Source organism: Streptococcus parasuis (assembly GCF_021654455.1).
GTDB classification, from domain to species: Bacteria; Bacillota; Bacilli; order Lactobacillales; family Streptococcaceae; genus Streptococcus; species Streptococcus parasuis.
Map to the genome: position 1 here is coordinate 576,717 of NZ_AP024276.1, position 57,671 is coordinate 634,387.

Annotated in this window: 54 protein-coding genes, 2 pseudogenes and 1 riboswitch (1 of these 57 only partly in view); of the genes and pseudogenes, 36 read left to right on the forward strand and 20 right to left on the reverse strand. The window is 39.4% G+C overall.

Going from position 1 to position 57,671, the window contains the following annotated elements; translation table 11 throughout:
* Nucleotides 1-491, forward strand: partial view of a cation:proton antiporter gene (locus L6410_RS02915; protein WP_419580013.1) — the 3' end only. The gene continues 1,486 nt to the left of window position 1, outside the view; the window shows 491 of its 1,977 coding nt (coding positions 1,487-1,977); its start codon lies beyond the left edge, outside the window; its stop codon occupies nt 489-491.
* 76 nt (nt 492-567) lie between these two features.
* Here the strand turns inward: L6410_RS02915 and L6410_RS02920 are convergent, their stop codons facing one another.
* Together L6410_RS02920 and L6410_RS02925 are read right to left on the reverse strand one after the other, a co-directional pair.
* A complete protein-coding gene (locus L6410_RS02920) occupies nt 568-1,824 on the reverse strand; it encodes an ISL3 family transposase (protein ID WP_237395183.1) in 1,257 nt (418 codons plus the stop codon).
* 220 nt (nt 1,825-2,044) lie between these two features.
* Entirely contained in the window at nt 2,045-2,827 is a 783-nt protein-coding gene (locus L6410_RS02925) for an ABC transporter ATP-binding protein (RefSeq protein WP_237395919.1), read from the reverse strand.
* Nucleotides 2,828-2,963: 136 nt separating this feature from the next.
* Between L6410_RS02925 and L6410_RS02930 the strand changes: the two genes are divergently transcribed.
* The 4 genes from L6410_RS02930 (at nt 2,964) to L6410_RS02945 (ending at nt 7,023) form a co-directional block, all read left to right on the forward strand.
* Nucleotides 2,964-4,301, forward strand: coding sequence for a hemolysin family protein (locus tag L6410_RS02930; protein WP_172024943.1), 1,338 nt, complete (start codon nt 2,964-2,966; stop codon nt 4,299-4,301).
* Nucleotides 4,302-4,411: 110 nt separating this feature from the next.
* Complete coding sequence (locus L6410_RS02935) at nt 4,412-5,014, forward strand: dihydrofolate reductase family protein (RefSeq protein WP_237395927.1); 603 nt, start codon at nt 4,412-4,414, stop codon at nt 5,012-5,014.
* Between the two features lie 54 nt (nt 5,015-5,068).
* The gene (pflA, locus tag L6410_RS02940; RefSeq protein WP_024391193.1) at nt 5,069-5,860 is read left to right on the forward strand and encodes a pyruvate formate-lyase-activating protein; all 792 of its coding nucleotides are present in this window, start codon (nt 5,069-5,071) and stop codon (nt 5,858-5,860) included.
* 20 nt (nt 5,861-5,880) lie between these two features.
* The gene (locus L6410_RS02945) at nt 5,881-7,023 is read left to right on the forward strand and encodes a glycoside hydrolase family 3 protein (RefSeq protein WP_237395929.1); all 1,143 of its coding nucleotides are present in this window, start codon (nt 5,881-5,883) and stop codon (nt 7,021-7,023) included.
* A 35-nt stretch (nt 7,024-7,058) separates the two neighbouring features.
* Here the strand turns inward: L6410_RS02945 and L6410_RS02950 are convergent, their stop codons facing one another.
* On the reverse strand, nt 7,059-7,901 hold the full coding sequence (locus L6410_RS02950; protein WP_237395931.1) for a VOC family protein: 843 nt from the start codon (nt 7,899-7,901) through the stop codon (nt 7,059-7,061).
* Between the two features lie 142 nt (nt 7,902-8,043).
* Here L6410_RS02950 and L6410_RS02955 point away from each other — a divergent pair, with 142 nt between their 5' ends.
* Complete coding sequence (locus L6410_RS02955) at nt 8,044-8,391, forward strand: winged helix-turn-helix transcriptional regulator (protein WP_105126779.1); 348 nt, start codon at nt 8,044-8,046, stop codon at nt 8,389-8,391.
* A 29-nt stretch (nt 8,392-8,420) separates the two neighbouring features.
* Here L6410_RS02955 and L6410_RS02960 read toward each other — a convergent pair whose 3' ends face one another.
* The gene (locus tag L6410_RS02960; RefSeq protein WP_105126172.1) at nt 8,421-10,118 is read right to left on the reverse strand and encodes a M3 family oligoendopeptidase; all 1,698 of its coding nucleotides are present in this window, start codon (nt 10,116-10,118) and stop codon (nt 8,421-8,423) included.
* A gap of 136 nt (nt 10,119-10,254) precedes the next feature.
* Here L6410_RS02960 and L6410_RS02965 point away from each other — a divergent pair, with 136 nt between their 5' ends.
* The 3 genes and pseudogenes from L6410_RS02965 to nmlR all read left to right on the forward strand — a co-directional run bounded on the left by L6410_RS02965 (nt 10,255) and on the right by nmlR (nt 12,386).
* Nucleotides 10,255-11,190: a manganese-dependent inorganic pyrophosphatase gene (locus L6410_RS02965; RefSeq protein ID WP_222367375.1), complete on the forward strand. Its 936-nt coding sequence runs from the start codon at nt 10,255-10,257 to the stop codon at nt 11,188-11,190.
* Between the two features lie 233 nt (nt 11,191-11,423).
* Nucleotides 11,424-11,887: pseudogene (locus L6410_RS02970) on the forward strand (phage tail protein).
* An 88-nt stretch (nt 11,888-11,975) separates the two neighbouring features.
* On the forward strand, nt 11,976-12,386 hold the full coding sequence (gene nmlR / locus L6410_RS02975; protein WP_237395933.1) for a stress response transcriptional regulator NmlR: 411 nt from the start codon (nt 11,976-11,978) through the stop codon (nt 12,384-12,386).
* A 12-nt stretch (nt 12,387-12,398) separates the two neighbouring features.
* On the opposite strand, the gene L6410_RS02980 is transcribed toward nmlR, so the two are convergent.
* The gene (locus L6410_RS02980; RefSeq protein WP_172040910.1) at nt 12,399-12,716 is read right to left on the reverse strand and encodes a DUF3270 domain-containing protein; all 318 of its coding nucleotides are present in this window, start codon (nt 12,714-12,716) and stop codon (nt 12,399-12,401) included.
* 159 nt (nt 12,717-12,875) lie between these two features.
* On the opposite strand from L6410_RS02980, the gene L6410_RS02985 reads away from it, so the two are divergent.
* A complete protein-coding gene (locus tag L6410_RS02985; protein WP_237395934.1) occupies nt 12,876-13,805 on the forward strand; it encodes a peptidase U32 family protein in 930 nt (309 codons plus the stop codon).
* A gap of 111 nt (nt 13,806-13,916) precedes the next feature.
* Nucleotides 13,917-15,203, forward strand: a complete 1,287-nt coding sequence (locus L6410_RS02990) for a peptidase U32 family protein (protein WP_024391202.1) — start codon at nt 13,917-13,919, stop codon at nt 15,201-15,203.
* 203 nt (nt 15,204-15,406) lie between these two features.
* Here the strand turns inward: L6410_RS02990 and L6410_RS02995 are convergent, their stop codons facing one another.
* On the reverse strand, nt 15,407-15,763 hold the full coding sequence (locus L6410_RS02995) for a hypothetical protein (protein WP_172055376.1): 357 nt from the start codon (nt 15,761-15,763) through the stop codon (nt 15,407-15,409).
* A 92-nt stretch (nt 15,764-15,855) separates the two neighbouring features.
* Here L6410_RS02995 and L6410_RS03000 point away from each other — a divergent pair, with 92 nt between their 5' ends.
* Nucleotides 15,856-16,071: a YdbC family protein gene (locus L6410_RS03000; protein WP_024391204.1), complete on the forward strand. Its 216-nt coding sequence runs from the start codon at nt 15,856-15,858 to the stop codon at nt 16,069-16,071.
* Between the two features lie 11 nt (nt 16,072-16,082).
* Here L6410_RS03000 and L6410_RS03005 read toward each other — a convergent pair whose 3' ends face one another.
* Nucleotides 16,083-16,622: a biotin transporter BioY gene (locus tag L6410_RS03005; RefSeq protein ID WP_172055378.1), complete on the reverse strand. Its 540-nt coding sequence runs from the start codon at nt 16,620-16,622 to the stop codon at nt 16,083-16,085.
* A 202-nt stretch (nt 16,623-16,824) separates the two neighbouring features.
* Here L6410_RS03005 and L6410_RS03010 point away from each other — a divergent pair, with 202 nt between their 5' ends.
* Nucleotides 16,825-17,562 (forward strand): cyclase family protein, encoded by a 738-nt coding sequence (locus L6410_RS03010; protein ID WP_237395936.1) that lies wholly within the window; start codon nt 16,825-16,827, stop codon nt 17,560-17,562.
* Nucleotides 17,563-17,610: 48 nt separating this feature from the next.
* Here L6410_RS03010 and gorA read toward each other — a convergent pair whose 3' ends face one another.
* The gene (gorA, locus tag L6410_RS03015) at nt 17,611-18,960 is read right to left on the reverse strand and encodes a glutathione-disulfide reductase (RefSeq protein ID WP_237395939.1); all 1,350 of its coding nucleotides are present in this window, start codon (nt 18,958-18,960) and stop codon (nt 17,611-17,613) included.
* A gap of 219 nt (nt 18,961-19,179) precedes the next feature.
* Here gorA and L6410_RS03020 point away from each other — a divergent pair, with 219 nt between their 5' ends.
* The 4 genes from L6410_RS03020 to L6410_RS03035 all read left to right on the forward strand — a co-directional run bounded on the left by L6410_RS03020 (nt 19,180) and on the right by L6410_RS03035 (nt 23,463).
* Complete coding sequence (locus L6410_RS03020) at nt 19,180-20,343, forward strand: efflux RND transporter periplasmic adaptor subunit (RefSeq protein ID WP_237395941.1); 1,164 nt, start codon at nt 19,180-19,182, stop codon at nt 20,341-20,343.
* The gene (locus tag L6410_RS03025) at nt 20,324-21,019 is read left to right on the forward strand and encodes an ABC transporter ATP-binding protein (RefSeq protein ID WP_024396781.1); all 696 of its coding nucleotides are present in this window, start codon (nt 20,324-20,326) and stop codon (nt 21,017-21,019) included. Before L6410_RS03020 ends, L6410_RS03025 begins: the two co-directional genes overlap by 20 nt.
* A complete protein-coding gene (locus L6410_RS03030) occupies nt 21,020-22,270 on the forward strand; it encodes an ABC transporter permease (protein WP_222382149.1) in 1,251 nt (416 codons plus the stop codon).
* Nucleotides 22,271-22,398: 128 nt separating this feature from the next.
* Nucleotides 22,399-23,463 (forward strand): LLM class flavin-dependent oxidoreductase, encoded by a 1,065-nt coding sequence (locus L6410_RS03035; protein ID WP_172040905.1) that lies wholly within the window; start codon nt 22,399-22,401, stop codon nt 23,461-23,463.
* A gap of 212 nt (nt 23,464-23,675) precedes the next feature.
* On the opposite strand, the gene lysS is transcribed toward L6410_RS03035, so the two are convergent.
* The 6 genes from lysS to L6410_RS03065 all read right to left on the reverse strand — a co-directional run bounded on the left by lysS (nt 23,676) and on the right by L6410_RS03065 (nt 28,891).
* Nucleotides 23,676-25,166 (reverse strand): lysine--tRNA ligase, encoded by a 1,491-nt coding sequence (lysS, locus tag L6410_RS03040; protein ID WP_237395949.1) that lies wholly within the window; start codon nt 25,164-25,166, stop codon nt 23,676-23,678.
* A gap of 101 nt (nt 25,167-25,267) precedes the next feature.
* A complete protein-coding gene (locus L6410_RS03045) occupies nt 25,268-25,894 on the reverse strand; it encodes a histidine phosphatase family protein (protein WP_105127491.1) in 627 nt (208 codons plus the stop codon).
* Nucleotides 25,891-26,376: an aminoacyl-tRNA deacylase gene (locus L6410_RS03050; RefSeq protein WP_105127490.1), complete on the reverse strand. Its 486-nt coding sequence runs from the start codon at nt 26,374-26,376 to the stop codon at nt 25,891-25,893. Before L6410_RS03050 ends, L6410_RS03045 begins: the two co-directional genes overlap by 4 nt.
* Nucleotides 26,376-27,218 carry a DUF368 domain-containing protein gene (locus tag L6410_RS03055; protein ID WP_172025571.1) on the reverse strand — a complete coding sequence of 281 codons (843 nt, stop codon included), beginning with the start codon at nt 27,216-27,218 and terminating at the stop codon, nt 26,376-26,378. Before L6410_RS03055 ends, L6410_RS03050 begins: the two co-directional genes overlap by 1 nt.
* A gap of 101 nt (nt 27,219-27,319) precedes the next feature.
* Nucleotides 27,320-27,868, reverse strand: coding sequence for an energy-coupled thiamine transporter ThiT (gene thiT, locus L6410_RS03060; protein ID WP_237395951.1), 549 nt, complete (start codon nt 27,866-27,868; stop codon nt 27,320-27,322).
* A gap of 57 nt (nt 27,869-27,925) precedes the next feature.
* Nucleotides 27,926-28,022, reverse strand: a riboswitch (TPP riboswitch).
* Nucleotides 28,023-28,045: 23 nt separating this feature from the next.
* On the reverse strand, nt 28,046-28,891 hold the full coding sequence (locus L6410_RS03065; RefSeq protein ID WP_237396636.1) for a glycoside hydrolase family 25 protein: 846 nt from the start codon (nt 28,889-28,891) through the stop codon (nt 28,046-28,048).
* Between the two features lie 138 nt (nt 28,892-29,029).
* Between L6410_RS03065 and L6410_RS03070 the strand changes: the two genes are divergently transcribed.
* The 9 genes from L6410_RS03070 (at nt 29,030) to tpiA (ending at nt 39,762) form a co-directional block, all read left to right on the forward strand.
* The gene (locus tag L6410_RS03070) at nt 29,030-29,521 is read left to right on the forward strand and encodes a hypothetical protein (RefSeq protein ID WP_029749411.1); all 492 of its coding nucleotides are present in this window, start codon (nt 29,030-29,032) and stop codon (nt 29,519-29,521) included.
* The gene (locus L6410_RS03075; RefSeq protein WP_237395953.1) at nt 29,518-29,883 is read left to right on the forward strand and encodes a DUF4430 domain-containing protein; all 366 of its coding nucleotides are present in this window, start codon (nt 29,518-29,520) and stop codon (nt 29,881-29,883) included. Before L6410_RS03070 ends, L6410_RS03075 begins: the two co-directional genes overlap by 4 nt.
* 137 nt (nt 29,884-30,020) lie before the next feature.
* Entirely contained in the window at nt 30,021-31,235 is a 1,215-nt protein-coding gene (ftsW, locus tag L6410_RS03080; protein ID WP_237395955.1) for a cell division peptidoglycan polymerase FtsW, read from the forward strand.
* 25 nt (nt 31,236-31,260) lie between these two features.
* Entirely contained in the window at nt 31,261-33,957 is a 2,697-nt protein-coding gene (gene ppc / locus L6410_RS03085) for a phosphoenolpyruvate carboxylase (protein ID WP_172040900.1), read from the forward strand.
* A gap of 125 nt (nt 33,958-34,082) precedes the next feature.
* The gene (locus L6410_RS03090) at nt 34,083-34,580 is read left to right on the forward strand and encodes an RNA polymerase sigma factor (protein WP_237396638.1); all 498 of its coding nucleotides are present in this window, start codon (nt 34,083-34,085) and stop codon (nt 34,578-34,580) included.
* Nucleotides 34,567-35,532 carry an anti sigma factor C-terminal domain-containing protein gene (locus tag L6410_RS03095; protein WP_237395964.1) on the forward strand — a complete coding sequence of 322 codons (966 nt, stop codon included), beginning with the start codon at nt 34,567-34,569 and terminating at the stop codon, nt 35,530-35,532. The genes L6410_RS03090 and L6410_RS03095 overlap by 14 nt, the downstream gene beginning before the upstream one ends.
* Before the next feature lie 234 nt (nt 35,533-35,766).
* Nucleotides 35,767-37,515, forward strand: coding sequence for a glycoside hydrolase family 13 protein (locus L6410_RS03100; protein ID WP_237396647.1), 1,749 nt, complete (start codon nt 35,767-35,769; stop codon nt 37,513-37,515).
* Between the two features lie 122 nt (nt 37,516-37,637).
* Nucleotides 37,638-38,834 (forward strand): elongation factor Tu, encoded by a 1,197-nt coding sequence (gene tuf, locus L6410_RS03105; RefSeq protein WP_024391225.1) that lies wholly within the window; start codon nt 37,638-37,640, stop codon nt 38,832-38,834.
* Nucleotides 38,835-39,009: 175 nt separating this feature from the next.
* Entirely contained in the window at nt 39,010-39,762 is a 753-nt protein-coding gene (tpiA, locus tag L6410_RS03110; protein WP_237395966.1) for a triose-phosphate isomerase, read from the forward strand.
* 158 nt (nt 39,763-39,920) lie between these two features.
* Here the strand turns inward: tpiA and yidA are convergent, their stop codons facing one another.
* Both yidA and L6410_RS03120 read right to left on the reverse strand, forming a co-directional pair.
* Nucleotides 39,921-40,730: a sugar-phosphatase gene (gene yidA, locus L6410_RS03115; protein WP_172089416.1), complete on the reverse strand. Its 810-nt coding sequence runs from the start codon at nt 40,728-40,730 to the stop codon at nt 39,921-39,923.
* Entirely contained in the window at nt 40,727-42,037 is a 1,311-nt protein-coding gene (locus L6410_RS03120) for an HD domain-containing protein (RefSeq protein ID WP_024391228.1), read from the reverse strand. The genes yidA and L6410_RS03120 overlap by 4 nt, the downstream gene beginning before the upstream one ends.
* A 99-nt stretch (nt 42,038-42,136) precedes the next feature.
* On the opposite strand from L6410_RS03120, the gene L6410_RS03125 reads away from it, so the two are divergent.
* From L6410_RS03125 to L6410_RS03135, 3 genes are all read left to right on the forward strand, one after another.
* Nucleotides 42,137-43,027 carry a sulfite exporter TauE/SafE family protein gene (locus L6410_RS03125; protein WP_237395976.1) on the forward strand — a complete coding sequence of 297 codons (891 nt, stop codon included), beginning with the start codon at nt 42,137-42,139 and terminating at the stop codon, nt 43,025-43,027.
* Nucleotides 43,028-43,036: 9 nt separating this feature from the next.
* Complete coding sequence (locus L6410_RS03130; RefSeq protein WP_024391230.1) at nt 43,037-43,423, forward strand: YwiB family protein; 387 nt, start codon at nt 43,037-43,039, stop codon at nt 43,421-43,423.
* Nucleotides 43,424-43,664: 241 nt separating this feature from the next.
* Nucleotides 43,665-46,349 carry a cation-translocating P-type ATPase gene (locus tag L6410_RS03135; protein WP_237395978.1) on the forward strand — a complete coding sequence of 895 codons (2,685 nt, stop codon included), beginning with the start codon at nt 43,665-43,667 and terminating at the stop codon, nt 46,347-46,349.
* Nucleotides 46,350-46,475: 126 nt separating this feature from the next.
* Here the strand turns inward: L6410_RS03135 and L6410_RS03140 are convergent, their stop codons facing one another.
* Entirely contained in the window at nt 46,476-46,865 is a 390-nt protein-coding gene (locus L6410_RS03140) for a hypothetical protein (protein WP_029749412.1), read from the reverse strand.
* 135 nt (nt 46,866-47,000) lie between these two features.
* Between L6410_RS03140 and L6410_RS03145 the strand changes: the two genes are divergently transcribed.
* The 6 genes from L6410_RS03145 (at nt 47,001) to ftsX (ending at nt 52,187) form a co-directional block, all read left to right on the forward strand.
* Nucleotides 47,001-47,417, forward strand: a complete 417-nt coding sequence (locus L6410_RS03145) for a TM2 domain-containing protein (RefSeq protein ID WP_237395980.1) — start codon at nt 47,001-47,003, stop codon at nt 47,415-47,417.
* Nucleotides 47,418-47,584: 167 nt separating this feature from the next.
* Nucleotides 47,585-48,073 (forward strand): VanZ family protein, encoded by a 489-nt coding sequence (locus L6410_RS03150; RefSeq protein WP_024391232.1) that lies wholly within the window; start codon nt 47,585-47,587, stop codon nt 48,071-48,073.
* A 40-nt stretch (nt 48,074-48,113) separates the two neighbouring features.
* Nucleotides 48,114-49,241, forward strand: a complete 1,128-nt coding sequence (queG, locus tag L6410_RS03155; RefSeq protein ID WP_237395982.1) for a tRNA epoxyqueuosine(34) reductase QueG — start codon at nt 48,114-48,116, stop codon at nt 49,239-49,241.
* 34 nt (nt 49,242-49,275) lie between these two features.
* A protein-coding gene (gene prfB, locus L6410_RS03160; protein ID WP_237396656.1) for a peptide chain release factor 2 occupies nt 49,276-50,371 on the forward strand; the annotation gives its coding sequence in 2 pieces (ribosomal slippage) (nt 49,276-49,347 and nt 49,349-50,371; 1,095 coding nt in all).
* A gap of 201 nt (nt 50,372-50,572) precedes the next feature.
* Entirely contained in the window at nt 50,573-51,265 is a 693-nt protein-coding gene (ftsE, locus tag L6410_RS03165; RefSeq protein ID WP_024391234.1) for a cell division ATP-binding protein FtsE, read from the forward strand.
* The gene (gene ftsX, locus L6410_RS03170; RefSeq protein ID WP_024391235.1) at nt 51,258-52,187 is read left to right on the forward strand and encodes a permease-like cell division protein FtsX; all 930 of its coding nucleotides are present in this window, start codon (nt 51,258-51,260) and stop codon (nt 52,185-52,187) included. Before ftsE ends, ftsX begins: the two co-directional genes overlap by 8 nt.
* A gap of 42 nt (nt 52,188-52,229) precedes the next feature.
* On the opposite strand, the gene L6410_RS03175 is transcribed toward ftsX, so the two are convergent.
* From L6410_RS03175 to L6410_RS03185, 3 genes and pseudogenes are all read right to left on the reverse strand, one after another.
* Nucleotides 52,230-52,868, reverse strand: a complete 639-nt coding sequence (locus L6410_RS03175; protein ID WP_024396755.1) for an MBL fold metallo-hydrolase — start codon at nt 52,866-52,868, stop codon at nt 52,230-52,232.
* A 179-nt stretch (nt 52,869-53,047) separates the two neighbouring features.
* Nucleotides 53,048-54,799, reverse strand: coding sequence for an IS1634 family transposase (locus L6410_RS03180; RefSeq protein WP_237395190.1), 1,752 nt, complete (start codon nt 54,797-54,799; stop codon nt 53,048-53,050).
* Nucleotides 54,800-54,917: 118 nt separating this feature from the next.
* Nucleotides 54,918-55,070: pseudogene (locus L6410_RS03185) on the reverse strand (MBL fold metallo-hydrolase); the annotation flags it as partial.
* A gap of 135 nt (nt 55,071-55,205) precedes the next feature.
* Between L6410_RS03185 and L6410_RS03190 the strand changes: the two are divergent.
* Nucleotides 55,206-57,668 (forward strand): bifunctional DnaQ family exonuclease/ATP-dependent helicase, encoded by a 2,463-nt coding sequence (locus L6410_RS03190; protein WP_237395984.1) that lies wholly within the window; start codon nt 55,206-55,208, stop codon nt 57,666-57,668.
* Nucleotides 57,669-57,671: the final 3 nt, after the last annotated feature.

The window sequence follows — 57,671 nt, forward strand, 5'->3', positions numbered from 1 at the left end:
AACAGGATATTAATCGCGACCTGATTCCAACCTTCAAATACTTATGGCTAATCAGTCGAAGGGTCATCAATAAGTGGTATCATGAATGGATTAGTATCGGAACTAGTTTACGGAAAAGGAATCAGGATGCAACTGTTCAAAAGAATGAGTACGATCCAGCATTGTCTGAATTATTCTTGGCCAATACCGCAGAGATTATTCAATTTTTAGAGAAAAATCAGTTGAGGTGCTCTGCAGAATACATTCAGCAGCTAAAAGAATTCTGCTTATACCAAGCTCAATTGATTCATGCAGGAATCAAGGTGGAAGATGTTATCGGACGGATGAAACCCGAAAGTTTAGATGATCTGTTACGAGGGTATTATTTAGAAAGAAAAGTGGTTGCAGAATATGAAAAGTATGGTCATTTATCACAAATGGCAGCCAAGCAAATGCGGCGCAATATTAACCAACTAGAAAGTTATGCGCTGACAGAGTTTGATTCTTTTTAAATGCATGGATATTGAATCAGACACGAGTGGGTGATAAAAAGAGGCTCTTTGTCAACTGTAGTGGGTAGATGAAAAGCTAACACCTAGAGAGGACGAACTTCGTTCTCTCTTTCTTTATGTTCAAAGCAATCAAAATCCGTTTTTTAAAATTTTCAAAGTTCCTGAAACCAAAGGCATTTCTTTTAATGACTTTGATGAGATTATTGGTAGCTTCCAGTTTGGCGTTGGAATAAGGCAATTCCATGGCGTTTAAAACCTTGTCTTTATCCTTTAGAAATGTCTTAAATACCGTCTGAAAAATAAGATTAACAGTGGCTACTTCCTGTTCGATGAGGTCAAAGAAATGGTCTGAGTTCTTCTCTTGGAAATGGAATAAGAGCAATTGATAGAGTTCATAGTGCTGTCGTAGTTCCTTGGAGAAAGACAGGAGTTTTTCTAGGATTTCCTTGTTAGTCAAATGCATTCGAAACATAGGGCGATAAAATCGTTTATCGCTGAGTTTACGGCTATCTTGTTGTATCAATTTCCAGTAGCGTTTCAAGACTCGGTATTCCTGCGATGTTCTGTCGAATTGATTCATAATTTGAATACGGACACGGTTCATAGCCCGGCTAAGGTGTTGAACAATATGAAAGCGGTCTAGTACGATTTTTGCATTCGGAAAAAGCTGTTTAGCAAGTTGATAATAGGGACTAAACATATCCATGGTAATCACTTTGACCTGATTTCTAACCTTTCTAGGATAGCGTAGAAAGTGGTTTCGGATGGTTGCTTGAGTTCTTCCGTCGAGAATGGCGATGACATTTAGGGAGTTGAAATCTTGAGCGATGAAGCTCATTTTCCCCTTCTTGAAGGCATACTCGTCCCAACTCATCACCTCAGGTAGGGTATTCCAATCCGTTTCAAACTTGAACTCATTGAGCTTTCTCATAACTGATGATGTTGAGATAGCTAGCCTGTGTGCGATATGTGTCATTGCTTGATTTTCGATGAGTAATTGGGCAATTTTCTGGTTAACAGCGACAGATATTTGATGGTTTTTCTTAACAAGAGGAGTTTCAGCGACCGCCATTTTCCCACATTCTTTACACTTGAAACGACGCTTTTTAAGGCGGATAAGGAGTGGATAACCAGCGGTTTCTAGGTAGGGAATTTTTGATGCTTTCTGGTAGTCGTACTTAGCCATTTGTCCCTTGCATTTTGGGCATTTAGGAGCCATGTAATCCAAGTAACCGTGGAGTTCTAAGTGAGTTCCCATATCATATTCATCAGTGATAGTGATATTTTTGTCTTTAATTCTGAGAAAATTTGTGATAAGATTTAGTTGTTCCATATGAGTCTTTCTAAAATGATAGTTTGAGCACTTTTCATTATAGGTCATATGGGACTTTTTTTCTATACTCAAAAAGGCTCCATAATCTCCACGGTGGTTTTACCCACTACAGAAATTATAGAGCCTAAAAAGATGAATAAGAGTATAAGAAAAGGCCTAGAACCGGTGAGTGAATTTCCAACATTCTAGGTCTTTTCTTATCTGATTCATTTGAATTGTGCTAGTTAAGAATTGGCTTAATGAACAATCGCTCGTCTCCTAGTTCAATCAATTCAACTTGATTATCATAAAAATCACTGAGCAGAGCAGGAGTTAGAATTTCTTGTTTTGGTCCTTGTACCAAGACTTTCCCTTCTTTTAGAAGGAGGACGTGAGTAAAGTTGTTTGTGATTTCTTCTGCGTGGTGGGTGACATAGATGATGGCAGGAGCATTTGGGAGTTGACAGATAGAATCGATATGATGAAGGAGGCGCTCGCGTGCCAATAGGTCAAGTCCAACGGTTGCTTCATCTAATATCAAAATAGCTGGATCTTCCATGAGGCTACGGGCAATGAGCAGGAGTTGGCGTTCACCCTGTGAAAGGCTCGCATAAGTCCGACCAATTAGGTGACTAGCTTCAATAGACCTAAGCATAGCTTTTGCTTCGTCGAGCTCCGCTTGCCCATATTCACGATATAGGATGGAGGACTTATATTTACCTGTCAATACGATTTGTTCTGCGGTTAGGTCAATGGGAAATCGTTCTGCTAGAAAAGAACCGACCACACCAATTTTCGTACGAAGACTAGGAATATCACCTTTACCAAATTCAACCCCTAATACTGTCAAATCACCAGAGGTTTTCCAAAATTCTGCCATTAGAATACGCAGGAGTGTTGACTTGCCAGCACCGTTGAGACCCAAAATTGCCCAACGTTCTCCTGGTTGAAATTCCCAGTTTATATCTTCTAAAATTGTTTTACCCTGTCTCTTATAATAGACATGTTTCATTGAAAGAATCATTGCTTATCTCCTATTCCTTTTGATTATTGTATCATAAAAATGTCAGCAAAAGATGATTCTTCTAACAAGATATATGGTATATTTCAGATTTTATGGTATAATTGAAATGTTATAAATTTTATTATAGGAGAACATCATGGAAGACCCTGGTAGTCAGACCATCTATTTACAACTATTTATTTTATTCTTATTGACCTTGTTCAATGCCTTTTTCTCAGCATCAGAAATGGCTCTAGTTTCCCTTAATCGTTCGAGAGTTGAACAAAAAGCTGCAGAAGGGGAAAAGAAGTTTGTTCGTCTTTTGACGGTGTTAGAAAATCCAAACAATTTCTTATCTACGATTCAGGTCGGAATCACCTTTATTTCAATCCTTTCTGGTGCTAGCTTGGCCAATGATTTAGGGGCTGTTTTTGCAAAATGGATGGGAAATTCTGCGACTGCTCAGACAGCTGGTTACTGGCTAGCTCTGGCGATGCTGACATTTGTATCTATTGTTCTTGGTGAATTGTATCCGAAACGAATTGCCATGAATATGAAAGAAAACTTGGCAGTTGTCACAGCACCAGTCATTATTTTTCTTGGGAAAATTGTAAGTCCTTTTGTCTGGTTGTTATCAGCTGCGACAAACTTGATTAGTCGTATTACGCCTATGAATTTCGATGATGCAGATGAGCAAATGACTCGAGATGAGATTGAGTATATCTTAACCAAGAGCGAACAAACCTTAGATGCTGAAGAAATCGAAATGCTTCAAGGAATATTCAATTTAGATGAAATGATGGCTCGTGAAGTCATGGTACCGCGTACAGATGCTTTCATGGTAGATATCGAAGATGATATTAACGTCATCATGCCAGAAATTCTTCGCCAAAATTTTTCTCGAATACCTGTTTACGAAGGGGATAAAGACAATATCATTGGCCTCATTCATACCAAGAAAATTCTTGCTGAAAGTTTCACAAATGGATTCGATCAGTTAAAGATTCGCCGTATTATGCAGGAACCACTATTCGTTCCTGAGACGATTTTTGTGGATGATTTGCTCAAGTCTTTGCGAAATACTCAAAACCAAATGGCCATCTTACTAGATGAGTATGGTGGCGTATCAGGGATTGTTACCCTCGAAGACCTGCTTGAAGAAATTGTCGGGGAAATTGATGATGAAACTGACAAAACAGAAATCTTTGTGCGTGAAATTGCGGAAAATACGTTCATTGTCCAAGGTAGTATGACCTTGAATGATTTCAACGAGCACTTTGATTTGGATTTGAGTAGTGATGATGTTGATACCATTGCAGGATTTTACTTGACAGGGCTTGGAACCATTCCAAGTCAGGATGAAAAAGAAGCCTACGAATTAGACAACAATGGTTTCCACATTGTGATGGTCAATGACAAAGTGAAAAATGGCCGTGTAACAAAATTGAAAATTCTCATCACACCACTTGATGATGAGAACGAAGAGAAGGACTAGTTTTGGTCTTTCTTTTTTTTATTCTTTTCTAAGATCAACCTTATCATTGAGTATTGTCTTGAAAATGTGTTACACTTATTTTCAGAAAATGAAAGACAAAGGGAAATTGAATGAGAAATTTAGTTGTTTTTTTACACACATCCTTGGATGGGATTGTTGAGGGACCAAATGGGGCTATGGATATTGGTTTTGTTCACTACAATGAAGAACTTGAGCAGTTTGCCCAAAAAGTGACTGCCAATGCAGATACGATATTATGGGGAAGAGCAACCTATGAGATGATGTACCAGTATTGGCCAAATATGTTGAACAATGAGGAAGCAAGTGAGCATGAACGTGCTCATGCTGCCTGGATAGACGCTGTTGAGAAAATTGTTTGTTCAAGAACGTTACAGGAAACTACTTGGAATCATACAACATTGATTCATGAACAGATTACTGAAAAAATTCATGAGCTGAAAGCAGAGAATGCTAGAGATATTTTAGTTTTAGGAAGCCCTCGTCTGGCTAAATTTCTCCTGAAAGAAAACCTAGTAGATATTTTGAAATTGACTGTGTCGCCAGTCATTGTTGGGAGTGGCCTACGATTGTTTGAAGGGATAGAAGAGCAACTTGAATTAGTAGACACTCAAATAATGGAGTCGGGAGTGCTTGGCTTGACATATCGGATACGAAAAGATAGAGAGTTGTCGAATGAAGCAAATAGTCTATAATAGAAGCGTTTCCATTTTTGTGTTATACTAGAGGCATAAAGTTGTGAGGAAAAGATTATGACAGAGGTTGATTATCGTAAAGTAACTGGTTTGGTTCATTCAACAGAAAGTTTTGGTTCCGTTGATGGTCCTGGTGTACGTTTTGTTGTCTTTATGCAAGGTTGCCATATGCGTTGCCAATATTGCCACAATCCGGATACATGGGATTTGGTCAACCCTGCTGCGACGGAGCGTACGGCAGAGGATGTGTTAAACGAGGCCCTTCGCTTTCGTATGTTTTGGGGAAAGGAAGGCGGAATAACTGTTTCTGGTGGTGAAGCTACCATTCAGATTGATTTTTTGATTGCCTTATTCACACTTGCAAAGGAAAAAGGCATCCATACCACTTTGGATACCTGTGCCTTAACCTTCCGTTCAACGGAGCGATATTTGGAAAAATACAATCGTCTCATGGAAGTAACGGATTTGGTGCTTCTTGATATTAAGGAAATAAATCCTGAACAACACCGAGTTGTGACTGGACACAGTAATAAAACCATTTTGGAATGCGCTCGTTATTTATCCGACATTGGAAAACCTGTTTGGATTCGTCACGTTTTGGTGCCAAATTTAACTGATCGAGATGAAGATTTGATTGAGCTTGGTAAATTTGTCAAAACTTTAAACAATGTAGAACGTTTTGAGGTATTGCCATACCACAATCTTGGTGAATTTAAGTGGCGTGAACTTGGCCGTCCATATCCACTTGAGGGAACAAAACCTCCAACACGAGCTAGAGTGGAAAATGCTAAAGCCTTGATGGAGACTGAAACGTATCAAGAATATCTGAATCGAATTAAGGGATAATATTGATAAAGTAGGAGATTATGAGAAAAAGATTTAGTATTATAGGGACGGGCTTAACTTTTCTCTTATTTGTAGGGATTTTATTGGGTCTGTTTTTCCTAGGGGATAGGACAGAGCAAGAGCAGACAAAGGTTACAACGACGTCATCTAGCCAAGAAATATCTGCTAGGGACAAAGTGATTGCAAATTATCTAGATCAGATGACCTTAGAAGAAAAGGTTGGACAGATGATTTTTGCTCGGATGCCATCTGCAGGACAAGCTGAGGCATTGGAAACCTATCATTTTGGAGGCTATATCTTATTTGCAAGTGATTTTGAAGGTAAGACACTGGAGCAAGTTAAAGAAGAGATTGCTTCTTATCAATCACTTTCAAAAGTGCCGCTATTAATGGCTTCAGATGAGGAAGGTGGGACGGTAACGAGGATTAGTCAACTTCTGGAAACACCTTTTGCATCGCCTTTGGAATTGTACCAAGCTGGCGGCATTGAGGCGATTTTGTCGGATGCCAAACAGAAGACCAGTCTTTTAAAAGGAGAGGGAATCTACGCAGGCTTCTTCCCTGTTGCAGATTTATCCACTGATCCATCCTCTTTTATCTACGATAGGACCATTGGACAGGATGCGAAAACCACTTCAGACTATATTGGTCAATTGGTTACATTATTGAAAGAGGAACAATTTGCTTCGACCCTGAAGCATTTCCCGGGTTATGGGGATAATGCGGATTCGCATACGGATTTGGTCTATGACAATCGAAGTTTAGAAGAATTGCGGGCCAATGATTTTCTTCCTTTTAAAGCTGGTATTGAGGCAGGTGCAGACTCCATCATGGTTAGCCACAATATCGTACCTGCCATTGATGCTGTTCCATCTTCCGTTTCACCTGAAATCAATAAAATTCTTCGGAATGAGCTTGGTTTTGAGGGTGTCATTATGACGGATGATTTTGATATGCAAGGCTTGGTCCAATTTGTAGATCAAGATACAGGTGCCCTGCAGACCATTCAAGCTGGGACTGATATGATATTGTCTTCAAGTTATGCCAGTCAAATTCCTTATATTATCGAACAAGTAAAGGCTGGAACTATTACAGAGGAACGGCTTGACCAATCCGTCAAACGGATTTTGGGAATGAAATATGATCTCGGTTTAATCAAATAACGAAAAAGGAAGTGCTAGATACTTCCTTTTTCGTATTAATCTAAAACAAGCTTCGTTTTAATACCATCCACATCAACAAAGGCTGCGCTATTGTCTAGTCTTTGAAGGTTTAGGTTTGTAGCAATGGCACGATTTAAGGTTGCTTCAAAAGCTTCTGGATTGGAATAGATAAGCGAATAGTAGGCAAGTCCTGGCATGCCTTCTTGTCTGGTTTTCAGATTTTTGCCACCCCATTCATTGACAGCTAGGTGGTGGTGATAATCGCCTGAGGCTAACCAGGATGCAGATGGAACGGAGAATTTATCCTCGATAGCTAGGACCTCTTGGTAAAATCGGCTAGAAGCTGCGCTTTCTCGGACAGATAGATGGACATGGCCCATGCGACTACCAGTTGGCATCTGATAGGCTGCGTCAGCTTTTTTCCCTAAAGCATAGATCGTTTCAGCATCCATAGGCTCAGTAATGCCGACGATGCGGCCGTCTGGGCGGACATCCCAAGTGTCTTGAGGCAGATCGCGGTAAATCTCAATGCCATTGCCTTCGGTGTCGGCTAGGTAAATGGCTTCGCTGTAACCGTGGTCGCTGGCGCCTTGGAGGGGAATCTTATTGTCGATAAAGTGGCGGAAAATGGTACCAAGGTCCTCGCGGCTAGGTAGGACAATGGCCAAGTGATAGAGTCCGTAGCTGCGGTGGACTTCGTCTTTCTGTTCTGTCTGAATCAGGCGGACAAGGGTGTTTTTTCCAACGCCAAGGTCAATCTGTTTAGGGCTTTGGAAGAGGACTTGCAGTCCCAAGACTTGTTGGTAAAACAAGCTTTGGAGTTCTAAATCGCGGACATTGAGGGCCACATGGCCCAGTTCGAATTGGGAATTGTACATAGGAATACCTTGCTTTCTTATTCTACTCTTTTATGGTATGATTGTAGCAAATACAGTTCAAAATACAAGTAGGTATTTTTTGAATAGTCACTATCTTTTTCTAAAGTAATGTGGCGATTCAAGGAAAAGAAGGAGGAGTTTGATGCCTGATTATCATACAAAAAATGTTTATGCCTGTCCTTACTTGGCAACGCAGACAGTGTTGTCAGGGAAATGGAATATTTTGCTATTGCATCATATTGAGGACGGACCGATTCGATTTAATGAATTGCATCGTAGATTGGATGGAATTTCTCAGGCAACTTTGACCAAGCAGTTGCGCCAATTGGAAGAAGATGGCTTGATTACGCGCAAAGTATATGCCCAGGTACCGCCAAAAGTTGAATATAAACTGAGTGAAATTGGGCAGGAATTTAAGTTGGTCTTGGAGCAAATTGAAACTTTTGGGGATAAATACATCAACTTTGTCAAATCAAAAAAATCTGAATGAGTCACTTGATTCATTCAGATTTTTGCGTTTTATAGTTCATCATCCTTAACTGCATTTAACCAATCGGCCGCAGCTTTGGCGGTGCTTTCGAGGGCACCTTCTTTGAACGGTGATTGGAGGTTTGCAGCTTCAACCACTTGCAAGAAGGACTTGGTACCACCCAAATCACAGATGCGGATGTAGTCTTCCCAAGCAGTTTCGTCATGGTCTACCTGCGTACGTTTCCAGAATTGGAGGGCACAGACTTGGGCCAAGGTGTAGTCGATGTAGTAGAATGGGCTAGCAAAGATGTGACCTTGACGATACCAGAAGATACCACGGTTGAGGGCTTCTGACTCGGAATAGTCACGGTCTGGCAAGTAGAGGTCTTGGAGTTTTTTCCAAGTTGCCTTACGTTCTGCTGGTGTCATTTCTGGATGTTCATAGACTTCGTGCTGGAAGTGGTCCACCAAGACACCGTAAGGCAAGAAGAGTAGAGCACTTGCCAAGTGGGTAAATTTATATTTATCGACTTGTTCCTTGAAGAAACGGTCCATCCACGGCCAAGTCATAAATTCCATAGACATGGAGTGGATTTCACAGGTTTCATAGGTTGGCCAGACAACTTCTGGACTTTGGATCCAACGGGAACGATAGACTTGGAAAGCATGACCTGCTTCGTGGGTCAAAACATCAATATCACCGCTGGTTCCATTGAAGTTAGAGAAGATGAATGGGCTCTTGAAGTCAGGGATATAGGTACAGTAGCCACCGCTGTTTTTGCCTGGTTTTGCGACCAAGTCCAAGAGTTCATGCTCAATCATGAAATCGAAGAACTCGCCTGTTTCTGCGGATAATTCGCGGTACATGTCTTGGGCTTGACTGACGATAAAGTCAGGATCACCTTGAGGAACAGCATTTCCGTCCAAGAACTCAAGGTTGAGGTCGTAGTGCTTGAGGCTTGGAACTTGCAAGCGATTGGCTTGGCGTTGACGAAGATCTTGGACAATTGGTACGATATGTTTTAGGATTTCTTCACGGTATACCTTGACCATATCACGATTGTAATCAAAACGGTTCATCTTTAGGTAGCCGTATTCCACATAGTCCTTGAAGCCAAGTTTGTGGGCGATTTCCGTGCGGACTTTTACTAATTCATCGTAGACGCGGTCGAAATCTGCTTCCTTGCTTTCAAAGAAGGCAGTTGTAGCAGCAGAAGCAGCCTTGCGGACCTCGCGGTCGGTTGATTGACCGAATGGCCCCATTTGTGCCAGGTTGTAGGTCTGACCTTGGAAATCAATCTCTGCACCAGCAATCAATTTGCTGTATTCATCGGTCAATTCGTTTTCCTTTTGGAACAAGGGAATCACATCAGATGAGAAAGTCTTGAGATTGTTCTCTGCCTGCATGAAGAAAGTTTCAGGTAAAATATCTGCCAATTCAACCTTGTACGGTGTTTGGACAATGACACGATAGTAGTTGGTTGTCAATTCTTCAAATAAAGGATAATACTCGTTCCAAAATTTAGTTTCTTCGTTGTAAAACTCATCATTCATGTCAATGGTGTGACGAATCATCCAAAGATTGTACTGTGTATCGATGAAGCTGACTAATTTTGTAACGGCTGCCACAAGTGTGCGAGTTGTTTCCAAGTCACTTGCTTGAGCCAACTGGTCTGTTAGGTCAGAAAACTGAGCCTTGATAGCTTCATAATCTGGACGGACATAGGTATATTCAGAAAATTTCATATAGTTCTCCTTTTGCATTGCTACCTTCTATCTTACTCTTTTTGAAAACGTTTGGCAAATCCCGACCCGTCCATGTTCACAAGTCTTTCTATTTATGGTAAAATGTAGAAGATTATTAGAAAATGAGGTTGTAGACATGTCTAAATTTTTAGTTTTTGGTCACCAAAATCCTGATACAGATGCTATTGCATCATCATACGGTTGGGCTCATTTGGAGCGTGAAGTGTTTGGTCGTGATGCGGAAGCTGTAGCATTAGGAACACCAAATGAAGAAACTGCTTTTGCGCTTGAGTATTTTGGAGTTACTGCACCACGCGTGGTTGAGTCTGCTAAGGCAGAAGGTGTCAACCAAGTCATCTTGACAGACCATAATGAATTCCAACAATCGATCGCAGACATCAAGGAAGTGGAAGTAGCAGCTGTTATTGACCACCACCGTGTCGCAAACTTTGAAACTGCAAATCCATTATATATGCGTTTGGAGCCAGTAGGTTCAGCATCATCAATCGTTTACCGTGCCTTTAAAGAAAACGGAGTAACACCTCCAAAAGAAGTAGCTGGACTTCTTCTATCAGGTTTGATTTCAGATACCCTCTTGCTTAAATCGCCAACCACTCATGCAACAGATCCACAAGTAGCAGCTGAATTGGCGGAAATTGCTGGAGTGAGCTTGGAAGAATACGGCTTGGCACTCTTGAAAGCTGGTACCAACCTTGCTAGCAAGTCAGCAGAAGAATTGATTGATATCGATGCAAAAACCTTTGGTTTGAACGGAAATGACGTGCGTGTAGCCCAAGTCAATACCGTTGATATTGCAGAAGTCTTGGAACGCCAAGCAGAAATCGAAGCAGCTATGACAGCAGCATCAGCAGTAAATGGCTACTCTGACTTTGTTTTGATGATTACAGACATCGTTAACTCAAACTCTGAAATCCTTGCGCTCGGTAGCAACATGGACAAGGTAGAAGCAGCCTTCAACTTCAAGTTGGAAAACAATCATGCCTTCCTTGCTGGTGCCGTTTCACGGAAGAAACAAGTTGTGCCACAATTGACAGAAGCGTTTAACGCGTAAATACCTAGCACCTTCGGGTGCTCAGATTGAAGAAAAAGTCCATTTTGGACAATTTTCTTCAATCTTTTTTCTTTATGTTGAAAATAAAAAAATCTCAGAAACGCTGAAATATCAATGTTTCTAAGAGTTTAATGACTTGCTATCTTTCGCAAACTTCTTCAATTTTTTATATTTTTAGGAGTTTGTCTACGTTCTGAGCACCTTCGGGTGCTTTCTTTATTGAAAGGATAATTATGGCTTACACAGTAAATTTTAAAGAAGTAGAGACGACAGGCTTAGAGGCAAGTCCAGTGGCAGATGTTCTTGCAGGATTGCGAGCCAATGAAGCTCGCTACTTCTGGAACAAATATAAACAAGAGTATGTGGTATACACACTTGATGAGAAACCTGAAATCCTGCCCTTCATCGAGAAGGTCTTGGCAGAACGGGACATGGTTTTTCCTTATACTCCACTCAATGTAGCCCAACTTGAAGTAGATGGCATACTCTGGTCTTTTGTTTTTTATGACAATGGCTTGGCAGTTAATGTCCTCTATACGCTTGAAGAAGGTGGCAAACGAGCGGTCGGTTTCAAATTGTCAGACGGCATTGAAATACCAAAAGAATTTGAAGGAAAATTCAAGTTTGCCCGCCAACGCTCTAAACTAGCAGGCGAGATTCGTGGCACTTTTTTGTTGTCAAGGGTGATTATTTATAGGGTAGTAAATCTGGGGAAACCCAGATTTTTTCTCACATACTTGACTTTAAGGTATATAATAGACATACAAAACTAAGGGAAGATGAATATGAACATTAAAGAAGTTTGTCAAGTGACAGGTCTATCGGCAGATACCATTCGCTACTATGAGCGGATTGGGCTTGTTCCCAAAATTGTACGAAAATCTTCTGGAGTGAGGGACTTTGCGGAAAATGATATAGCCATCTTGGAATTTGTTGGCTGTTTTAGGACTGCGGGTATGTCGATTGAGCGCTTGATTGAGTACATGGGCTTGGTGCAGGCTGGAGATAGTACAGTGGAAGCTCGGATCGATTTACTAAAAGAAGAGCAGGAAGAATTGCGGTCACGATTGTTGGAAATTCAGCAAGCTTTAGACCGTTTGGATTATAAAATTGAAAATTATCAAACCATTCTAAGAGGAAATGAAAGTGAATTGTTTGATGAGGGGAGAAGGGCAAGCAAAAAGAGCGGGGAATAATCCTCCGCTCTACTATTTTTTGTTCTGTTTACGTGTCTGTTTCGGTCTAAATTTCTTTTTAAGTCCAATCTGAATTAAACGAAGCCCGATAAAGCCTGTTACACTTGCTAAGGTAAGTGCGACAAAAACCGGCATACCTAAAGACAGGTAAATATAGCTTGAAATCACTGTTAGTAAGCTAAACAAAACAATATTGACAAAAAATACTAACTCTTTAACGCGATAATTCTTAGTATTTCTTGCTTGATAAGTTTGGTAAGTAGCTTGTTTCTCTTTCGGGATATACTCTTCGTACTGGTATTCATGGGACTGATAGTGTCTTTGTGCCATATCGTCTCCTTTACTGCTCCATCAAGCATACCATAACATTACTGTATTTTTATGACATTTATGTTACAAAAATATTACAAGGAACAAATTAGAAAAGTCTGAATATTAAAATCAACTAGTTGGTTATCAGAAATTTTCATTTTTGATATAATTATCTTTATGAAGAAAATTACCATTACAGCAACAGCTGAAAGTATTGAACAGGTCAAAGAACTGTTAGTAGCAGGCGTTGATCGTATTTATGTAGGTGAAGAGAATAACGCTCTTCGTATTCCAACAAATTTTTCATATGATGAACTGAGGGAAATTGCAGAGCTTGTACATGGAGCGGGTAAAGAATTAACAGTCGCCGCCAATGCATTGATGCACCAGGATATGATGGATCATATCAAGCCTTTTATGGAGCTCATGCGTGAGATAAAGGTTGATTACTTAGTAGTTGGTGATGCAGGGTTGTTTTATATCAACAAGCGAGACGGCTACAATTTTAAACTAATCTATGATACATCAGTTTTCGTTACCTCTAGTCGTCAAATTAATTTTTGGAAAGATCACGGAGCTGTAGAAGCCGTTTTGGCACGTGAAATTCCATCTGAAGAGCTTTTTGATATTTCTAAAAATTTGGAAATTCCAGCGGAGGTATTGGTTTATGGTGCGTCAGTCATCCACCATTCTAAACGAACTCTGTTACGAAATTATTATAATTTTACAAAGGCTGATGAGACTGATTTATCGCGTCAACGCGGTTTGTTTTTAGCAGAACCTGCTGATCCAGAGAGTCATTATTCTATTTTTGAGGACAAACACGGTACTCATATTTTTATTAACAATGATATTGATATGATGACTAAGTTGGCAGAACTTTATTCACATGGTTATTGCAATTGGAAATTAGATGGTATTTTTTGCCCGGGTCAAAACTTTGTTGAAATCGCGAAATTATTTGTTCAAGCGAAAGAGTTGCTAGAGCAAGGAACTTTTACTTACGATCAGGCCTTTCTTTTGGATGAGCAAGTTCGCAAACTCCATCCAGCTGAACGGGGTTTGGATACTGGTTTCTATGAATTTGATCGCAATAAAGTCAAATAAATTTAAGATTTGATTTCCTATCCTAACAGAACTGATAGATCTAATAAGCGAAGATCTAATCTCTGCACAGGTTTTCAATCATAAACCATCGTTAATAGAAAGAAGTTAATTATGTCAAAAACACTGAAACGTCCTGAGGTCTTGTCACCTGCTGGGACTTTGGAAAAATTGAAGGTAGCCATTGATTATGGTGCTGATGCTGTTTTCGTTGGCGGTCAAGCTTACGGTTTGAGGAGCCGCGCTGGAAACTTTAGTATGGAACAGATGCGGGAAGGGATTGAATATGCCCATGCTCGTGGAGCCAAGGTTTATGTGGCTGCCAACATGGTAACTCATGAAGGAAATGAAGCAGGTGCAGGAGCTTGGTTCCGTGAATTGCGGGATATGGGCTTGGATGCTGTCATTGTATCTGACCCCGCCCTCATCGTGATCTGTGCAACAGAGGCACCGGGTCTTGAAATTCATTTGTCTACCCAAGCTTCGTCGACCAACTACGAAACCTTTGAGTTCTGGAAAGAGTTGGGATTGACCCGCGTTGTTTTGGCTCGCGAGGTAACAATGGAAGAAGTAGCGGAAATTCGCAAACGTACAGATGTTGAAATCGAAGCCTTTGTCCATGGTGCCATGTGTATTTCTTATTCAGGCCGTTGTGTCCTATCTAACCACATGAGCAAGCGAGATGCAAACCGTGGTGGGTGTTCTCAGTCATGTCGTTGGAAATACAATCTCTACGACTTACCATTTGGTGAAGAACGTCGTTCGATTAAGGGCGAAATACCAGAGGAGTTCTCCATGTCTGCGGTGGATATGTGTATGATAGACCATATCCCAGATATGATTGAAAATGGTGTCGATAGCTTGAAGATTGAAGGCCGAATGAAATCAGTTCATTATGTATCAACTGTTACAAACTGCTATAAAGCAGCAGTTGATGCTTACCTAGAAAGTCCAGAGAAATTCGAAGCCATCAAACAAGACTTGATTGATGAGATGTGGAAGGTTGCACAGCGTGAATTGGCGACTGGATTTTACTACAGTCCACCAAGTGAAAATGAGCAACTCTTTGGAGCTCGTCGTAAAATTCCAGAGTATAAGTTTATTGGTGAAGTCGTTGCGTTTGATAAGGATACTATGACTGCAACTATTCGTCAACGTAATGTGATCAATGAAGGTGACCAGGTAGAATTTTATGGACCTGGCTTCAGACATTTTGAATCAACGATTCAAGATCTGCATGATTCAAATGGTGATAAAATCGACCGTGCCAATAAACCAATGGAATTATTGACCATTAAACTAGACCGTGAAATCTATCCTGGTGACATGATTCGAGCTTGCAAATCAGGTTTGATCAATCTTTATCAAGAAGATGGTCAGTCATTAACTATTAGAGCATAAATCATTCAAAAAAGATTCACAACCATTCCAGTTTGGATATTTAGGGTGTGTCCGTCGAGCATCGTTGTGGATTCCTGTCAGAATCATTGACTAGTGGGAATGGGAGAGTTCATCAAAATAACCTATTCTCTACTTTTTATGTTCATCGAGCATGAGATAAATCAACAAAAAAACGCATATCATCAACGTTTTCCTGCATGATTTTATGCGTTTTTTCTATTTCCGGTATGTTGCTCAGTTTTATTCTCTTGTTGCTGTGATGTTTTTACACTTTCTGGAACAAGAGTAATTTTCTGGATGTCTTCTAGTTTTATAATGCTGGTTACCTGACGCTTGAAATTTTTCATAATAATCCGTTGGCGTACCGTATCGTATTTGACGATGTCTCCAGTAAAACTGCGGTTCCCGTAGATGACATGGATAGAAGCATTCTTGTACAAGGCAAGTTCTATCATATTTTTTATTTTTTCCTTGCTATCTGGTTCAATAGCTATAGAAGCTTTGCTATTGCCTAAAAAGATAGAGGCATGTTCCAAAATGACTTCGATAAATCTCTTCATGGCATAATCCTTTCAAACTTGATATAATCATATTATCCAATTTTTTTAAAATTGACAAGTTTTTTCGAATAGATGATTGAAGGAGGTCACAAATGGCAACATTTACTTTTGAAATTGAAGAAAAATTATTGGTCCTATCTGAAAACGAAAAGGGATGGACCAAAGAGTTGAATCGTGTATCTTTTAATGGTGCACCTGCAAAATACGATATTCGGACTTGGAGTCCAGACCATAGCAAGATGGGAAAAGGGATTACTCTAAGCAATGAAGAATTCCAGGTTCTTCTAGACGCATTTGCCAATAAATAAACGAATGAAGCCTACGCGAAGAAGGCTTCATTTTTTGTGATTGGTTGTAATAAGCGATGACAGACGGTTACCAGTGTAATTTTTGCTAAATCTGGAAGAATAAATGGAAGGACAGTCCAAGCAATGGTGTCAGACCAAGTAGCACCAGATACTATTTTAAAAATAAGTACTCCAGGTAAAAAGCATGCTACAGATCCAAATAAACAAGCTAGGAATACAATTACAGAGGATGAATTTGCCCTGGTAGCTATTGAGGTTAATCCTGCAAAAAGTAGGAAGCCCCAGAGGAATCCAGCTGTTGGACCCACCAGTGCAGCAAATCCACCAGAAAAACCAGCAAAAACAGGAAAACCAATAGCACCAAGTACTAGATATAACCCAACGCTAGCAAGGGCATCTTTAGGTTTGTAAAGACAAGCAACCAAGCCAACAGCTAATGTCTGGAGAGTAAATGGAACTGGGCCAATAGATAAGCTAATTTGCGAAAGTGCAGCAATCAAAGCTGTTCCGATAGCGATATAAACAAGTGATTTTGTTGATGTTCTGGCCATTTTGTTATCCCCTTTATTTTTTATGGTTAACAAAATTATAGTGAGAATCTAAAAGAAAGTCAATGGAATTTCATCGGCTGTAACAGCAATATAGGTTTTTTTATATCTAAGTATACAAAATTAATATAAGTAAAAACATATTTATTGATATTGTTTTGCTTTTTGTTATGTTACAATTCTAAAAAAGAAAGCGAGATTCCTTATGACCGAATTACTTGATATTTATCGTACCCTAAAGTCAAAAAAGTGGGTTGATCTTACTCATCAGATTGATGAAGCAAGTCCACATTTTCCAGCTCTGCCAGCTTTAGAAAAAAGACCAATTTTTTCACATAAAGGCGGATTCTTTGTTCAGCAATTTACAGTAGTCGGTCAATATGGAACGCACATTGATGCTCCAGTTCATTTTGTTGAAGGTGCCCGTTATCTTGATGAAATTGATTTGAAAGATTTCCTACTCCCTCTTTATGTCATTGATAAGTCGGATGCGGTGGCAGCTAATCATGATTATGAGATTACGAAACAAGATATCTTAGACTTTGAGGCTATCTATGGCGCTATTGCACCAGATTCATTTGTTGCTTTTCGTTCCGACTGGTCAAAACGTTGGCCTAGCCAAGACGCAATTCGAAACTTAGATGAACAGGGTATTCAACACACACCAGGTTGGAGTCACGAAGCTTTGGAATATCTGATTGAGGAGCGTCATGTGAAAGCAGTGGGGCATGAAACATTAGATACGGACTCAGGTGCTTTAGCTGCTAAAAATAATGGAAATCTAGTGGAGGAATACTACCTCTTGTCCAAAGATATTTACCAATTGGAAGTGCTGACTAACCTTGATCAGGTGCCGGCCTCAGGTGCCTTGATTTCAATTGCCTTTCCGCATTGGGAGAAAGCATCTGGTTCACCAGTGCGTGCTGTAGCTATTTTACCTTAAGAAAAAATCCAGACGCGGATCAAATCTTCCATGTCTGGATTTTTTGCATTAACGCATGGTAACAAATTCTTCTGATCCTGTCGGGTGAATTGCAACAACAGCATCGAAATCTTCTTTTGTAGCCCCCATTTTGATAGCCACTGCAAACCCTTGAATCATTTCATCAACACCATATCCGATACCATGTAAACCAACAACCTGCTCGTTTTCTCCAGCGGTTACTAATTTGAATTTCGCCATTTGTCGATGATTTTCTAGGGCAGTGTACATAGAGGTAAAGGCTGATGTATAAACTTTTACATTATCTTTTCCGTATTGAGAAATTGCTTCGTCTTCAGTTAGACCAACTGTTCCGATTGCTGGATGAGAAAAGACAACGGTTGGAATAGTATTGTAATCCATCTTAGCAGTTGGTTTATTATTAAACAGACGTTCTGCCAGAAGGCGACCGGCCTTGATGGCTACAGGTGTCAATTCTTTTTCACCAGTTACATCACCGAGGGCATAAATGCCGGAAATACCAGTCTCCTGAAATTCATTGACTGCAATATGGCCAGATGGAGTGAGTTGAACACCGGTTGCTTCAAGATTGAGCTTATCTACATTTGGTTTACGACCGATAGCCCAGAGAACTTGCTGAGCAACATGGCTACTACCGTCTTCAAAATGAATTTGGATGTGACCATCCTGTGTTTTTTCAAGTCTAATTGGTGTTTTTCCAGTATGGAGGGGGAGATTTGTCCGTTTCATTTCATCCATTAATGCCTCGACAATATAGGTATCAAAACTCCGAAGCGGTCGGTTTCCTCGAACAAAGAGGTCTGTTTGAACACCTAGTCCATGAAGGAGTCCAGCCATTTCAACCGCAATGTAACCAGCTCCTAATACCGCTACGGAAGATGGTAATTCTTCCCAAGCGAATACATCATCGGAAACAATTCCTAGCTCACTACCAGGGATAGATGGCACTGCAGGTTTGGCACCAGTAGCAATGACAATGTGTTTGGCACGAATCAGTTCACCGTTTACTTCTACGGTTTGATGGTCTATGAAATGGGCAAAGCCTTGGATGACTTCGACTCCGTTATTGTTAAAGGTGTTTCTATAGGAAGCGCGTGAACGTTCAATATAGGCCTCACGATTTTTTCGTAAGGTAGAAAAATCAAAGGTGACTTCTTGACTAGTAAAGCCATATTCTGGGCCATAGTCTTGAATGGCCTCTGCTATTTGAGATCCGTACCACATAATCTTTTTAGGGACACAGCCAAGATTGACACAGGTACCTCCTAGGTAACCAGCCTCAATGACTGCAGCCTTGGCACCATACATTGCAGCACGGTTCATTGTTGCAATACCTCCGCTACCTCCACCAATAGAAATAATATCGAATTCTTTCATGAATATCCTCCTAACTCAATTGTTTTACTACATTCATTGTAACGTTTTTGTGAGTGTCAATCAAAAATCCGCTACGGATTTCTTACAAAAGTGTAAGTGGGCTTATCCTCATTTTTTTTGTAAAATAATTAGGAAAACACTTGCATAAATCGATGTATTGGTGTATTATATATTCAACACAAAATAAGTATGTTTTTCACAAACTAAAAGGAGAGATCTATGTTAAAGTCAAAAAAGGCTAAAATTGCTTTGTTTTCTGGATTGGGTGTTGCAGCTGTTGCACTCGTTGGAGGAGCATTATTGTACTCAGGTGTCATGGGTGGGTCGACTGTTAGTGATGAAACGATGCCTACAAGTTTGAGTTATCAAGTCGTTCAAGAGGGTTCAATTGCTTCATCTACCCTATTGACTGGTGTGGTTTCAGCTGCTGAGGAACAATATGTTTATTACGACCCTTCTAAGGGCGACATTAGTGAGATTCTAGTTGAGCCAGGTAGCCAAGTTGAAGCAGGAACAGCTCTACTTCGTTACGACAGTACAGAACTACAATCTGCTCTTGATTCAGCTGTTCGTGCACGAGATAAGGTTGGGCGTCAAATTGATGAGTTGCAACTGAATTATCAGACTGTCACCGTTCCAGCTGATGCTACAACAGGCGAAGACACTCAGTCAACTTCCCAACAATCATATGATTCACAGCTAGCTGATCTTAACGATGCCTATGCCGATGCACAGGCGGCTGTGGATAAAGCTTACACAGCAGTTTTAGAGGCGACAGTAACCAGTACAGTTTCAGGAACCGTTGTGGAAGTGAATAAGTCTGTTTCTAAAAATGCAACAGGTAGTCAAACAGTCATTCACATCGTGAACCAAACTAGCCTAGAAGTGAAAGGCAACTTAACTGAGTATGATTTGGCCAATATCGCTACTGATCAAGCAGTCAAATTGACAACAAAAGTTTATCCCGACCAAACTTGGGATGGTAAAATTTCCTATATTTCAAACTATCCAGCAACTGATCAAGGCGCTAGCACAGTTGCTGGTGCAACAAGCGGAACTGGTGCAAAATATCCGTTCAAGGTTGCTCTTACGAGTGAAGTTGGGGATTTGAAACAAGGGTTCACTGTGAATATTGAAGTAGTGAATACAAGCAAAAATATATTAGTTCCTGTGACAGCAGTTGTTTATGAGGAAGATAAGACATTTGTTTGGACAATTGTAGATGGGAAGGCTAAAAAAGTAGAAGTTACTTTAGGAAATGCTGATGCGATAAATCAGGAAGTACAAACTGGATTGGCAGTTGGAGATCATGTCATTTCATTCCCAACATTGGACTTAGAAGATGGAAAAGAGGTAGAAGCCTATGAAGAACCAGCTAATTAAGCTGACCAATATCAATAAGTCCTATAGAAATGGTGATCAAGAACTTCGAGTCCTTAAAGATATTGACTTAGAGGTAGAAGAAGGTGAATTTCTAGCTATTATGGGGCCATCGGGCTCTGGTAAATCCACTTTAATGAACATAATAGGTTTATTAGATCGCTCTAGTTCAGGCAATTATTGGTTGGAGGGTGAGGAAGTTAGTCAGTTATCTGAGAAAAAATTAGCTTCAGTTCGAAACGATCAAATCGGCTTTGTCTTTCAACAATTCTTCTTGTTGTCTAAATTAAATGCATTACAAAATGTTGAATTACCTTTAATATATGCAGGTGTTCCCTCAGCAAAACGAAAAAAATTAGCCAAGCAATACCTGGAGAAGGTCGAATTGGCAGAGCGTATGACCCACTTACCATCTGAATTATCAGGAGGTCAAAAACAGCGGGTAGCTATTGCGCGTGCCTTAGTAAATACTCCTGCGATTATTCTTGCTGATGAGCCAACAGGTGCTTTGGATACGAAGACCGGTCAGCAGATTATGGAATTATTAATAGAACTCAATAATGAAGGTAAGACGATCATTATGGTCACTCATGAACCTGAAATCGCTGCATATGCGAAACGAACAATTGTGTTACGTGACGGTGTCATTACCGAAGATAGACGTAGAGAGGAGATTTAAATGGAAAATTGGAAATTTGCCTTAAAATCAATCCTCGCACATAAAATGCGTTCTTTACTGACCATGTTGGGGATTATTATTGGTGTGGCAGCCGTTGTAATCATTGTTGCCTTGGGATCTGGTATGAGTAAGAGTATTGAAAAAGCTCTTGCTGGAGACCAAAACAATGTACAGGTCTACTTTTCTCCAATTTTTGGAGAAGAGGAAGTCAATAGTGGTGGCTTTTTCTATACAACTGGTGGTGAAATGTCAATGGAAGAAGAACCTGATTTGACAGATGCGATGCTTCAGGGCTTATTAGAAATTGATGGGATTAGTAATTACTATATTAGTTTTTCAAATACTGCTGAAGTATCTGCAGGGAGTAAGAAAGCTGATAATGTCTTCATAAATGGTGTTAGTCAATCCTATTTTGATGTGAAAGAGTTAGAGATATTGGCTGGTAGAAAGTTTATGCCAAATGATTATTCTCGATATTCGCGCATCATGATGTTAGATGTCAATTTAGCTGAAAAACTTTTTGGTAGTATGGATGCGGCCCTTAACCAAACAGTTAGTGTGAATCAAAACGTTTACCTTGTCGTTGGTGTCTATAAAGATCCACAAGCTGGCTCAGCCCTTTACGGAATGAACTCTGGTGGGAATGCCATTATGACCAACACTCAATTGGCTACGGAAATGGGAGTAAATGAGAATAGCGGTCTCTATGTTCACGTAGATGATGTTAGTCGTGCAGGGGAAGTTGGTCAAGCAGCAGCAGATTATTTAACGAAAGTTACTGGCTTGAAAGAAGCAAGATATGACATTTATGATATGTCAGCTATGCTGGATTCCTTTAGAAGTGAGATGGCTGGTGTCACAATGTTTATAGGTGCAGTTGCAGGGATCTCTTTGCTTGTTGGTGGTATTGGTGTCATGAACATTATGTTGGTTTCTGTCACTGAGCGAACTCGTGAAATTGGTCTCCGAAAAGCACTGGGAGCAACCCGAGGAAATATTCTCTTGCAATTCTTGATTGAAGCGATGGTGTTGACTACTCTGGGGGGAGCGATCGGTTTAGCTATTGCCCAAACTATCGTATTTATTCTCAACGCTACAAAGGTGATGGGGGAAAATATGACGGCAGAAATCTCTATACCAGTTGTACTTGGTAGCCTGGCCTTTTCTGCAATTGTTGGTATAGTATTCGGGGTATTACCAGCCAATAAAGCTTCGAAACTTGATCCGATTGAAGCTCTGCGTTATGAGTAATACAATAGGAACGATTAGGTTATCCTAGTCGTTTTTCTTTTTTGAGCAAATCAATTGACTATATCACTAATTGGAGATAAAATAAACGCATCAATTAAGAAAATAATGAGTTCAAAGGAGAACACATCATGATAGAATTAGGTATTTCAACATTTGGCGAAACAACACCATTGGAAAAAACTGGCGAGACTTACAGCCATGACGAGCGGATACGCCAACTTGTTAAAGAGATTGAGCTAGCTGATGCGGTGGGGCTTGATGTATATGGGATTGGAGAGCATCACCGCGAAGATTTTGCGGTTTCTGCACCTGAGATTGTGCTGGCAGCTGGCGCCGTCAATACCAAGCATATCAAACTAACATCAGCAGTTTCAATCCTTTCCTCCATGGACCCTGTAAGGCTCTATCAGCAGTATACCACCATTGATGCTTTGTCAAATGGCAGAGCGGAAATCATGGCGGGTCGTGGTTCCTTTACGGAGTCATTCCCCTTGTTTGGCTATGACCTCTATGACTATGAAGAACTCTTCGATGAAAAGTTGGATATGCTTTTGGAAATCGACAAGGAAACCAATCTCAAGTGGGATGGGCATTTCACTCAGTCCGTCGAAAATAAGCCAGTTTATCCACGTCCTGTTCAGGAAGATTTTCCAATTTGGGTCGCAACTGGAGGCAATGTAGAATCCACTATCAAGATTGCTAAGAAAGGCCTGCCTATTGTGTATGCTGTCATTGGTGCAGGTGCCCATCGCTTTAAACCTTTGGCGGACGCCTATCGTAAGGTAGCCCGCAACTCAGGCCACGATCCGAAGAAGACCAAGGTAGCCGCCCATTCTTGGGGGTGGATAGCTGATGACCATGACAAAGCAGTAGAAGATTATTTCCACCCTACTAAAGTTGTGACCAATAATATTGCAAAAGACCGTCCACATTGGAGCGAAATGACAAAGGCGCAATATCTCTACTCCCTTACAGATGAGGGAGCGACCATCGTTGGAGATCCAACACATGTTGCAGCTAAAATCATTAAGACCATTGAAACACTTGACTTGGACCGTTTCTTCCTCCATCTCCCAATCGGCTCAATGCCACATGAAGATGTCCTCCGTGCTATCGAACTCTACGGAAAAGAAGTTGCGCCGATTGTCCGAGATTATTTTGCAAAAAAAGAAGAGAATCAGTCCCAAGACTGATGAGATAGTTGATAGGATGAGCTATACTATAGTCAATCCTAAATATTTTTCATAATCTCCTGAAAAGTTTGGTCAGTTGGCTAGGCTTTTTTTGCATGCAAAAACACTCTTGGAATTGCCAAGAGTGTTTTACTTAACTGTGTTAAACAGTTTGTTATTTTTCCTTCATCATCGGGAGTGAAAAGGTCTAGTAGGCCTTTTCAGCCAATCTTCTATTTCATGGTCGGAAATAGGAGCACATCTCGAATAGTAGTAGTATCTGTCAAGAGCATGCAGAGTCGGTCGATACCGATTCCGAGTCCACCTGTTGGCGGCATACCGTACTCTAGGGCTTCGATGTAGTCGTAGTCAACGCCTGTCGCTTCGTCATCACCGAGTTCCTTAGCCTTAGCTTGGGCTTCAAAGCGTTCCAATTGGTCAATTGGGTCGTTCAATTCGGTAAAGGCGTTTCCGTATTCTTTGGTCATGATGAAGAGCTCGAAGCGATCCGTAAAGCGTGGATCTTCATCGTTTTTCTTAGCCAATGGGGAAACAGCTACTGGATGGCCGTAGACAAAGGTTGGTTGGATTAATGTTTCTTCTACGAATTCTTCAAAGAAGCTGTTGATAATTTGTCCAACTTCAGTGTGGTGTTTTTCTACAGGAACCTTGTGTTCATTTGCCAGGGCGATAGCTTCTTCTAAGCTAATTTCCTGCCAGAAGTCCACACCAGTTTGTTCCTTAATTGCATCGACCATGTGGATACGCTTGAATGGCTCGTGGATAGCAATTTCAGTTCCTTGATAGGTTACAGGACCGTCGCCGACAACTGCCTTTGCAGTATGTTGGATAATGCCCTCGGTCAAATCCATAATGTCTTGGTAGTCAGCGTAGGCTTGGTAAACTTCGATAGAAGTGAATTCAGGGTTGTGGGTAGCATCCATTCCCTCATTACGGAAGATACGGCCAATTTCATAAACACGTTCCATACCACCGACAATCAAGCGCTTGAGGTGAAGTTCCGTTGCGATACGAAGTACCATATCAATGTTTTGGGCATTGTGGTGGGTGATGAATGGACGAGCCGCGGCACCACCAGCTTCATTATGAAGGACAGGTGTTTCAACTTCCAAGAAACCAAGTCCATCAAGGTAACGACGGATTTCTGAAATGATTTTTGAACGTGTTACAAAGCGTTCAAAACTTTCGCGATTGGTAATTAAGTCTAAATACCGTTTTCGATAGCGAGTTTCAACGTCAGTCAAACCATGGAATTTTTCTGGCAACGGGCGGAGCGCTTTAGACAAGTGAGTTAATTTACGAGCATGAATGGTCAATTCACCAACATTGGTCTTCATGACATCACCTTCGACACCAACAAAGTCCCCAAGGTCTGCTTTTTTGAAGATTTCATAGTTTTCTTCGCCAACGTCATCCTTACGAACGTAAATTTGAATTTGTCCTTCGCGGTCTTGGATATGAGCAAAACCTGCTTTACCCTTACCGCGTTTGGTCATAATACGACCTGCAATGGTTGCAGTTTGAGCCAATTCTTCCAACTCTTCTTTTTCTTTATCTTCATATTGTGCTTTCAATTCAGCAGAGTTAGTTGAACGGTCAAAACGTTTACCGAATGGGTCAATACCCTGTTCAGCCAATGCCGTCATTTTTTCACGACGGACAATCTGTTGGTCATTTAGTTCTTCAAAATGTTCAGTTGACATAAAAAATTCATTCCTCCAAAGTCTGTTCCTTCTATTTTATCATAGAAGAGGTAAAAAATCAGCATAAATTATGAGTAGAATGGGAAAAACAGCAGAAAAATCTACTGTTTTTCTTGATAACTAGTGTCATTCCAAGTCAGTTCGGTAAAGTTTTCAAAATCATCTGTCTCTAAAATGGTTACAGATGCATTGTCTAAACCACCTCGATGGCGTAAGAGCGCTGGTGGATAGCCTAACAGGGTTCGGATTGAAGCTGTTAGAATAGCTCCGTGGCTTACGACAAGTATCGTTTGATCTGTCTCGTGAATAGATTCTTTCAAAGTAGTGATGAAGCGTGAAGTAGCTTGTGAAACAGTCTCCCCTTCGAACATATCTGCTCGGAAGATGGCCACATTCTGTTTAAATGCATGGTACTGCTTGGGATAGATATCGCGGAAAAGTCCAATTTTTGTTCCTTCCAATTGACCGAAATTCCATTCTCGAAAACCTGCTTTTGTTTCTACTGATTTACAGTAATGGTTCAGGTCAGCAATTCGCTCGGCTGTGATATGGGCTCTTTGTAAATCGCTAGAGTAAATCTTGTCAAAAGGAACGGTAGCTAAATATTTCCCAAGTGATTCTAAATCAAGGAAAGATTCCTCCAAGAGTTTGGAATCTCCAGAGTAGCCTTGAAAGCGTCCCTCTAGATTCCACTCGGTTTTACCGTGACGGACAAAATAGATTTTCACTCGTTCTTCCCTTCAATAATATCTGCAAAATTAGCTTTCACGAAATCAGCTAATACCTGACTGTCAATTCGAATCGACCGACCAATTTCACCAGCTGAAACAATCATCTTGCCTTTTTCAAGTGCGGATTGATCGATATAGATTGGAAAATTGTGTTTTTGACGAATGCCCACGGGGTTGTTGGCGCCATGTATGTAGCCTGTTGTTTTTTCCAAATCTTTTTGAGGGATCATACTGACTTTTTTATTGCCAGAAATTTTAGCCAGTTTCTTTTCAGATAGGTGCTCAGTGATTGGGACAATTCCAATAACCGGTCCTGTTTTATCTCCAGTCAGTGCCAGGGTTTTATAAATATCGTTTTCTTCAATACCTTGTGGAAGTTGACCTTCAAGAGCATTTAAAACAAGGCTATCATGATCGATCTTAGCCTTGTCTAAAATTTGGTCAACCAAGGTTTTCTTTATTTTGACCTTTTTTGCCATTATTTATATTTTTCCTCTAATTTGCTCATCCAAAGTCCCAACCATACTCCTAGGACAAATAAAACAAGTGCAGCAATCCATGTAATAAAGTTTGCTCCAGCATAGGAGATGGATTCTTTGTTGCTAGCCTGTGGAATCAAAATTAGGAGAGTAGAAGATGAGACGATACCAATTATAAAGTGATAAACTCGTGAGTGGTAGACTTTAAGGGCATGATCCATTGCTTTTGAGAAGGCAACCATTGCAAGGACTCCACCAATTGCGATAGGTAGGAAAGTTCCAAATAGATCAAGTGATTTGAAACCGTTGAGCATTGGTGTATAAATTCCTAAAATCAATAGCAAGTTTGAAGGACTGAGTCCGGGAACAAGTACACCTAAAGCTATCAAGGCGCCTGCCAATACAAAACTTGCGAAGGTTGCTGGAAGTGTTCCGACAAGATCACTCAAGTTGTAGAGTAAGAATCCAGAAATGATGAAGGTACCAATCAACCAAGCCAAATCAATATGATCCCGTTTGCTTTTCTGAGTGGATTCTTTTAGTAAGCTAGGAATCGTACCAACAATTGCACCCGCAAATGCCCATAAAACAGGAACTTGGAAATGTTGTAAGAGGTATTCAACAGGGAAAGAGAAGAGGGCAATTCCCAAGATTCCACCGATCCCTACAGGAACAAAGTAGAGAAAGTTTTCTTTGAAATCTTTTCGAATATTTGCTAAAAAGCCTATTAATCGTTCGTAAATCCCGAGGATCGCAGCTAGTACGCCCCCAGAAACACCTGGTAAAATAAAGCCAAGGGCAATGATCATACCTTTAATTATTCTTGAAATCCAAGAAGTCATTGTGTCCTCCAAATTGTCTAATAATGTTCCCATTATAGCATAAAATTAGTGAAAATCATTTAAAATAATGCCTGATAGAGGAATCTAACAGGCATTATTTATTAATTACGAAAGAAATTTGGTCTTGCTTTATAAAGTAGAATCAGTAAAATGCAAGCAATTGCTGTTGAAGGAAGTATATAGCTGATATTGTAGGTAAAGGAATAAATCCAAACGGGTGTGTCAGCAGGAGCGTAGTCAGCATAGAAGATAATTCCTGCTAAAAAATTGGCAAAAAATCTTAAGCTAGCTCCTAAAAAACTAGCTGACATTATCGTAATTGATGCCTTGGTTAATGTCGTGTTCCTGTGTAGAGTTGGTGCAAATAATCCTGCAAAACCAATTCCTGCGTAAGATAGTACATAATCAAGAAAAACTTGAAAAACATTTAAAAAGTAACCGCCATAAAATAGTTGTATTGTTCCGACTATTAATCCAGATAAGATGCCTACTAACCAACCGTGGCGGAGAGAAAGAAGTAGAATCGGAAGCATGACTAAGGATACTGATCCACCTTGTGGCATAGTAAAAAGTGGGAGTTTATCAAAGACAAGAGCAATGGCAGAAAAGATAGCTATCTCAGTGAGAACATGTAATTTGGATTGTGACATAAAAAGACTCCTTTGTAGATAGTAGACAAAGGAGTGTTTATAGCAGAGTACAGTATCGTTCTATAAGCACACAATTCCTACGCTAGTGTTAACTAGATCAGGTTCGAGGATTTCGCATATTGCGATCTCAGCCGAAGCACTCCTTTGTGTATATGTAATTAGTGAAATTGTACCATTTTATTCTGGTGTTGTAAATAGTTTTCGATAAACTTCATTTGGATCTTTCAAAGTAGTAATAATATTTAAATCGAGATAATTCTCGAATCCATTCACATAGCCTCGAGAGGTATATTGATGGAGGTCATAGTCCAAATCAGTATTTGGTGCAGCATTATAGTAGCCAGAATCATCGCCATAAGTGGGAATCCATACAGCATCAAATTTATCAACATTGATACTATGATCTTCCATAAAATAGGTGCCGACATAAATACCAATGTTTTTAGCACCGAGAGATTCTAATTCTTGTCTGAAAGCCTCGACACCACCATTCATATCATCCATGGTATGTTCTTCAACATCCAACCAATAAAAGGTGGGTTTGTATTTATTGGCTGCTTCGTAAAAACTACGAGCTTCCGCTTTCATGCTATCAATACTATTCCCAGTAACGTAGGCGTAAACAGCAACAGGGATATTTCTAGCCTGAAATTCTTTAATGTGGGTATCAAATGCTTTATCTAAACCATTTTCATCAGTAGCGGTGTTTTCATTCTTCGTATGGGAGCCACTTTGAATCCGAACGATTGCTCCCGAAATATTTTGACTAAGTGTATCATAATCAATCTCAGATGGACGCTGCCATGCTGAGACGTCGATAATAGGTTTCATCTCAAGAGCATTGGTAATATAGTAACTTGAACTAGGATTTGTCTCAATTGATGTTGGATTAGTATTTGACTGTGTAATCGTAGTTTCTTTACCGGCGGTCGCTCTGTTACCATACACACCAGAAATATAAATGATGGTAAAAAAGGATAGGAAAAAAACAATGACAACAATTGGATTTAATTTCTTTCTCATCACATCAATTTTACCGTAAATCATTGGAAAAATCAAAAAAATTAGTTTGAAGATTGATTGTATTTAAAGGATTTTCTTGACTTATAGACAGGAAAACGATAGGCTAATATTTAGAACAAAATGAGATAGGTGGAAGAGGTGTACTCAACAAAAAAACTAACCCGATTGGTCGTTTTATCAGCGGTAGCAATTGTTTTGAGAATAGTATTTGGAGCATTTCCCAACATAAAACCCATAACAGCTATTTTTTTAGTGAGTCTTTCCCATTTTACCTTATTTGAAGGATGGATTTTGATGGGGCTGACAATGATTGGTAGTGGTTTATTGTTTGGTTTCGGTGTCGTTGTTCTATGGCAGGTTCTCAGTTTTGGTCTCGTTCAGTTGATTTGGTGGATTTTGATTCGCCCTCAAATCTTAAAAGAGAGAATTCCGGTATGGCTGCAGAGCCTATTAGCTGGTTGCTTTGTTTTTGTTTATGGCATGTCCATTAGTTTGCTCACTGCAATTCAATTCGGAATTCATCCGATAATCTATTGGTTAAATGGAATAGTTTTTGATTGTCTACACATGATCTCTACCGTATTATTTTATCCCATCATCTATCATATTTTTAGGAGATTTTACAAATGAAAAAAATTAGTATCTTACTCTCTCTTTTCTTGACCTTTTTGTTGGGGGCTTGTGCAAATACATCGTCCCAGACATCCGGGTCTACAATTGATATCACATTACAAATTTCAAATAAGGATCAAGTGGATCGTCAAGAGGTTACGGCAAATCAAGGTGATAGTGTGATGGATGTTTTTAAAGCTCACCATGACATTGAAGAAGATAATGGGTTAATAACCAAAATTGATGGTATCAGTCAAGATACTAGTACCAATACCTATTGGATGTATAAGGTTAATGGAAAATTGGCTGAAAAAGGCGCAAATGACCTAAAGGTGTCTGACGGAGATGAGATTGAGTTCTATCTTGAATCGTTTGAATAATTCATAATGGCTTCGGCCATTTTATTATTTAGTGGTCTGGTTCCGAATGTTTACTGTATATCTTAAAATGTGATAAGTATTTTTATACAAAGTATGCTATAATAATAAGCATACTCCAGAAAAGGTTGGATTATATAATGAAGATTGATAAGCGGCACCTGCTGAATTATTCCATACTCATACCCTACTTTATTTTATCAATAATAGGGTTGGTTATGGTCTACTCAACAACAAGTGCTACACAGATTATTAATGGAGGAAATCCATTTAGAATTGTAATTAACCAAGCGGCTTTTTGGGTTGTTAGCTTGATTGCGATTTATACTATTTATCGTATGAAACTTAGTTTTTTACGAAAAAAAGCGGTTATTTACTCAGTTATTATATTAGAAGTGTTTCTATTAGCTATTTCACGCCTGTTCACTCCGGTAAATGGGGCACACGGTTGGATTCCATTGCCATTTATAGGAACCTTACAGCCTGCGGAATATTTGAAATTAATCATTATTTGGTATCTGGCTCATGAGTTTGCAAAGAAACAGGCAGATATACGAACATATGATTATCAGTCTCTCATTAAGGGAAGTTGGATTCCGAGAGAGTTTACAGATTGGCGAGTGATTAGTCTTCTACTTCTTGGCTTGGTTGCCACGTTACCGGATTTGGGAAATGCAACAATTATCACCCTGATTATTGTTGTTATGATTAGTGTAAGTGGCATCGCTTATCGATGGTTCTCAACCGCTTTGATAGGAATTGTTGCTGCTTCCGGAGTTGTACTTGGAACCATTCGTATTCTTGGAGTAGAAACTGTTGAAAAAATCCCACTATTTGGTTATATTGCTCGTCGTTTTGTAGCTTATTTTGACCCATTTGGGAATGCGACCAATTCAGGCTTACAACTAACACATTCCTATTATGCAATGAGTAATGGTGGTTGGCTTGGTCTTGGCTTGGGAAATTCGATTGAAAAAAAAGGCTACTTACCGGAGGCCCATACCGACTTTGCCTTTTCTATTGTCATAGAAGAACTTGGTTTTGTAGGAGCAAGTCTCATTTTGGCTATACTATTCTTTTTGATTGTCCGCATCATTGTTGTTGGTGTTCGTGCTCGCAGTCCATTCAATTCGATGATGGCGCTTGGTATGGCAGGAATGCTTTTAATTCAGACATTTATCAACATAGGAGGAATTTCTGGATTGATTCCCGCTACGGGTGTAACTTTCCCATTCTTGTCGCAGGGTGGTTCTAGTCTCTTGATTATTTCCATCGGAATTGGGTTTGTTTTAAATATTGATGCGACAGAAAAACGTCGTTTGATTGAAGAAGAAGTTGAAAGAACCTTAGTCTAATTTATGAAAAATATGAGGTGAAAAGATGTCTATCCAAAAGCTAGAAAATTATAACAATAAAGAAGCTATCCGTGAAGAAGTGACGATTTTGACGACTATCTTACAAGATGTGGCTCGTGAAATGATGTCTGAGGATACATTTGCAGCTATTTGCCAGCTAGAAGAATTATCTGTCAAAGATGATTACTCTAAGTTGATTCAAATTATTGGACAATTGACAAATGATGAGTTGACAGATATTTCAAGGTATTTTGCTGTTCTACCTTTATTAATCAATATTTCAGAAGATGTCGATTTAGCTTTTGAAATCAATCACCAAAACAATCTTGGACAAGATTATCTAGGGAAAATTTCAACTACCATTGATATGGTATCTCAACATGAAGATGCTGCGGAGATTTTAGAAAAACTAAATGTTGTTCCTGTATTAACTGCCCATCCGACACAAGTTCAACGTCAGTCTATGTTGGATTTAACTAAACACATTCATGAACTCTTGCGTCGCTACCGCGATGTTAAGATGGGATTATTGAATCGTACAAAATGGGAAGATGAATTGCGTTGCTATGTTGAAATTATCATGCAGACAGAAATGACGCGTGAGAAAAAACTAAAGGTAACCAATGAAATTACCAATGTAATGGAATATTACAATTCCTCATTCATCAAAGCAGTTACAAAACTACAACGAGAATATAAGCGTCTGGCTGCTGAAAAAGGAATTCAGTTGATAAATCCTCGCCCTATTACAATGGGAATGTGGATTGGTGGTGACCGTGATGGAAATCCATTTGTTACGGCTGAAACCTTGAGACTATCAGCCTTAACACAGTGCGAAGTGATCATGAATTACTATGACCAGCAATTGGAAAAGTTGTATCGTAATTTTTCACTTTCTACAACCATCACTAAGGTTAGTCCTGCTGTGCAATATCTTGCGGATTTGTCTGAGGATGCTTCTGTCTATCGGGAAAATGAACCTTATCGTCGGGCCTTCCACTACATTCAGATGAAACTGGCAAATACAAAAGATTACTTGGTTTACAATAAGGCTTCAGATGTGCGCTACGCAAATGTTGGTGAGTTTAAAGCAGATGTTCTAGCGATTAAACAATCATTAATTGATAACAAGTCTGCTGCATTAATCAAAGGTGATTTGGCTGAGTTATTGGAGGCGATAGAGGCGTTTGGTTTCTATTTAGCTACCATTGATATGCGCCAAGATTCTTCTATCCATGAAGCTTGTGTTGCTGAATTACTTGCATCTGCACGTATCGTTGAAGATTATTCTAGTCTATCTGAAGAGGCAAAATGTCACGTCCTATTAAAACAATTAGAAACAGATCCACGTATTCTCTCGGCAACCTATGTTCCAAAATCCGAGCAATTAGAGAAAGAATTGGCTATTTTCTCTACAGCTAGGGAGTTAAAGGATAAGCTGGGTGAAGAAGTTATCAAACAACATATTATTTCACACTCAGAAAGCGTGTCTGATTTATTGGAATTAGCTGTCCTATTGAAAGAAGTTGGATTGGTTGATTCAGATAAGGCGCGTGTTCAGATTGTTCCACTTTTTGAAACAATTGAAGACTTAGACAATGCGTCAGATACCATGCGCCAGTACTTGCAATTGGACTTGGCAAAACGCTGGATTGCAGGCAATAAACACTATCAAGAAATTATGTTGGGTTATTCTGATTCAAATAAGGATGGTGGTTACCTTTCTTCTGGTTGGACCTTATACAAGGCTCAAAATGAACTGACGAAAATTGGTCAAGAAAATGGAATCAAGATTACGTTCTTCCATGGACGTGGTGGTACAGTTGGACGTGGTGGTGGTCCATCATATGATGCGATTACTTCTCAACCATTCGGTTCCATTAAAGACCGGATTCGTTTGACTGAACAAGGGGAAGTCATTGGTAATAAATACGGAAATAAGGATGCAGCTTACTATAACCTTGAAATGTTGGTATCAGCAACCTTGGATCGTATGGTAACACAAATGATTACTGATCCAAATGAGATTGGTGACTATCGTGAAACTATGGATGAAATTGTTTCTGAAAGTTACACAATCTATCGTGACCTTGTTTTCAATAATCCGCATTTTTATGATTATTTCTTTGCGGCCAGTCCGATTCGAGAAGTCTCTAGTTTAAATATTGGTTCTCGTCCAGCGGCGCGTAAGACAATTACTGAAATAGGTGGTCTCCGTGCGATTCCTTGGGTATTCTCATGGTCACAAAACCGTGTAATGTTGCCAGGATGGTATGGTGTTGGTTCTAGTTTCAAACGCTTTGTGGATAAAGACCCAAATAATTTGGCAAAATTACAAAAAATGTATGAAACATGGCCTTTCTTCCGTTCGCTCTTATCGAATGTTGATATGGTACTGTCAAAATCTAATATGAATATTGCTTTTGAATATGCCAAAATGTGTGAAAGCGATGAAGTGCGAAGTATTTTCCACACCATTTTAGATGAATGGCAATTGACCAAGAATATGATTCTATCGATTGAACAAAATGAGGAACTACTGGCAGAGTTGCCTTTCCTTAAAGCCAGTCTTGACTATCGTATGCCATACTTCAATGTGTTGAATTATATTCAGATTGAATTGATTCACCGTCTCCGTCGTGGAGAGCTTAGTAAGGAGCAAGAGAGTCTCATCCATATTACGATTAACGGTGTTGCAACTGGACTTCGTAATTCAGGTTAATGTTAACTGATTGAAAAACAACTTCTTCGGAGGTTGTTTTTTACTGCTCTAAAAATGTATAATAAAATATGGAAATGTGTAACCATTTCGGATGATATTCGTTATATAAGTGAAAGGAGGAGATCATCAAGCTAGATGAATATGAAAAAGAAGTTGTTGGCATTGCAGAGGAGATTTCCTTTTATCTGCAAAAATCAGGGGCAACACGTGCGGACAGCCAGGATATTGCCCAAGATGTGCTTGTAAAAATTCTAGAATCAGATATTGTCCTTCCTTTTGAAAAGATGCGAGCTTGGCTGTATCGTTCAGCAGTCCGTGCATATATTGACAAGTACAGACGTGACAAACGCTATCATGAAATTCTTCAGAGAGATTTTTTCAGACAAGAGATGCTTGTTCTATATGATCAAGAAAACTATGAGGAGCTCTATCAAGCAGTGAATGAGTTGCCTAGTCAAGACAAGGTTGTGATTGACCTTTACTATTTTCAAAATATGAGTGTCAAGGAGATAGGGCATATTTTAGGTTACAGTCAGAGTTGGGTAAAAATTCATCTGTTTAGAGGTAGAAAACAAGTGGCGAAATTATTAAGAGAGAGAGGGTATAAAGATGAAATCATTTGAAATAGCAACGAAGAAAAATAAACGAAAACAACTGTGGAAAACAGTTCTCCTCGCTAGTTGCTTGGTATTTACTTTATTGGTAAGTGGAATTTTTGCATTACGAATTTTTTCTGATTATCGTAGTAAGCAAGCAGAGGAATTATTTGATGCAACTTTTCAAGTGGCTTATCCCAATGTAGAACCAAACATGACCTTCGTGAACCAGACAGGCATTGTCTCAGGCTACATCGATTATTCATTATTGAAAAATCTTGCAGGTGTCCCAATTGCATTTGGGCATTTGGAGGTAGAGTATAGTATTTATGGAATCTTTTCTAATTTTGGACAATACTATCCGCTATCATCTGGTGACTATCAGTATCATCAAGATAGTAATTCCAAAATTCCAGTTTTCTATAATACCGAAAGCCTTGACAATCGTGCAGGAAATGAATTAACTTTTGTTAAAGACATGCAGGGCCAATTGGTCGAGATAGCTATTACATTTGATAGGAAATACACTTTTAGGGAAATAAAAGATATGATTCCTAGCAATCTCAAAAAAAATTGGTATTGGATAGGAACAAATAGCAGTCAAACAAGAGTAGAAGACCTCCCTTTGGTCAGCGTATTTGGAATGGACTCTGATGATGTAGTTGCAGTAACGCAAGAGGAATATTCAGATTTGCAATTACCATATAAAAGTCCAATTGATGCTATGCAAACTTTGCTGGAATATAATGGTGACTATAGCCTGTCTCCTTCAGCAAGAGGAATCTTAGAGAGCTATGTAGATAAATTCGGAGAAACTGATTTTACTAAGCAAGAAGATATCAATAAACTTGAATTTGCTGGAATTATCCTTACAGGTAAAGCAGAAGATTTCGGACAATTGGAAGGGAAACAGTGGGTATATGCTTCGAGTATTGGGGCCTCTATCCCCATGCAACCCTATTATCAACTTGACTATTGAGTATTAGTTGATAGGAATTTGAATGTATCGAAAGCAAGGAAAGCTTTCTTCAAGTATGAAATTGCATACCTTCCAAAAAGATATAGAATTGGCGTCCATAAGGAACTTGTACGGATGCCTTTTTTCATCTCGTGAGAATATTTTTTGATGCGATAGTTACCACTGAATAAAGAAAACGTTTGCATAGATGTTGGAAGAATGTTAAAATGGGTAGGCTAGGAGGTAGCAATCATGATAGAATTGACAGCTCTTTTTCATCGTCCTGATTCAGAGTATGCATATTTATATAAGAAAAATGTGGTTCATCTTCGTTTTAGAACCAAAAGGAATAATGTACAGTCAATACGTGTACACCACGGAGACCCCTTTATTTTTTACCAACAAGGCTATCAGTACCAAACAGAAATGGAAATTGTAGCTAGTGATCATCTATTTGATTATTGGCAGGTGGAAGTCGGAGCTGACTTTGCCAGATTGCAGTACTTGTTTGAATTGACGGGGTATGATGGGCAACAGATTCTATTTGGAGATGTTGGTCCACTGGATGCTACAAGTAATAACATTAGTCAATTTATGAACGGTTTCAAGTTGCCTTACTTGCATGAAGCTGATCGATGTCAAGTACCAAGTTGGGTTTCGGAAACAATTTGGTATCAGATTTTTCCTGAACGGTTCGCTAGAGGAAAGAAAAATACTGATAAACAGGAGTATAGAGATTGGAATCCAGACTTGGCTCCAACAACAAGTGATTTTTTTGGTGGTGATTTAGCAGGAATTACTGAACATTTAGACTATCTACAAGACTTGGGCATCACAGGTTTGTATCTTTGTCCTATATTTAAAGCGCCGAGCAATCATAAGTACGATACGAGTGACTACTATCAAATTGATCCTCAATTTGGTACTACAGACGACTTGAAGGAACTGATTAAGGAAGCTCATAAGCGTGGCATCAAGGTAATGTTAGATGCTGTGTTTAATCATATTGGTTATCAATCTAAGCAGTGGCAGGATGTTCTTAAAAATGGAGAGCAATCAGTTTATCGAGATTGGTTTCACATTGATCGGTTTCCATTGGTTGAAGTCCATGATGGTAAAGAAAATCTGCATTACGAGACCTTTGCCTTTCAAGGAAAAATGCCCAAACTAAATACATCAAACCCCGAGGTGAGGAGTTATCTTTTGGGTGTTGCCCGGTATTGGATTGAGGAATGTGACATCGATGCCTGGCGCTTGGATGTAGCTAATGAGATTGATCATCAATTTTGGAAAGAATTCCGTAAGACAGTTCTATCTGTCAAACCCGATTTGTTTATCCTAGGAGAAATTTGGCATAGTGCTCAATCATGGCTGGTTGGAGACGAGCACCATTCAGTAATGAATTATCCGCTTGCCAGCGCAATAAAAACATTCTTCCTCAAGGGAGAACAAACATGTGATGAATTCATCGCTTCCTTGAATAGTCAGCGGTTCACCTATCGTCAACAGTCAAGAGAAGTGTTATTTAATCTTTTGGATTCACATGATACAGAACGCATTTTGACGACAGCCAATGGAAATACGGATGCAGTAAAATCAGCCTTGGTTGCTCTGTTCTTCCAAGTAGGAAGTCCTTGTATCTATTATGGAACAGAAGTTGGGATGATTGGTGGGGAAGATCCAGATTGTCGTAGGGTTATGCCTTGGAAAGAAGAACAACAGGACAAAGAGTTACTAGCATTTGTGAAAGAATTGATTCACCTACGGAAGTCTTATCAACATCTTATATTGACGGGAACATTCTCACTTCAGTCTACGGAAGATCAATTACTTCTCATGACTTATAAGGATGGCAATCAGTCACTCACAATCTATTTCAACCAAGGGGAAAAGTCAGTGCCCCTGTCAGGAGATCAGCAAGTCATTTTAGCCAATGGTATAGAGGGAACTGGACTAAAAAAAGTGTTACAAGCGGGGGGAGTAGCCCTTGTAGAAGGGGTATAAATTAAAAAACGATAGAAAATGCTTGCAATTCTGCTACAATTTGATAGAATAGTAAGGTAAAGTTAGACCGTATTGCCTACTGTCTATCTATAAAATATATTTTATTGGAGGCTTTTACCAAAATGGCAAAAGAAAAATACGATCGTAGTAAACCCCACGTTAACATTGGTACAATTGGACACGTTGACCACGGTAAAACTACTTTGACTGCAGCTATCACAACTGTATTGGCACGTCGCTTGCCTTCAGCAGTTAACCAACCTAAAGACTATGCGTCTATCGATGCTGCTCCAGAAGAACGTGAACGCGGTATCACAATCAACACTGCACACGTTGAGTACGAAACTGAAAAACGTCACTATGCTCACATCGACGCTCCAGGACACGCGGACTACGTTAAAAACATGATCACTGGTGCTGCTCAAATGGACGGTGCGATCCTTGTAGTAGCTTCAACTGACGGTCCAATGCCACAAACTCGTGAGCACATCCTTCTTTCACGTCAGGTTGGTGTTAAACACCTTATCGTCTTCATGAACAAAGTTGACTTGGTAGACGATGAAGAATTGCTTGAATTGGTTGAAATGGAAATCCGTGACCTTCTTTCAGAATACGATTTCCCAGGTGATGATCTTCCAGTTATCCAAGGTTCAGCTCTTAAAGCCCTTGAAGGTGACACTAAGTACGAAGACATCGTTATGGAATTGATGAACACTGTTGATGAGTACATTCCAGAACCAGAACGCGACACTGACAAACCATTGTTGCTTCCAGTCGAAGACGTATTCTCAATCACTGGTCGTGGTACTGTAGCATCAGGACGTATCGACCGTGGTACAGTTCGTGTTAACGACGAAATCGAAATCGTTGGTCTTCAAGAAGAAAAATCTAAAGCAGTTGTTACTGGTGTTGAAATGTTCCGTAAACAACTTGACGAAGGTCTTGCCGGCGATAACGTTGGTGTACTTCTTCGTGGTGTACAACGTGATGAAATCGAACGTGGTCAAGTTATCTCTAAACCAGGTTCAATCAACCCACACACTAAATTTAAAGGTGAAGTTTACATCCTTACTAAAGAAGAAGGTGGACGTCACACTCCATTCTTCGACAACTACCGTCCACAGTTCTACTTCCGTACAACTGACGTAACTGGTTCAATCAAATTGCCAGAAGGTACTGAAATGGTAATGCCTGGTGATAACGTTACTATCGACGTTGAATTGATCCACCCAATCGCCGTTGAACAAGGTACTACTTTCTCTATCCGTGAAGGTGGACGTACTGTTGGTTCAGGTATGGTTACAGAAATCGAAGCTTAATTCGATTGAGTTCCCAGATATAACAATTATTTGTCAGACAACAAAAATTGTAACTCTCTACCAGGTGGTAGAGAGTTTTTCTGTAAGTATTCATAAAATACACAGAAATTCTTTAATCTTCGCTGAGTTTATGCTATAATGGACCTTGTAAAATAAAAAAGAAGAGGTATGTGAAATGTCACGTAAACCAATCATTGCCGGTAACTGGAAAATGAATAAAAACCCTCAAGAAGCACAAGCTTTCGTTGAGGCGATTGCAGGAAAATTGCCTGCAGGCGATAAAATTGAAGCAGCTATCGCAGCTCCAGCTGTAGATTTGAACGCTCTCTTGTGGTTCGCTAAAGATTCTGAATTGAAAGTTGCTGCTCAAAACTGCTACTTTGAAGATGCAGGTGCCTTCACTGGTGAAACTTCTCCAAAAGTATTAGCTGAAATGGGCGTTAACTATGTTGTTATCGGTCACTCTGAACGTCGTGATTACTTCCATGAAACAGACGAAGATATTAACAAGAAAGCCCATGCAATTTTCCGTAATGGATTGACTCCAATCATCTGTTGTGGTGAGTCTCTTGAAACTTACGAAGCTGGTAAAGCAGTTGACTTCGTAGGAGCTCAAGTTTCTGCAGCTTTGAAAGGTTTGTCAGCTGAGCAAGTCGCTTCATTGGTAATTGCTTACGAACCAATCTGGGCAATCGGTACTGGTAAATCAGCAACTCAAGATGATGCGCAAACAATGTGTAAAGCAGTTCGCGATGTTGTTGCAGCTGACTTTGGTCAAGAAGTTGCTGACAAAGTACGTGTTCAATACGGCGGTTCAGTAAAACCTGAAAATGTTGCGGAGTATATGGCTTGTCCAGACGTTGACGGTGCCCTTGTAGGTGGTGCATCACTCGAAGCAGAAAGTTTCTTGGCTTTGTTGAACTTCTAATATAGTCATTTAGTTTTTCTTTTATTACTTCGTTAACTCGCTTTGCCGTACTCCAGTACTGTCTGCAGCTCGTTGCCTAGTACTAAAAGTAAACTAAAAGACTATAACAAAAAAGCATCGGATTTTGAATTCGATGCTTTTTTTGATATTTTAAGAGGCTATTTCAGTACCCATTCTCTTAATGCATATGCGACACCGTCTTCATCGTTTGACTTAGTGATATACTTGGCGATTTTCTTCAGTTCAGGATTTCCATTTTCCATGACTACTGGATTTCCAACAACCTCCAACATTGGACGATCATTTTCTTGATCACCAATAGCCATCGTTTGATCCATAGTTAAACCAAGTTTTTCCGCTAGATGAATGATAGCTTGTCCCTTGTTAACAGTTTTAGGGGTGATTTCCAAATAAAATGGTGCTGATTTTGCCACGTTGTACTTCTCCGTCAAACTAGTTGGAAGTAGTGGGATAGCAGCGTCAAGGATTTCAGGTTCGTCTACCATCATTGTCTTGATAATCTCTTTACCAACCATTTCTTCAGGAGTGCGGTAGAAAATAGGAGCACTTACAAGTGTTGATTCGTAGATAGTGTATTTTCCGATATTGCGGTTGGCGGTGTAGATTCCTTCTTTTGTACTTGCATGCATGGGAAGGTTAAATTTACGAGCAACCAATTCAATATCTAAATAGTCATCATAGCTCAGTGTATCTTTTACAATATCTTCACTAGTTGCGGCATCCTGTACCAGTCCCCCATTAAAGGTGATGACATAGTCACCAGCGTCTGTTAAGTTGAGCTCTTCCAAGATGGCACGGACTCCAGAAATAGGGCGGCCTGTAGCAATAACAATTTTTACACCCGCTTTTTTGGCCTCTTGAATGGCTGCATGCACTTCGGTCGTAATTTGGCGTTGGCTATTTAAAAGAGTACCATCAATATCGATAGCAACAAGTTTAATACTCATGAAGAAAGGTCTCCTATGTTAAAATGATCATTGTGTATATAGCTAAGGAAAGTAGCATTTTGTTCGGCAAATATACCTGTGTCCACTAACATTTCTTTCGGGAAATAAAATCGGCTGTCGCCATGGATAGTTCCAGATAGGGAGTGGACAATTGGTGATAGAGTAGAAAGCTCTACCAAACTTTCGTCTTTACGATAGATTTCAATTTGTGTTCGTTTTTTTTCGGCATTTGGTCTGTATATATCATAGGGCAAATCAAAATTATGGTGGATTGCGGTATAGTATTCTGGATCAAAACCTACTTCAGCGACAATACTTCGTAGAATATCCAACTGATTTTCTTGATTGCTCTTAAATGTAATAGATTTAAATACCTTTCGATTGATATATCGTTGTGCTAAATCAGATAAAATACGGTCAGGGCCATTTATCCAAGACTGAAAATAGGTGTTCATCACGCCATCATCTAGTGCGAGATAGTCTGTTAGACGAATGCGATGTTCAAAGAATGGCAAGAGGCGAGGGGAAGTGCGCGCAAAGAAGTCTTGCTCGCTAGTATACAGAAGTTTTGCCCGATTGAGTAAGTTTTGTAACAAAACCTCCATTGAGCGACTAGCTGGATGGAAATAGACTTGCATATACATTTGGTAACGACTGAGTACGTAATCCTCAACCGCATGCATACCAGATTCTTTAAAGGCAATGCCATTTTCTGTAGGACGAATGACACGCAATATTCTAGTCAGGTCAAATTCACCGTAGCTGGCACCTGTAAAATATGAATCTCGTAGCAGATAATCCATGCGGTCAACGTCAATTTGACTAGAAATCAATTGAACGACCTGTTTATTTGGATAAGTATGGTTAATCACACTGGCTACTCTTTCTGGAAAATCAGGGGATACTTGCTTCAGTAATGCATTGATTTCAGTTTCAGGGCTAGTTATGATAGCGCACGTCATTTCCTCATGGTCGGTATCAAATAGGCGCTCAAAGGTATGAGAATAAGCACCATGACCGACGTCATGTAATAGAGCCGCAACCATGGTCAAAAGTGATTCATTTGAATCCCAAGTATCTGGATATTTATCTTCAAATTTTTGAGTGATTCTTCTGGCAATTTCATAGGCACCGAGACAATGCGAAAAGCGACTATGCTCACCACCATGGAAGGTATAGGAAGTTGTTCCTAACTGCTTGATGCGTCGTAGTCGTTGAAATTCTTTTGTATTAATCAGATGGTAAATAAGTTCTTGCTCGACGTGAACATAGTTGTGAACGGGGTCACGAAATACTTTTTCAATCATACTTTCATTATAGCAAAAAAAGCTAATATTTTCCTTATTTTTCTAAAACACAAGGATATTGTTATGTACCAAGTCTTCTTTTTTCAGTATAATGGAGAAATGAATCATCTATTTATTTTAAGGGCCATACAAATACTAATTATCGGTTTGATTATTTGGATGCTCTATACCATTTTATCTTATGTAAAAATACATAAGATTTCTCTAACTGAAAAATTTTGGACAGGTTTTGGCATTGGGTATGTCACAGATCTGCTAGACACCTTGGGGATTGGTACCTTTGCGACGACCACAACCATGTTTAAGCTAACAAAGTTGGTGGAGGATGACCGAAGAATTCCAGCCACGATGACAACAGCTCATATCATCCCAGTCTTAGTAGAAGCCTTGCTTTTTATAACAATTGTCGAGGTTGACATTGTGACACTTATTGCAATGGCAGTGGCAGCTTTTACTGGAGCGTTTGTTGGGGCAAAGGTTACTCAGAATTGGAATACTCAGAAGGTACAACGGATTTTGGGTATTTTACTTGTGCTTGCAGCAGGTTTCATGGTTTATCGTATGTTAACCAATCCTGGTGCGGACCTGACAAATGAAGTGCGGGGCTTAACGGGGTTGAAATTAGCCCTTGGGATGGTCTTTGACTTCATGGTAGGGATGTTGATGAGTATGGGACTTGGGAACTATGCACCGGAATTAATCTTCTTCTCATTGATGGGAATTAGTCCTGCTGTTGCTCTTCCAGTTATGATGCTTAATGCTGCTATGATTATGACAGCTGGTGCCAAGCAGTTTATCCAATCTGGTCGAGTCAACTGGCCTGGTGTACCTGGGATTATCATCGGTGGGGTATTAGGTGTTCTGACAGCGGCCTTTTTCCTATCAAATTTAGATATAAACCATTTGAAAATTTTGGTAGTTTTCATTGCTTCCTATACTGGATTTACATTATTGCGCTCGTCCTTTGTTCCAAGAATAAATAAAGAGTAGGAGGAACACATGCATATTCGATTACAAAATGAAATTGATTTAGATGGACAGGTTGAAATCATTGATCAGCGATTTCAAGTAGAAGTTAAGGAAAAAGATGGGCATCTTTATCTAATTTTCGTAAATGACGAGGCAGAAAAAGTTGTTATCAAATGTGATGACGAGGAACTTGTCATGACACGTTTTTCAACTCCCAAGTCTATCATGCGATTTGTTTCTAACAAAGAGGCTATTGTGACCATTCCCACACCGATGGGGATTCAGCATTTTGTAACTAATACTAAACATTATCAGCTGAATCGCTCGGAACAACACTTGCGTCTGCAATATGATTTAATGGGATTGGAAAATCAACAGCGGTTTGCTTCCTATGATATGGCGATTTCATGGAAATAAGTCGGGACAAATTGGGAAAAATTGTCATATGATTCTATTTTTTCAAGAAAGTATTTCTTGAATTCTTGAGGATTTTTGGTATAATAGAAATCAAATCGAGGGAGTAGCTAGCGGATTCATCCGTGATATTGTCGTCAATCCGACTTGTTTCCGGCAATATATTAAATAGCGAGACTTGTTTTAAAAAGACAGGTCTCTTTTTTATTTGTTAGTAAAAAAGGGACCGAGAAGGAGAAGGAAATTGTCAAAAGAACAAAAACGCGATTTGTTTTATACACAGAGCGAAGAGCAAGTATTGTCAAGCATGGGGTCTTCTTTAGACGGTTTGTCTAGTGATGAGGCAAGTAAACGTCTAGCAGACTATGGTCGTAACGAATTGGAAGAGGGTGAAAAGCGTACCCTTCTAGCTAAATTCTTAGATCAGTTCAAAGATTTGATGATTATTATTTTGATTGCCGCAGCCATCTTGACGGTGATTACAGAAGGTTCTCACGGTTTGACGGATGCCATCATCATCTTGGCTGTAGTTATTTTGAACGCTGCTTTTGGTGTTTATCAAGAAGGTCAGGCAGAGGCAGCCATCGAAGCGCTGAAAAACATGTCAAGTCCAGTGGCGCGTGCGCTTCGTGACAACCATGTAGTCGAAGTGGATTCTAAAGACTTAGTACCAGGGGACATCGTTTTGCTTGAAGCAGGTGATGTTGTCCCAGCTGATATGCGTTTGTTGGAAGCTAACTCCCTCAAAATTGAAGAGGCAGCTCTTACAGGTGAATCTGTACCGGTTGATAAAGATTTATCAGCAGTTTTAGCAGAAGATGCACCGATCGGTGACCGAGTTAATATGGCCTACCAAAACTCAAACGTTACCTATGGTCGTGGTTTGGGTGTTGTAACGAATACTGGTATGTATACTGAAGTTGGTCACATCGCCGGAATGCTGGCTAATGCTGATGAAACAGACACACCATTGAAACAAAATCTGAACCAATTGTCCAAGGTATTGACCTATGCTGTTCTTGCAATTGCTGCCATTACAATGGCTGTTTCAGTTTTTGTACGTGGTGAAGGAATCTTGCCAGCCCTTATGACATCTGTTGCCCTTGCGGTTGCAGCCATTCCTGAAGGTTTGCCTGCCATTGTAACAGTTGTCCTTTCACTTGGTACTCAAGTATTGGCTAAACGAAACTCTATCATTCGTAAATTGCCAGCCGTTGAGACTCTTGGTTCAACTGAAATCATTGCATCAGATAAGACTGGTACATTGACTATGAACCAAATGACTGTTGAGAAAGTCTATACAAACGGTCAATTGATTGATGCTAAAGAAGCTTTAGATGCAAGCAATACAACGCTTCGTGTTATGAACTTTGCCAACGATACAAAAGTTGATCCAACTGGTAAATTGATTGGTGACCCAACTGAAACGGCACTTGTTCAATTTGGTTTGGATCAAAACTTTGATGTTCGTGAAGTATTGGTTTCTGAGCCTCGTGTGGCAGAATTACCATTTGACTCAACACGTAAGTTGATGTCAACAGTTCACCAACAAGCTGCAGGTAATTTCTTTGTAGCTGTTAAAGGTGCCCCAGACCAATTGCTCAAACGTGTAACGCAAATTGAAGAAAATGGGACAATTCGTCCGATTACCGATGCGGATAAACAAGCCATTCTTGCTACTAACAAGGACTTGGCTAAGCAAGCACTTCGTGTCTTGATGATGGCATACAAGTATGTTGATGCTATTCCTGAATTGGAATCAGACATTGTTGAAAATGATCTTGTCTTCTCAGGTTTGGTTGGTATGATTGACCCTGAGCGTCCTGAGGCGGCAGAAGCAGTTCGTGTTGCTAAGGAAGCTGGCATCCGTCCAATCATGATTACGGGTGACCACCAAGATACAGCTGAAGCAATTGCGAAACGTCTTGGCATTATTGATCCAAACGACACTGAAGACCATGTATTCACAGGTGCTGAGCTCAATGAGTTGACTGATGAAGAATTCCAAAAAGTCTTCAAACAATATTCAGTTTATGCTCGTGTTTCCCCAGAGCACAAGGTTCGTATCGTTAAGGCTTGGCAAAATGATGGTAAGGTTGTAGCTATGACAGGTGACGGTGTGAATGATGCGCCATCACTTAAGACAGCCGACATCGGTATCGGGATGGGTATCACGGGTACAGAAGTTTCTAAAGGTGCATCTGATATGGTACTTGCGGATGATAACTTTGCGACCATTATCGTTGCGGTGGAAGAAGGACGTAAAGTCTTCTCAAACATCCAAAAAACAATCCAGTATCTCTTGTCAGCTAACACTGCTGAGGTATTGTGTATTTTCCTTGCAACCCTCTTTGGTTGGGATGTACTTGATCCAGTTCATCTTTTATGGATTAACTTGGTAACAGATACACTTCCAGCTATCGCCCTTGGTGTTGAACCAGCTGAACCTGGTGTGATGCAACATAAGCCTCGTGGACGTAACTCAAGTTTCTTCTCAGGCGGTGTTATGAGTTCTATTATTTACCAAGGTATTCTTCAAACTGCATTAGTTTTAGGTGTATATGGTTTTGCGCTACTTTTCCCTGAACATAGCACATATGAAGAAATTCATGCAGATGCGTTGACCATGTCTTACTTGACTCTTGGATTGATTCAATTAGTACATGCATTTAACGTGAAATCGGTATATCAATCAATCTTTACAGTTGGTCCATTTAAGAATAGACTCTTTAACTGGTCAATTGTGGCAGCCTTCTTGCTACTGATGGCAACGATTGTCATTCCAGGATTTAATACATTCTTCCATGTGACACATCTAAGTATGACACAATGGTTAGTAGCAATCATTGGTTCAGGCCTTATGATTGTTATTGTAGAGATTGTTAAATTTGTTCAACGTAAGTTGGGATTGGATGAAAAAGCTATCTAATATAGTTATTCAGCTTATCTTTTATAACTTCGTTAACTCGCCTTGCCGTACTTCAGTACAGCCTGCGACTCGTTGCCTTGTACTAAAAGCAAACTGAAGACTATATCATTTAAAAAAAGCTCAGATTTAGTGGTCTGAGCTTTTTTCTCTACGGATAATGTATTTTGGAAAGATTAGTTGTCCTAACAAAGTAATGGCAAGTGCTAGTACGAGGAGGATGGTTTTGACAAGAGTTGGTAAGTCAAATAGAAAGACAATCGGAAGGATAGCCAGGCTGAAATAGTAGAGAATGAAGTACTTGCTATTCTCTAATATTTGAACCCTATCGCCTTCTTCAACTTGAAGGGCTGACTTTTTATCCCCTCGAACGCTTAGTGTAACAGATGGTTGTGTAATTGGTAAGCTTAGAATTTTACCTTGAGTAACTGTCCCAGCAATTTTTCCATCTACCAGAAGTGGAAGTTTTTGGGAGGATAGTTGTTTGATAGGTTTTGGATAATGAATTATAATTCTCATAAGAACCTCCTCGTAATCTAGTTTTATTATAGCAAAACAGAAAAAAATATGCAAATATATTCTGGAATGGTTATCCTTTCAATGCTTGCTTGAAGAATAAGAAACTGCTATAATTTTGAAGAGGTAGGAGTTTATATGAATTATCTTCAGAATTATATTTTAAGTAAAAGCAGTTATTTGCCATCTGATAAGTTATTCATTCTGCAAAAAGAACTAGAAGATTTAGATGATGAGGCTTTAAACGTTCTTATGATGGTTGAGATGCGTCAACCTCTTGTCGCTCTTATTTTGGCTATTTTCTTCGGTGAGTTTGGTGTCGACCGTTTTTATGTCGGGAATAAAGAATTGGGATTTGCCAAGCTGATTGCTTTTGCAGTATCTTTTGTTACGCTATTTATCTTGATTGGGTTTTTGTTATTTTTGGGACTTTATTTGTGGAAGTTTATTGATTGCTTCTTGATCATGCGAGCATGTAAGGAGGCTAACTTTGAGCGTTTGATGCTACAAATCCATCAATATAAGGCTTTTCAGTATAGCAATCAGACATTTTAATAAGATATTTTTGGAAATAAGGGGAAGCTTGGTAGCGTCTTCCTTTTCTGTTTTAGTAGGTTGTAAAGTACTTGTAATATGGAACGAGCTTTGTCACAGAAGTGACATTTTATAGAACAGCATTTATGATATAATGATAAAATATGCTAGTTGAGAGGAGAATTTCTATGCAGACAAAGAAAATGAGTATGTTTTTATTTTTTGCCTATCTCCTTTTACTTGCTTGGATGATTGTCTTTAAGATGGACTTGAGCATCGTATATGGACGCTATGGTTATGCTAGTATAAACTTAATTCCGTTTGCAGGAACAGCAGTCTATGATGGAGTGTTAGATTTTCCAGAAATTCTATTTAATATTGTAAGTTTTATTCCCTTTGGTATTTATTTGGAAATGCTATTTCGCAAGGCATCATGGGTGGCTAATCTATGTTTGATTATGTTAGTGAGTCTCTGCTTTGAGGTTCTGCAATATCTTCTTTTTCTTGGGGTTGCAGATATAACTGATTTACTGGCTAACGGCTTAGGGGGAGCAATCGGTATTAATATCATGTATGTCTTGACCAGTATTTGGCGGGAGAAGGCCTATGTTCGTATGAATATTTTTTGTTTTGCGCTAACATTTTTTGTTATATTAATAACTTATTTAACTCTGTAAGTCTTGCCAAATATGTCTGTGGTTTGCTAAAATGAAGATAATGAATATAAAAGAAGAGATTATTAAATTATCTCAGGAAATCGGAATTTCAAAGATAGGTTTTACGACTGCAGATGATTTTGATTACCTAGAGAAATCTTTACGAGCCAGTCAAGAGGAAGGGCGTTCGTCAGGTTTTGAACATAAGAACATTGAAGAACGTATCCGTCCTAAACTTTCTTTGGAGTCTGCTAAGACGATTATTTCTATAGCCGTTGCTTATCCTCGACATTTGCCTGTCAAACCGCAGAAGACCGAGTACAAACGTGGGAAGATTACCCCTAGTTCATGGGGGCTTGATTACCACTATATCTTGCAAGATAAGATGGAGCGTTTGGCACGGGGAATTGAGAAACTGACGGATGGCTTGGAATATAAGGCCATGGTGGATACGGGAGCTTTGGTGGATACAGCGGTCGCTCGTCGAGCAGGAATTGGCTTTATCGGTAAGAATGGACTTGTCATATCTAAGGAATTTGGTTCCTATATGTTTCTAGGAGAATTAGTGACCAACCTGGACATCGAACCAGATCAACCAATAGATTATGATTGTGGTGATTGCAATCGTTGTGTTGCAGCCTGTCCGACGTCTTGTCTATTAGGTGACACGACCATGAATGCCCGTCGTTGCCTGTCCTTTCAGACACAGGATAAGGGGATGATGGACTTGGAATTTCGTAAGAAAATCAAGACGGTCATCTATGGTTGTGATATTTGCCAGATTTGTTGTCCTTACAATAAGGGAATTTCCAGTCCACCTGTTGTAGAAATCGACCCTGATTTGGCTGAGCCTGAGCTGATTCCATTCTTGGAGTTATCAAATGGACAATTTAAGGAAAAATTTGGCATGATTGCTGGCTCTTGGCGAGGGAAAAATATTCTTCAGCGCAATGCTATCATTGCCTTGGCCAATAGTAATGACCGCTCTGCCATTCCCAAACTCTTAGAAATCATCGATAAGAAACAAAATCCTGTCCACATGGCAACGGCTATCTGGGCCTTGGGGCAATTGGTCAAACAGCCCAATGATGAGATGGTTTCCTTTATTGCAGGTATTTCATCAGACAATGATGATGTCATAGCAGAGCAAACGGCCTTTCTCAACATGGTCAAGGACTTGCAAATGTGATATAATAAAGATTATGAATAAAAATGAGGTGTATATGGATACAGCAGAAATTCGCCAAAAGATTGAAGAACTTGGCAAAAAATTAACTTCTTTTAGGGGGTCTCTTTGACTTAGAAGGTCTGGAAGAAGAGATTGCCATTCTTGAGAACAAGATGACGGAGCCAGACTTCTGGAATGATAATTTGGCAGCCCAGAAGACGTCTCAGGAGTTGAATGAATTAAAAAATACCTATGGAAATTTCCATCAGATGTTGGATTTATATGATGAATCCGAAATTCTGCTAGATTTTTTAGCAGAAGATGAGTCTGTTCGGGATGAACTGGTTGAAAAGTTGACAGAATTGGACAAAGCCATGACTGCTTACGAGATGACCCTGCTCTTGTCCGAACCCTATGATCACAATAACGCTATCTTGGAAATCCATCCGGGTTCGGGTGGTACCGAGGCACAAGACTGGGGAGAAATGCTTCTGCGGATGTATCAGCGTTATGGAAATGCCAAAGGTTTTACAGTAGAAACATTGGATTACCAAGCTGGTGATGAGGCTGGTATTAAGTCCGTAACCCTAAGCTTTACTGGGCCAAACGCCTATGGCTTGCTGAAGTCAGAAATGGGAGTTCACCGTTTGGTACGTATCTCACCATTTGACTCGGCAAAGCGTCGGCATACTTCTTTTACATCTGTAGAGGTGATGCCTGAGTTGGATGATACCATCGAAATTGAAATCCGAGATGATGAAGTGAAAATGGATACCTTCCGTTCAGGTGGTGCTGGTGGACAGAACGTCAACAAGGTTTCAACAGGTGTTCGATTAACTCACATTCCAACAGGTATTGTGACTCAGTCCACTGTTGACCGTACCCAATATGGGAACCGAGACCGCGCAATGAAACTCTTGCAGGCTAAATTGTATCAATTGGAGCAGGAGAAGAAGACGGCAGAAGTGGATTTACTCAAGGGTGATAAGAAAGAGATTACTTGGGGAAGTCAGATTCGTTCGTATGTCTTTACCCCCTATACAATGGTAAAAGATCATCGTACTGGTTATGAGGTGGCTCAAGTCGATAAGGTTATGGACGGAGACTTGGACGGCTTTATAGACGCATATTTAAAATGGCGAATTAGCTAAGAATTTGTATTTACAAGTAAAATACTTATATTTAAGGGGTGGTTTTTCAGCCAATCAAGGAAGTTTTTTGAGAGAATGCTGACTGTATTTTGAAAAAAAACGAACTATAACTAGCTGAAAAACTAGACTTAGATGGAAGTGCTGAACAGTGAATACTGGTTCTCAAATCTAAAGAAAGGTCTGTCTAAGACAGGAAATCCTATGGGAATAATAGAAATGAAGGACGTTACCAAGAAATATGGTAACGGAACGACAGCCCTACGTGGTGTGTCGGTCAGTGTTGAAGCAGGAGAATTCGCATACATTGTGGGTCCTTCTGGTGCTGGTAAGTCGACTTTTATCAAACTTTTGTATCGTGAGGAAAAGCTTGACAAAGGGAGTCTTAAAGTTGGTAAATTTGATCTAGCTACGATTAAGAAAAGGGATGTCCCTCTTTTACGTCGTAGTGTGGGGGTTGTCTTCCAAGATTATAAACTTCTACCTAAAAAAACAGTTTTTGAAAATATTGCTTATGCAATGGAGGTAATCGGGGAAAAACCTCGTAATATCAAAAAACGTGTCATGGAAGTTTTGGATTTGGTTGGTTTGAAACATAAGATTCGTTCATTTCCAAATGAACTTTCGGGTGGTGAGCAACAACGGATTGCAATTGCACGTGCAATTGTAAATAATCCTAAGGTATTGATTGCTGATGAACCAACTGGTAACTTGGATCCCGAAAACTCATGGGAGATTATGAATCTTTTAGAAAGAATTAACTTACAAGGGACAACGATTTTAATGGCGACGCATAATAGCCAAATCGTAAACACACTTCGTCACCGTGTTATAGCTATCGAAGATGGTCGTCTGGTACGTGATGAAGCAGAAGGAGAGTACGGATACGATGAATAATCGATTTTTTAGACACTTTATTGAGTCATTGAAAAGCCTAAAACGAAATGGTTGGATGACGATTGCCGCTATTTCTTCCGTAACCATTACCCTTACTTTAGTGGGACTGTTTGCTTCTGTCATTTTAAATACAGCTAAACTTGCTTCTGATTTGGAGCAAAATGTTCGTATTAATGTCTATCTTCGTGCAAATTCTACTGATCAAGCTGAAACGATTGTAAATGATGAGGGACAAACAGTTGCTAATCCAGATTACAAGACAGTGTATAATCAAATTACAGCACTTGAAAATGTCGAAACTGTAACATATTCAAGTAAAGATGACCAGTTGAAAAAACTAACGGAAACCTTAGGTGAAACGTGGAACTTGTTCCAAGGGGATGCTAATCCACTTTATGATGCTTATATTATTGATACGACGGAACCTCAGTATGTTAAATCAGTCGCTGCTGAAATTGCAAAAATTGATGGTGTAACTGAAGTACGTGACGGTGAAGTGGAAACAGAACGAATCTTTAAATTGGCTGATATGGTTCGTACATGGGGCTTAGCTGCAACAGGACTGTTATTATTCACCGCTGTCTTCCTAATTTCGAATACGATTCGTATTACGATTATTTCACGTAGTCGTGAAATTCAAATCATGCGTTTAGTGGGGGCAAAAAATAGTTACATTCGTGGCCCTTTTTTATGGGAAGGTGCATGGGTCGGTTTGCTAGGAGCCATTATCCCATCTGTAATTGTATATTTCTTATATAAGTTAATTTATACTTCTTTAAACAGTAGTTTAGCTAGTCAAGATCTTTCTTTAATTAGCTTAAATATGTTCATTCCAGCTATGATTGGCACTTTATTCGTTATCGGAATACTCATAGGTTCTTTAGGCTCTCTCATTTCAATGAACCGTTATTTGAAGATTTAAATTTAGAAAAAATCCCGAGAAGTTTTGCTTCTCAGGATTTTTTTATCGCTTAAAAAATGGGTTGAAATTTTTTTCATGGGCAATGGTCGTATTTTGTCCATGACCAGGGTAGACAGTATAGTGATTTGGCAGAGTAAATAAATTGTTTTGGATTCCATAAATCAAGTCTTCAAAATTACTTGTAGGAAGGTCTGTCCGGCCAATGGTTTCACGAAATAGGGCATCACCTGTAATCACGCATTCTTCTTCAGGGAAGATGAAGGATACACCACCAATCGAATGGCCAGGTGTGGGAACAACTATAAAATGAAAACCATCAAATTTGTATTCTTTTTCAAACTGAAAGATTTGTTCTGCGGGTTTGCAAATGACATTTTCCATATCGTCATGACGAGGTAGTCCGGACAGGTTCATTTCTGGTGTGTAAAGCCAGCTAGCTTCACTTTCTGCAACATATACAGGTGGAAAGTGGTAGGTTTCACGTAGAATGTCCAAACTCATAATATGATCGTAATGAGTATGGGTCAAGAGTATTGCAGTAATTGGTTTTCCAATTTGTTCAATCTTATCATGAATCTTGTTCCAATCGCTACCAGGATCTACTACAATCAGATGGGTATCACTTTCAAGATAATAGGTATTTTGGACGGCCACTGGATTGATTGTTTTATGGATTTTCATGTTCGCTCCCCTAATTTTTATTCATAATAGTCTATACAAAATCAAAGACGGTATTAGTGTAACAAAAAAAATGGCATTCTTCATGGATTTTGTTTGGAGCTTTTGCCTATAAATTGAATATGCTATAATCTCGAGTTTATCAGTTAAAAAATGAAAAAAGCTCCCTAAACGCTGTCAAATCAACGTTTAGGGAGCTTTTTTGAGTCATAAATTGTGTTGTGTATGCAGTTTTTCCCTAACTTTTGAATATCTTCATGTCTGACAGTTCCACGATCCCAAGTGATTCCTAATAAATGAAGTAACTCACTTGCTTCATGGTTCTGCTTGACTCTATATATCCCTTGTCCCATATCTGCAGCTAACATACTGTTTAAGCCCTCTATCATTCGAGCAGGACTCATTTTCTTATCGGTAATGTAATACAATAAGCGTATCATCACTAAACTGATAAAGCAGGTTAGGAAATGGCCTTCAATATGTTCATTTTTTCGTACATAAACAGGTCTCGTTTCAAACTCTGTTTTTGTAATTCGGAAACAATTCTCAATCGCAGATAATTCTTGATAGGCCTCTAATATGGCATCATCTTCCATCTCAATCTCACTGGTCACAAGGACATGAACCCCATCAAATTGAGCATCAAATTCGACCTGTTCTTGGTCAATTCGGATAAGTGGCGAAAATGGTTTAACCTCTCCGGTTTCCTTATCCAAATAGCTCAACTCAAGGTATTTCTTTCCACCCTTCTTGCTCGTTTGTCGAAACAATTCCGCATCAGTTAGCTTATTGGCATAGTCAAGAGCCCCTTCACGTCGAATCCGTTCTCTATCTTCATATTTCTTTGACCAGGTCAGTAGTACTTTTTCTTTAACGGTTGGAGAATCCTTCTTGGTCCCAAGTTTTCTCTCTCGAATGTAAGACTTTTTAGCGAAAGTGATATCTTGATTAAACTGCCAACCAGATTCTTCCAATATTTTTTCTTGAATATCCTTCGGAGCACCTCGTTTCCCACGGTGCTTTTGCGAGAAGATCCAGCCGTCATTGTTCTTTATAGTGGCATTCAGGTTATTTGTGCTGTTCATCGCTTTGTCTGCGACCACTACCAACCGTTCAATCCCAAACTGTTTCTTTACTTGCTCAATTGCTGGAATATAAGTGATAGGGTCTGTAAGGTTTCCTCGAAATAGTTTATAAGCGATAGGAATACCGTTCATATCCATGAATAATCCCATTTGGATAATGGGGTCTTTCCTATATTCTTTACTAGCTCCTCTTCGACGAAGCCCCTCGACAAGAAGGTCTCCATTTTCATCACGGATATCTTCATCAGGAACATCAATTTCAAAAAAATAGTTGGTAACATCATAAAACACTAAGGTTCCAGTTCGATTCGTTAATTGGCTAACTTCTTGATGTAAGTGCTGTTGAATTTCTGATTGAAAGGTATTTAAGATATCTAGTGACCGATAAACTGAATTATATGGAACATTCCAATCTCCGAATAGGGAAGCTTGGTGGTAGAAAGTTTTATATTTACTTCCCGGATTAAGAATTCGTTGAAAAATCAGTAGTTTAACTGTTTCATCTAAGTCCATCGTCATTTTTGACGGCTTATTCTTTTTAAAGAATTGATGTAACTTAAGTGTAGTATAAAGATCTTCTAAAATCTTCCAACCAATGTTTTCGTCAGGTTTGTTCATTGGATCTTTCAAAGAAAGTTTTATCAGAAATTCCTCAGACTTAGCTTGTGAGTTTTCCTTTGCTTCACGTTTTAATCGCTCAAGAATGCCTGGTTCTTTCGCTTCCAATTCGTCCAACAAACCATATTTATAAAGAATCCGTTGTTTTGACTTTCCGTTCTCACGATATCCTTCAACAAGATAAACATGTTTACGGCCTTCTCTGTTTTTTGTAATTCGAATAAATGCCATAAATATATTATAACATACACCGCCGTTCACAACAACAAAAATATCAATAAAATGTTAAAAAAATACCGCTGTTATCGCAAAAACAGCGGTTGTGAAATGAATTAACTGATAAACTCGAGAGTATTGCAGTAATTGGTTTTCCAATTTGTTCAATCTTATCATGAATCTTGTTCCAATCGCTACCAGGATCTACTACAATCAGATGGGTATCACTTTCAAGATAATAGGTATTTTGGACGGCCACTGGATTGATTGTTTTATGGATTTTCATGTTCGCTCCCCTAATTTTCATTCATAATAGTCTATACAAAATCAAAGACGGTATTAGTGTAACAAAAAAAATGGCATTCTTCATGGATTTTGTTTGGAGCTTTTTCCTATAAATGGAATATGCTATAATGTCATTATGGATATAACTAGAACAAGCAATCGATACGCAGTAGTAGATTTGGAAGCTACGGGGACTGGTATTGATGCAAAAATTATTCAAATCGGGATAGTTATCGTTGAAAACAGGGAAATAGTAGAGACCTATTCCACAGATATTAATCCCTATGAATTATTAGATGACCATATAAAAAATTTAACAGGGATTACGGACCAGCGGTTGGCCATAGCACCTGACTTTGGACAAGTTGCTGGGAAAATCTATGAGCTGATTAGTGATGCAATTTTTGTAGCTCATAATGTTAAATTTGATGCAAACTTGTTGGCTGAGGCTCTCTTTTTTGAGGGCTATGATTTGTTGTCTCCAAGGGTAGATACGGTTGAGTTATCCCAACTTTTCTTTCCGACTTTTGATAAATATAGTCTGGGGAATTTGGCAGAATATTTGGATTTAGGTTTAGAACAGGCTCATACGGCCATTTCTGATGCCTTGGCAACCGCTCGATTGCTCATCAAAATTCAAGAGAAAATTAAAAGTCTCCCCACTTTCATGGTGGAGAATCTCTTGCTCTTAGCTGATCAGTTGCTTTTTGAGAGTCGATTGGTTATTGATGAGATGGTTCCCTATTTGTCAGATAATCTGTCAGAAAGTTTCGAGGTAGTTCATGGATTGGTACTTAAAAGACCACTTGAAACAAAGCAGGCTTATCATCTGTCCGAAGATTTTTTGACCAACATTGCTCTACTAGGCTTGCACGAACGGAAAAACCAAACAGCTTTTGCAACAGTTGTTGAAAAACGATTGGATGATCAAGAAAGTGTGCATTTTATTCAGGCACAAGCAGGACTAGGGAAGACTTATGGCTATCTGCTTCCTCTTCTTGCCAAAACTGATCAGCCATTATTAGTGACTGTTCCAACAAAACTCCTCCAAGAGCAAATCATAGAAAATGAAGGATGTAAATTACAAGAAATATTTCAAATTCCAATCGTCTCTATAAAATCCCCAAAGCATTTTATAAATTTGGATAAATTTTGGAAATCTTTGCAAAAACAGGATAGCAATCGACTTGTCAATTTATTCAAAATGCAAGTGCTGGTTTGGCTGACTGAAACTCACACAGGTGACTTAGATGAGTTGAAGCAAAAACAGCGTTATCAGTCTTATTTTGACGATATTAGCCATGATGGAACAATAGATTCCGAGAGTTTGTTTTGGGAATGGGATTTTTGGAGAAGACTGAATCAACAAGCACAGTCATGTCGATTGCTCATCACGAATCATGCCTATTTCCTTCATCATCTCAAGGATCAAGATCCTCTCATGGCTCACCGTATCGTGGTGATTGATGAGGCGCAGAAATTTCTGCTGGCTGCTGAAAACTTGGCGACTGATTCACAAGAGTTGGGCGTTGCTTTACAGCTCTTGCAAAGCAAGAAGGACAAGGCTGATTCGATATTGGAACAGCGCTTATTTGAATCGAGTCAGTTTGAACTCAGTCATTTTTTGACTCGTTTTCGACAGAATGGTTACCGAGAAATTCATAAAGAGGAACTAGCGCAGGTTCGTCAAAATTTGACTGAATTACAGGATAGTGATTTGCGTGAATTATTGCAGTTTTTGGATTATTATGATGCATTTTGGTTGGAAGAAAAGGTGTTAGAAGAAAAACGTGTTGCTTATTTGAGAGGAGCAAAGGATGGCTTGCTAAATGTAGCGAGTCTATTACCAAAGTCTAAGATCTTTTGTATTAGTGCTACCTTGGTTATCAGCAATCAGGTAAATCTATCTGACCTATTGGGCTTTGAACAGGCTACAATGGATTTATTGCCAACCAAAAAAGTGGAAAACCAAGAAATTATTTTTCCAACGAATCTTCCAGACATCATAAAATTGCCAAAAGACGAACACGCTGATTATCTGGCGCGTCATTTGGTTGAAATGGCAGAGCTGGGCAAACCGATCTTGGTTTTATTTACCTCCATTTCTTTATTGTTACAGGTTTCTGATTTACTAGATCAGTACGCTCTTCCTCATTTGGCCCAACATAAACATGGTCAGGAAATAACATTAAAACGAAAATTTGAGCGTGGAGAATGTCAACTTTTGCTTGGAACAGGAATGTTCTGGGAGGGTGTAGACTTTTCAAGCCATAATCAATTGATTCAAGTCATCACTCGGTTACCTTTTGAAAATCCGAAGGATCGATTTGTCCAGAAAATAAATGATCATTTGAGAAATGAAGGGAAGAATCCTTTTTACGATTATAACTTGCCAATGATGATGATCAAATTAAAACAGGCTATTGGAAGGACCAATCGTCAGTCAACTCAAGAATCGATTGTATTGGTTTTAGATAACAGGGTCTATACAAAACGATATGGGCACCAAATTCTTTCCTTTTTACAGAAAGATTATCAACTAACAAAAATAGATGAAAAAGAAATTTGTGGAACTGTGCAGCAATATTTTGAAGAATGAGTT

Coding starts and splice junctions, on each gene's coding strand:
- L6410_RS03065 (WP_237396636.1), bottom strand. CDS start 28,891: ATGAGAAAGAAATTAAATCCAATTGTTGTCATTGTTTTTTTCCTATCC.
- L6410_RS03175 (WP_024396755.1), bottom strand. CDS start 52,868: ATGAAAATCCATAAAACAATCAATCCAGTGGCCGTCCAAAATACCTAT.
- thiT (WP_237395951.1), bottom strand. CDS start 27,868: ATGTCACAATCCAAATTACATGTTCTCACTGAGATAGCTATCTTTTCT.
- L6410_RS02985 (WP_237395934.1), top strand. CDS start 12,876: ATGAAGAAAATTACCATTACAGCAACAGCTGAAAGTATTGAACAGGTC.
- nmlR (WP_237395933.1), top strand. CDS start 11,976: ATGAACATTAAAGAAGTTTGTCAAGTGACAGGTCTATCGGCAGATACC.
- L6410_RS03190 (WP_237395984.1), top strand. CDS start 55,206: ATGGATATAACTAGAACAAGCAATCGATACGCAGTAGTAGATTTGGAA.
- L6410_RS03125 (WP_237395976.1), top strand. CDS start 42,137: ATGAATCATCTATTTATTTTAAGGGCCATACAAATACTAATTATCGGT.
- L6410_RS03095 (WP_237395964.1), top strand. CDS start 34,567: ATGAAATCATTTGAAATAGCAACGAAGAAAAATAAACGAAAACAACTG.
- L6410_RS03180 (WP_237395190.1), bottom strand. CDS start 54,799: ATGGCATTTATTCGAATTACAAAAAACAGAGAAGGCCGTAAACATGTT.
- ftsE (WP_024391234.1), top strand. CDS start 50,573: ATGGGAATAATAGAAATGAAGGACGTTACCAAGAAATATGGTAACGGA.
- L6410_RS03025 (WP_024396781.1), top strand. CDS start 20,324: ATGAAGAACCAGCTAATTAAGCTGACCAATATCAATAAGTCCTATAGA.
- L6410_RS02955 (WP_105126779.1), top strand. CDS start 8,044: ATGCCTGATTATCATACAAAAAATGTTTATGCCTGTCCTTACTTGGCA.
- L6410_RS03145 (WP_237395980.1), top strand. CDS start 47,001: ATGAATTATCTTCAGAATTATATTTTAAGTAAAAGCAGTTATTTGCCA.
- L6410_RS03010 (WP_237395936.1), top strand. CDS start 16,825: ATGACCGAATTACTTGATATTTATCGTACCCTAAAGTCAAAAAAGTGG.
- lysS (WP_237395949.1), bottom strand. CDS start 25,166: ATGTCAACTGAACATTTTGAAGAACTAAATGACCAACAGATTGTCCGT.
- yidA (WP_172089416.1), bottom strand. CDS start 40,730: ATGAGTATTAAACTTGTTGCTATCGATATTGATGGTACTCTTTTAAAT.
- L6410_RS02960 (WP_105126172.1), bottom strand. CDS start 10,118: ATGAAATTTTCTGAATATACCTATGTCCGTCCAGATTATGAAGCTATC.
- L6410_RS03120 (WP_024391228.1), bottom strand. CDS start 42,037: ATGATTGAAAAAGTATTTCGTGACCCCGTTCACAACTATGTTCACGTC.
- L6410_RS03140 (WP_029749412.1), bottom strand. CDS start 46,865: ATGAGAATTATAATTCATTATCCAAAACCTATCAAACAACTATCCTCC.
- L6410_RS02965 (WP_222367375.1), top strand. CDS start 10,255: ATGTCTAAATTTTTAGTTTTTGGTCACCAAAATCCTGATACAGATGCT.
- L6410_RS02930 (WP_172024943.1), top strand. CDS start 2,964: ATGGAAGACCCTGGTAGTCAGACCATCTATTTACAACTATTTATTTTA.
- L6410_RS03130 (WP_024391230.1), top strand. CDS start 43,037: ATGCATATTCGATTACAAAATGAAATTGATTTAGATGGACAGGTTGAA.
- L6410_RS02945 (WP_237395929.1), top strand. CDS start 5,881: ATGAGAAAAAGATTTAGTATTATAGGGACGGGCTTAACTTTTCTCTTA.
- L6410_RS02950 (WP_237395931.1), bottom strand. CDS start 7,901: ATGTACAATTCCCAATTCGAACTGGGCCATGTGGCCCTCAATGTCCGC.
- L6410_RS02995 (WP_172055376.1), bottom strand. CDS start 15,763: ATGAAGAGATTTATCGAAGTCATTTTGGAACATGCCTCTATCTTTTTA.
- L6410_RS03000 (WP_024391204.1), top strand. CDS start 15,856: ATGGCAACATTTACTTTTGAAATTGAAGAAAAATTATTGGTCCTATCT.
- L6410_RS02925 (WP_237395919.1), bottom strand. CDS start 2,827: ATGATTCTTTCAATGAAACATGTCTATTATAAGAGACAGGGTAAAACA.
- ftsW (WP_237395955.1), top strand. CDS start 30,021: ATGAAGATTGATAAGCGGCACCTGCTGAATTATTCCATACTCATACCC.
- L6410_RS02980 (WP_172040910.1), bottom strand. CDS start 12,716: ATGGCACAAAGACACTATCAGTCCCATGAATACCAGTACGAAGAGTAT.
- tpiA (WP_237395966.1), top strand. CDS start 39,010: ATGTCACGTAAACCAATCATTGCCGGTAACTGGAAAATGAATAAAAAC.
- L6410_RS03005 (WP_172055378.1), bottom strand. CDS start 16,622: ATGGCCAGAACATCAACAAAATCACTTGTTTATATCGCTATCGGAACA.
- L6410_RS02920 (WP_237395183.1), bottom strand. CDS start 1,824: ATGGAACAACTAAATCTTATCACAAATTTTCTCAGAATTAAAGACAAA.
- L6410_RS03150 (WP_024391232.1), top strand. CDS start 47,585: ATGCAGACAAAGAAAATGAGTATGTTTTTATTTTTTGCCTATCTCCTT.
- ftsX (WP_024391235.1), top strand. CDS start 51,258: ATGAATAATCGATTTTTTAGACACTTTATTGAGTCATTGAAAAGCCTA.
- L6410_RS02935 (WP_237395927.1), top strand. CDS start 4,412: ATGAGAAATTTAGTTGTTTTTTTACACACATCCTTGGATGGGATTGTT.
- L6410_RS03075 (WP_237395953.1), top strand. CDS start 29,518: ATGAAAAAAATTAGTATCTTACTCTCTCTTTTCTTGACCTTTTTGTTG.
- queG (WP_237395982.1), top strand. CDS start 48,114: ATGAATATAAAAGAAGAGATTATTAAATTATCTCAGGAAATCGGAATT.
- gorA (WP_237395939.1), bottom strand. CDS start 18,960: ATGAAAGAATTCGATATTATTTCTATTGGTGGAGGTAGCGGAGGTATT.
- L6410_RS03055 (WP_172025571.1), bottom strand. CDS start 27,218: ATGACTTCTTGGATTTCAAGAATAATTAAAGGTATGATCATTGCCCTT.
- L6410_RS03030 (WP_222382149.1), top strand. CDS start 21,020: ATGGAAAATTGGAAATTTGCCTTAAAATCAATCCTCGCACATAAAATG.
- tuf (WP_024391225.1), top strand. CDS start 37,638: ATGGCAAAAGAAAAATACGATCGTAGTAAACCCCACGTTAACATTGGT.
- ppc (WP_172040900.1), top strand. CDS start 31,261: ATGTCTATCCAAAAGCTAGAAAATTATAACAATAAAGAAGCTATCCGT.
- L6410_RS03020 (WP_237395941.1), top strand. CDS start 19,180: ATGTTAAAGTCAAAAAAGGCTAAAATTGCTTTGTTTTCTGGATTGGGT.
- L6410_RS03035 (WP_172040905.1), top strand. CDS start 22,399: ATGATAGAATTAGGTATTTCAACATTTGGCGAAACAACACCATTGGAA.
- L6410_RS03050 (WP_105127490.1), bottom strand. CDS start 26,376: ATGGCAAAAAAGGTCAAAATAAAGAAAACCTTGGTTGACCAAATTTTA.
- L6410_RS02990 (WP_024391202.1), top strand. CDS start 13,917: ATGTCAAAAACACTGAAACGTCCTGAGGTCTTGTCACCTGCTGGGACT.